Annotated in this window: 57 protein-coding genes, 2 tRNA genes and 1 pseudogene (2 of these 60 cut by a window edge); 42 read left to right on the forward strand and 18 right to left on the reverse strand. The window is 69.0% G+C overall.

The features are described from left to right. On the forward strand, nucleotides 1-10 hold the 3' end of the coding sequence (locus tag QIT00_RS04800; protein ID WP_282533813.1) for a hypothetical protein. 713 nt of this gene lie to the left of the window's left edge; 10 of the gene's 723 nt are visible here — the last part of the coding sequence; its start codon lies beyond the left edge, outside the window; the stop codon is at nucleotides 8-10. A gap of 136 nt (nucleotides 11-146) precedes the next feature. Further along, nucleotides 147-491 (forward strand): DUF2516 family protein, encoded by a 345-nt coding sequence (locus tag QIT00_RS04805; protein ID WP_282533814.1) that lies wholly within the window; start codon nucleotides 147-149, stop codon nucleotides 489-491. 193 nt (nucleotides 492-684) lie between these two features. On the opposite strand, the gene QIT00_RS04810 is transcribed toward QIT00_RS04805, so the two are convergent. From QIT00_RS04810 to QIT00_RS04820, 3 genes are all read right to left on the reverse strand, one after another. After that, entirely contained in the window at nucleotides 685-1,950 is a 1,266-nt protein-coding gene (locus QIT00_RS04810) for a PP2C family protein-serine/threonine phosphatase (RefSeq protein WP_282533815.1), read from the reverse strand. A gap of 419 nt (nucleotides 1,951-2,369) precedes the next feature. After that, nucleotides 2,370-3,392 (reverse strand): C40 family peptidase, encoded by a 1,023-nt coding sequence (locus QIT00_RS04815; RefSeq protein ID WP_282534031.1) that lies wholly within the window; start codon nucleotides 3,390-3,392, stop codon nucleotides 2,370-2,372. 297 nt (nucleotides 3,393-3,689) lie between these two features. Continuing rightward, nucleotides 3,690-4,493 (reverse strand): class I SAM-dependent methyltransferase, encoded by an 804-nt coding sequence (locus tag QIT00_RS04820; RefSeq protein WP_282533816.1) that lies wholly within the window; start codon nucleotides 4,491-4,493, stop codon nucleotides 3,690-3,692. Between the two features lie 224 nt (nucleotides 4,494-4,717). On the opposite strand from QIT00_RS04820, the gene mshA reads away from it, so the two are divergent. From mshA to QIT00_RS04835, 3 genes and pseudogenes are all read left to right on the forward strand, one after another. Next, a complete protein-coding gene (mshA, locus tag QIT00_RS04825) occupies nucleotides 4,718-6,067 on the forward strand; it encodes a D-inositol-3-phosphate glycosyltransferase (protein WP_282533817.1) in 1,350 nt (449 codons plus the stop codon). Next, on the forward strand, nucleotides 6,060-6,581 hold the full coding sequence (locus QIT00_RS04830) for a type III secretion system chaperone family protein (protein WP_282533818.1): 522 nt from the start codon (nucleotides 6,060-6,062) through the stop codon (nucleotides 6,579-6,581). Before mshA ends, QIT00_RS04830 begins: the two co-directional genes overlap by 8 nt. Before the next feature lie 101 nt (nucleotides 6,582-6,682). Further along, nucleotides 6,683-8,013, forward strand: a pseudogene (locus QIT00_RS04835) (glycosyl hydrolase family 28-related protein). Here QIT00_RS04835 and QIT00_RS04840 read toward each other — a convergent pair. Continuing rightward, nucleotides 8,003-9,283, reverse strand: a complete 1,281-nt coding sequence (locus QIT00_RS04840; RefSeq protein ID WP_282533819.1) for an MDR family MFS transporter — start codon at nucleotides 9,281-9,283, stop codon at nucleotides 8,003-8,005. The pseudogene QIT00_RS04835 and the gene QIT00_RS04840 sit on opposite strands and share 11 nt — an antisense overlap. 94 nt (nucleotides 9,284-9,377) lie before the next feature. Between QIT00_RS04840 and QIT00_RS04845 the strand changes: the two genes are divergently transcribed. After that, nucleotides 9,378-10,139 carry a phosphoglyceromutase gene (locus tag QIT00_RS04845; RefSeq protein WP_282533820.1) on the forward strand — a complete coding sequence of 254 codons (762 nt, stop codon included), beginning with the start codon at nucleotides 9,378-9,380 and terminating at the stop codon, nucleotides 10,137-10,139. Between the two features lie 78 nt (nucleotides 10,140-10,217). Here the strand turns inward: QIT00_RS04845 and QIT00_RS04850 are convergent, their stop codons facing one another. The 7 genes from QIT00_RS04850 to QIT00_RS04880 all read right to left on the reverse strand — a co-directional run bounded on the left by QIT00_RS04850 (nucleotide 10,218) and on the right by QIT00_RS04880 (nucleotide 16,163). Continuing rightward, entirely contained in the window at nucleotides 10,218-11,453 is a 1,236-nt protein-coding gene (locus QIT00_RS04850; RefSeq protein ID WP_282533821.1) for a tyrosine-type recombinase/integrase, read from the reverse strand. Nucleotides 11,454-12,187: 734 nt separating this feature from the next. Continuing rightward, entirely contained in the window at nucleotides 12,188-12,439 is a 252-nt protein-coding gene (locus QIT00_RS04855) for a helix-turn-helix domain-containing protein (protein ID WP_282533822.1), read from the reverse strand. Continuing rightward, nucleotides 12,436-14,214: a DNA primase family protein gene (locus tag QIT00_RS04860; RefSeq protein ID WP_282533823.1), complete on the reverse strand. Its 1,779-nt coding sequence runs from the start codon at nucleotides 14,212-14,214 to the stop codon at nucleotides 12,436-12,438. The genes QIT00_RS04855 and QIT00_RS04860 overlap by 4 nt, the downstream gene beginning before the upstream one ends. After that, nucleotides 14,211-14,744, reverse strand: coding sequence for a DUF2742 domain-containing protein (locus tag QIT00_RS04865; protein WP_282533824.1), 534 nt, complete (start codon nucleotides 14,742-14,744; stop codon nucleotides 14,211-14,213). The genes QIT00_RS04860 and QIT00_RS04865 overlap by 4 nt, the downstream gene beginning before the upstream one ends. Beyond that, nucleotides 14,741-15,319, reverse strand: a complete 579-nt coding sequence (locus tag QIT00_RS04870; protein WP_282533825.1) for an HNH endonuclease — start codon at nucleotides 15,317-15,319, stop codon at nucleotides 14,741-14,743. The genes QIT00_RS04865 and QIT00_RS04870 overlap by 4 nt, the downstream gene beginning before the upstream one ends. Next, nucleotides 15,316-15,762, reverse strand: a complete 447-nt coding sequence (locus QIT00_RS04875) for a helix-turn-helix transcriptional regulator (RefSeq protein WP_282533826.1) — start codon at nucleotides 15,760-15,762, stop codon at nucleotides 15,316-15,318. The genes QIT00_RS04870 and QIT00_RS04875 overlap by 4 nt, the downstream gene beginning before the upstream one ends. Next, nucleotides 15,759-16,163, reverse strand: coding sequence for a helix-turn-helix domain-containing protein (locus QIT00_RS04880; RefSeq protein WP_282533827.1), 405 nt, complete (start codon nucleotides 16,161-16,163; stop codon nucleotides 15,759-15,761). The genes QIT00_RS04875 and QIT00_RS04880 overlap by 4 nt, the downstream gene beginning before the upstream one ends. A gap of 219 nt (nucleotides 16,164-16,382) precedes the next feature. Here QIT00_RS04880 and QIT00_RS04885 point away from each other — a divergent pair, with 219 nt between their 5' ends. Beyond that, the gene (locus QIT00_RS04885) at nucleotides 16,383-16,718 is read left to right on the forward strand and encodes a winged helix-turn-helix domain-containing protein (protein WP_282533828.1); all 336 of its coding nucleotides are present in this window, start codon (nucleotides 16,383-16,385) and stop codon (nucleotides 16,716-16,718) included. A 240-nt stretch (nucleotides 16,719-16,958) separates the two neighbouring features. After that, complete coding sequence (locus tag QIT00_RS04890) at nucleotides 16,959-18,128, forward strand: XRE family transcriptional regulator (RefSeq protein ID WP_282533829.1); 1,170 nt, start codon at nucleotides 16,959-16,961, stop codon at nucleotides 18,126-18,128. A gap of 1,049 nt (nucleotides 18,129-19,177) precedes the next feature. On the opposite strand, the gene phoU is transcribed toward QIT00_RS04890, so the two are convergent. Continuing rightward, nucleotides 19,178-19,861: a phosphate signaling complex protein PhoU gene (gene phoU / locus QIT00_RS04895; RefSeq protein WP_282533830.1), complete on the reverse strand. Its 684-nt coding sequence runs from the start codon at nucleotides 19,859-19,861 to the stop codon at nucleotides 19,178-19,180. Between the two features lie 328 nt (nucleotides 19,862-20,189). Here phoU and QIT00_RS04900 point away from each other — a divergent pair, with 328 nt between their 5' ends. Further along, the gene (locus QIT00_RS04900) at nucleotides 20,190-21,551 is read left to right on the forward strand and encodes a sensor histidine kinase (RefSeq protein WP_282533831.1); all 1,362 of its coding nucleotides are present in this window, start codon (nucleotides 20,190-20,192) and stop codon (nucleotides 21,549-21,551) included. Then, nucleotides 21,548-22,228: a response regulator transcription factor gene (locus QIT00_RS04905; RefSeq protein WP_007382946.1), complete on the forward strand. Its 681-nt coding sequence runs from the start codon at nucleotides 21,548-21,550 to the stop codon at nucleotides 22,226-22,228. The genes QIT00_RS04900 and QIT00_RS04905 overlap by 4 nt, the downstream gene beginning before the upstream one ends. A 91-nt stretch (nucleotides 22,229-22,319) precedes the next feature. On the opposite strand, the gene QIT00_RS04910 is transcribed toward QIT00_RS04905, so the two are convergent. Continuing rightward, nucleotides 22,320-23,036: a copper chaperone PCu(A)C gene (locus QIT00_RS04910; RefSeq protein WP_282533832.1), complete on the reverse strand. Its 717-nt coding sequence runs from the start codon at nucleotides 23,034-23,036 to the stop codon at nucleotides 22,320-22,322. 609 nt (nucleotides 23,037-23,645) lie between these two features. Here QIT00_RS04910 and QIT00_RS04915 point away from each other — a divergent pair. From QIT00_RS04915 to QIT00_RS04945, 7 genes are all read left to right on the forward strand, one after another. Then, a complete protein-coding gene (locus QIT00_RS04915) occupies nucleotides 23,646-24,128 on the forward strand; it encodes a CarD family transcriptional regulator (protein ID WP_003953493.1) in 483 nt (160 codons plus the stop codon). Nucleotides 24,129-24,439: 311 nt separating this feature from the next. Beyond that, nucleotides 24,440-25,210 carry a 2-C-methyl-D-erythritol 4-phosphate cytidylyltransferase gene (ispD, locus tag QIT00_RS04920; RefSeq protein ID WP_282533833.1) on the forward strand — a complete coding sequence of 257 codons (771 nt, stop codon included), beginning with the start codon at nucleotides 24,440-24,442 and terminating at the stop codon, nucleotides 25,208-25,210. Next, nucleotides 25,200-25,703, forward strand: a complete 504-nt coding sequence (gene ispF / locus QIT00_RS04925; RefSeq protein ID WP_282533834.1) for a 2-C-methyl-D-erythritol 2,4-cyclodiphosphate synthase — start codon at nucleotides 25,200-25,202, stop codon at nucleotides 25,701-25,703. The genes ispD and ispF overlap by 11 nt, the downstream gene beginning before the upstream one ends. 73 nt (nucleotides 25,704-25,776) lie before the next feature. Beyond that, nucleotides 25,777-26,181, forward strand: a complete 405-nt coding sequence (locus QIT00_RS04930; RefSeq protein ID WP_282533835.1) for a PPOX class F420-dependent oxidoreductase — start codon at nucleotides 25,777-25,779, stop codon at nucleotides 26,179-26,181. A gap of 87 nt (nucleotides 26,182-26,268) precedes the next feature. Next, nucleotides 26,269-27,669, forward strand: a complete 1,401-nt coding sequence (cysS, locus tag QIT00_RS04935) for a cysteine--tRNA ligase (RefSeq protein ID WP_282533836.1) — start codon at nucleotides 26,269-26,271, stop codon at nucleotides 27,667-27,669. A gap of 95 nt (nucleotides 27,670-27,764) precedes the next feature. Next, nucleotides 27,765-28,715 carry a 23S rRNA (guanosine(2251)-2'-O)-methyltransferase RlmB gene (gene rlmB / locus QIT00_RS04940; protein ID WP_282533837.1) on the forward strand — a complete coding sequence of 317 codons (951 nt, stop codon included), beginning with the start codon at nucleotides 27,765-27,767 and terminating at the stop codon, nucleotides 28,713-28,715. Between the two features lie 93 nt (nucleotides 28,716-28,808). Further along, the gene (locus QIT00_RS04945; protein ID WP_282533838.1) at nucleotides 28,809-30,395 is read left to right on the forward strand and encodes a DoxX family protein; all 1,587 of its coding nucleotides are present in this window, start codon (nucleotides 28,809-28,811) and stop codon (nucleotides 30,393-30,395) included. A 264-nt stretch (nucleotides 30,396-30,659) separates the two neighbouring features. Here QIT00_RS04945 and QIT00_RS04950 read toward each other — a convergent pair whose 3' ends face one another. From QIT00_RS04950 to QIT00_RS04960, 3 genes are all read right to left on the reverse strand, one after another. Further along, nucleotides 30,660-31,421 (reverse strand): nucleotidyltransferase family protein, encoded by a 762-nt coding sequence (locus QIT00_RS04950; protein WP_282533839.1) that lies wholly within the window; start codon nucleotides 31,419-31,421, stop codon nucleotides 30,660-30,662. A 33-nt stretch (nucleotides 31,422-31,454) separates the two neighbouring features. After that, nucleotides 31,455-31,883, reverse strand: a complete 429-nt coding sequence (locus QIT00_RS04955; RefSeq protein ID WP_408909727.1) for a hypothetical protein — start codon at nucleotides 31,881-31,883, stop codon at nucleotides 31,455-31,457. Nucleotides 31,884-32,077: 194 nt separating this feature from the next. Next, the gene (locus QIT00_RS04960; RefSeq protein ID WP_282533841.1) at nucleotides 32,078-33,214 is read right to left on the reverse strand and encodes an ABC transporter ATP-binding protein; all 1,137 of its coding nucleotides are present in this window, start codon (nucleotides 33,212-33,214) and stop codon (nucleotides 32,078-32,080) included. A gap of 322 nt (nucleotides 33,215-33,536) precedes the next feature. On the opposite strand from QIT00_RS04960, the gene QIT00_RS04965 reads away from it, so the two are divergent. Beyond that, a tRNA-Thr gene (locus QIT00_RS04965) sits at nucleotides 33,537-33,610 on the forward strand. A 139-nt stretch (nucleotides 33,611-33,749) separates the two neighbouring features. Here the strand turns inward: QIT00_RS04965 and QIT00_RS04970 are convergent. Continuing rightward, on the reverse strand, nucleotides 33,750-35,351 hold the full coding sequence (locus QIT00_RS04970; RefSeq protein WP_282533842.1) for a tyrosine-type recombinase/integrase: 1,602 nt from the start codon (nucleotides 35,349-35,351) through the stop codon (nucleotides 33,750-33,752). A 337-nt stretch (nucleotides 35,352-35,688) separates the two neighbouring features. Here QIT00_RS04970 and QIT00_RS04975 point away from each other — a divergent pair, with 337 nt between their 5' ends. The 22 genes from QIT00_RS04975 to QIT00_RS05080 all read left to right on the forward strand — a co-directional run bounded on the left by QIT00_RS04975 (nucleotide 35,689) and on the right by QIT00_RS05080 (nucleotide 52,674). Then, on the forward strand, nucleotides 35,689-35,895 hold the full coding sequence (locus QIT00_RS04975) for a DNA-binding protein (RefSeq protein ID WP_282533843.1): 207 nt from the start codon (nucleotides 35,689-35,691) through the stop codon (nucleotides 35,893-35,895). Between the two features lie 545 nt (nucleotides 35,896-36,440). Then, entirely contained in the window at nucleotides 36,441-37,358 is a 918-nt protein-coding gene (locus QIT00_RS04980; protein ID WP_282533844.1) for a recombinase family protein, read from the forward strand. 547 nt (nucleotides 37,359-37,905) lie between these two features. Further along, nucleotides 37,906-39,003 (forward strand): ParB/RepB/Spo0J family partition protein, encoded by a 1,098-nt coding sequence (locus QIT00_RS04985; RefSeq protein WP_282533845.1) that lies wholly within the window; start codon nucleotides 37,906-37,908, stop codon nucleotides 39,001-39,003. A gap of 262 nt (nucleotides 39,004-39,265) precedes the next feature. Further along, nucleotides 39,266-39,601 (forward strand): hypothetical protein, encoded by a 336-nt coding sequence (locus tag QIT00_RS04990; protein ID WP_282533846.1) that lies wholly within the window; start codon nucleotides 39,266-39,268, stop codon nucleotides 39,599-39,601. A gap of 107 nt (nucleotides 39,602-39,708) precedes the next feature. Beyond that, nucleotides 39,709-40,119, forward strand: coding sequence for a DUF488 family protein (locus tag QIT00_RS04995; RefSeq protein WP_282533847.1), 411 nt, complete (start codon nucleotides 39,709-39,711; stop codon nucleotides 40,117-40,119). 339 nt (nucleotides 40,120-40,458) lie between these two features. Next, nucleotides 40,459-40,530: transfer RNA gene (locus QIT00_RS05000), tRNA-Gly, on the forward strand. A gap of 198 nt (nucleotides 40,531-40,728) precedes the next feature. Beyond that, nucleotides 40,729-42,114 (forward strand): putative antirestriction adenine methyltransferase, encoded by a 1,386-nt coding sequence (locus QIT00_RS05005; RefSeq protein ID WP_282533848.1) that lies wholly within the window; start codon nucleotides 40,729-40,731, stop codon nucleotides 42,112-42,114. After that, entirely contained in the window at nucleotides 42,111-43,019 is a 909-nt protein-coding gene (locus tag QIT00_RS05010) for a ParB/Srx family N-terminal domain-containing protein (RefSeq protein WP_282533849.1), read from the forward strand. Before QIT00_RS05005 ends, QIT00_RS05010 begins: the two co-directional genes overlap by 4 nt. After that, entirely contained in the window at nucleotides 43,016-43,264 is a 249-nt protein-coding gene (locus QIT00_RS05015) for a DUF6354 family protein (protein ID WP_282533850.1), read from the forward strand. The genes QIT00_RS05010 and QIT00_RS05015 overlap by 4 nt, the downstream gene beginning before the upstream one ends. Beyond that, a complete protein-coding gene (locus QIT00_RS05020) occupies nucleotides 43,261-43,728 on the forward strand; it encodes a VRR-NUC domain-containing protein (protein WP_282533851.1) in 468 nt (155 codons plus the stop codon). Before QIT00_RS05015 ends, QIT00_RS05020 begins: the two co-directional genes overlap by 4 nt. Next, nucleotides 43,725-43,937 carry a hypothetical protein gene (locus QIT00_RS05025; protein WP_282533852.1) on the forward strand — a complete coding sequence of 71 codons (213 nt, stop codon included), beginning with the start codon at nucleotides 43,725-43,727 and terminating at the stop codon, nucleotides 43,935-43,937. The genes QIT00_RS05020 and QIT00_RS05025 overlap by 4 nt, the downstream gene beginning before the upstream one ends. Continuing rightward, complete coding sequence (locus QIT00_RS05030) at nucleotides 43,934-44,137, forward strand: hypothetical protein (protein WP_282533853.1); 204 nt, start codon at nucleotides 43,934-43,936, stop codon at nucleotides 44,135-44,137. The genes QIT00_RS05025 and QIT00_RS05030 overlap by 4 nt, the downstream gene beginning before the upstream one ends. Before the next feature lie 88 nt (nucleotides 44,138-44,225). After that, nucleotides 44,226-44,771 (forward strand): hypothetical protein, encoded by a 546-nt coding sequence (locus QIT00_RS05035; protein WP_282533854.1) that lies wholly within the window; start codon nucleotides 44,226-44,228, stop codon nucleotides 44,769-44,771. Continuing rightward, nucleotides 44,768-46,234: a terminase large subunit domain-containing protein gene (locus QIT00_RS05040; protein ID WP_282533855.1), complete on the forward strand. Its 1,467-nt coding sequence runs from the start codon at nucleotides 44,768-44,770 to the stop codon at nucleotides 46,232-46,234. Before QIT00_RS05035 ends, QIT00_RS05040 begins: the two co-directional genes overlap by 4 nt. Before the next feature lie 179 nt (nucleotides 46,235-46,413). Then, nucleotides 46,414-46,818, forward strand: a complete 405-nt coding sequence (locus QIT00_RS05045) for a WXG100 family type VII secretion target (RefSeq protein ID WP_282533856.1) — start codon at nucleotides 46,414-46,416, stop codon at nucleotides 46,816-46,818. Between the two features lie 13 nt (nucleotides 46,819-46,831). After that, nucleotides 46,832-47,134, forward strand: a complete 303-nt coding sequence (locus QIT00_RS05050; RefSeq protein WP_282533857.1) for a WXG100 family type VII secretion target — start codon at nucleotides 46,832-46,834, stop codon at nucleotides 47,132-47,134. Next, entirely contained in the window at nucleotides 47,134-48,804 is a 1,671-nt protein-coding gene (locus tag QIT00_RS05055) for an RNase A-like domain-containing protein (RefSeq protein WP_282533858.1), read from the forward strand. Before QIT00_RS05050 ends, QIT00_RS05055 begins: the two co-directional genes overlap by 1 nt. 49 nt (nucleotides 48,805-48,853) lie before the next feature. Then, nucleotides 48,854-49,414 carry a hypothetical protein gene (locus QIT00_RS05060; protein ID WP_282533859.1) on the forward strand — a complete coding sequence of 187 codons (561 nt, stop codon included), beginning with the start codon at nucleotides 48,854-48,856 and terminating at the stop codon, nucleotides 49,412-49,414. A 13-nt stretch (nucleotides 49,415-49,427) separates the two neighbouring features. Next, nucleotides 49,428-49,727 (forward strand): RNase A-like domain-containing protein, encoded by a 300-nt coding sequence (locus QIT00_RS05065; protein WP_282533860.1) that lies wholly within the window; start codon nucleotides 49,428-49,430, stop codon nucleotides 49,725-49,727. 12 nt (nucleotides 49,728-49,739) lie between these two features. Continuing rightward, a complete protein-coding gene (locus tag QIT00_RS05070) occupies nucleotides 49,740-50,420 on the forward strand; it encodes a contact-dependent growth inhibition system immunity protein (protein ID WP_282533861.1) in 681 nt (226 codons plus the stop codon). Between the two features lie 72 nt (nucleotides 50,421-50,492). Next, nucleotides 50,493-52,103 carry a hypothetical protein gene (locus QIT00_RS05075; protein WP_282533862.1) on the forward strand — a complete coding sequence of 537 codons (1,611 nt, stop codon included), beginning with the start codon at nucleotides 50,493-50,495 and terminating at the stop codon, nucleotides 52,101-52,103. A 64-nt stretch (nucleotides 52,104-52,167) separates the two neighbouring features. Continuing rightward, nucleotides 52,168-52,674 carry a hypothetical protein gene (locus QIT00_RS05080; protein ID WP_282533863.1) on the forward strand — a complete coding sequence of 169 codons (507 nt, stop codon included), beginning with the start codon at nucleotides 52,168-52,170 and terminating at the stop codon, nucleotides 52,672-52,674. Nucleotides 52,675-52,688: 14 nt separating this feature from the next. Here the strand turns inward: QIT00_RS05080 and QIT00_RS05085 are convergent, their stop codons facing one another. Continuing rightward, nucleotides 52,689-53,798: a DUF6183 family protein gene (locus tag QIT00_RS05085; protein ID WP_282533864.1), complete on the reverse strand. Its 1,110-nt coding sequence runs from the start codon at nucleotides 53,796-53,798 to the stop codon at nucleotides 52,689-52,691. 381 nt (nucleotides 53,799-54,179) lie between these two features. On the opposite strand from QIT00_RS05085, the gene QIT00_RS05090 reads away from it, so the two are divergent. After that, nucleotides 54,180-54,659, forward strand: a complete 480-nt coding sequence (locus QIT00_RS05090; protein WP_282533865.1) for a hypothetical protein — start codon at nucleotides 54,180-54,182, stop codon at nucleotides 54,657-54,659. Nucleotides 54,660-54,784: 125 nt separating this feature from the next. Continuing rightward, nucleotides 54,785-55,011, forward strand: partial view of a head decoration protein gene (locus tag QIT00_RS05095; RefSeq protein WP_282533866.1) — the 5' portion only. 184 nt of this gene lie beyond the right edge of the window; 227 of the gene's 411 nt are visible here — the first part of the coding sequence; the start codon lies at nucleotides 54,785-54,787; the stop codon falls past the right edge of the window.

Here is a 55,011-nt window from a genome sequence, read left to right on the forward strand (position 1 = left end):
CGCGAAGTGACCCCGCGCATCAACCACGGCGGTACGGGAACGCCCCGGGCACTCAGCGAGCGCCTGGGGCGTTCTCCGGATACGGCACCCGCTCATCCGGGTACGGTTGCCGGTGTAGAGACGACTCGGATCAGGTGGTGGGCAACGTGCTGATGTCAGGTTTCGCGAGCTTCGTGGGACTGCTCTTCCTCGCCATGCTTGTGCTCGCGGCGGTCGCCCTGGTGATGGCCGCACTCGCCCGCCCGGATGCCTACGTCGCGGCCGACAAGAAGACCAAGAACTTCTGGCTGATCCTCCTCGGCATCGCGGTGCTGGTGAACCTGATCGGCATCCCCGGCCTCGGCCTGATGCTCCAGATCGCCGGCCTGATCGCGACGATCGTCTTCTTCGTGGACGTACGCCCCGCGCTCAAGCAGGTCACGGGCGGCGGCGGCCGCCGAGGCGGCAGCAGCAGCGACGGACCTTACGGGCCGTACAACGGCGGCCGGTGACCGGCAGGGCGGCCACGGCGACTCCGGAACACGGCGGCGGGGCCGCACCCGAATCCCTGGGTGCGGCCCCGCCGCCGTGTTCGCGTACGTCGACGTTCGCGTAGGTCGACGTACGCGTCCGTCCACGCTCTCGTCCGTGCACGCTCTCGTCCGTGCACGCTCTCGTCCGTCCACGCTCTCGTACGGTGACCCCTCAGCGCCCGCCCCGATCAAGGAGCAGCACCGCCACGTCGTCCGTCAGCTCACCGCCGTTGAGGTCCCTGACCTCGCTCACGGCCGCCTCCAGGAGGTCCTCGCCGTACAGCCCGGCGGAGACCTGGCGGCGGACCATCTCGACCATGCCGTCCTGGCCGAGCCGCTGGTTGCCCTGGCCGATCCGGCCCTCGATCAGGCCGTCGGTGTAGAGCATCAGGCTCCACTCGCCGCCCAGCTCCACCTGCTGACGCGGCCAGCGGGCGCGCGGCAGCAGACCGAGTGCCGGGCCGCCGTTCTCGTACGGCAGCAGCTCCGCCGGGCGGCCCGGGCGGGTGATCAGCGGCGAGGGGTGGCCGGCCAGGCAGAGCCCGGCGCGGCGGCCGTCCGGCGAGATGTCGACCGTGCAGAGCGTCGCGAAGATCTCGTCGTCCGGCCGCTCGTGCTCCAGGACCTGCTGCAGCGTGGAGAGCAGCTCGTCCCCGCACAGGCCCGCGAAGGTCAGCGCCCGCCAGGCGATCCGCAGCTCCACGCCGAGCGCCGCCTCGTCCGGGCCGTGCCCGCAGACGTCGCCGATCATGGCGTGCACCGTGCCGTCGGGCGTGCGCACCGTGTCGTAGAAGTCGCCGCCGAGCAGCGCGCGGGAGCGGCCCGGCCGGTAGCGCGCGGCGAACCGCAGCTGGGAGCCGTCGAGCAGCGGCGTGGGCAGCAGGCCCCGCTCCAGGCGGGCGTTCTCCTGCGCGCGCAGCCTCGACTCGGTGAGCTGCCGCTGGGCGACGTCGGCCCGCTTGCGCTCCACCGCGTACCGGATGGCGCGGCTCAGCAGCCGGGCGTCCAGCTCCTCGCGGAACAGGTAGTCCTGCGCGCCGACCCGGACGGCCTCTCCGGCCAGGTCGATGTCATCGCTCCCGGTGAGCGCCAGGACGGCGTGCCGGGGCGCGAGCCGCAGGACGTGCCGCAGCGTCGCCAGCTCGTCCTCGCCGTGGTCGGCGCCCGGTGCGGGCAGGGCGAGGTCGAGCAGGATGCAGTGCACGTCGTCGGTGAGCAGCCGCTCGGCCTCGGTGAGGTTGCGGGCGGTACGGATACGGATGGGCTTGCCTGCGGCGTCGAGCAGCTCCGGCACGGACAGTGCCTCGGCCGGGTCGTCCTCGATCACGAGCAGCGTCAGTCCGCTGCCGGTCTCGGTTCCGGCCTGCGCCGGGAACGCTTGCGCCTGACCACCTTCCGCGGCCGGGACTGCTCTCTGCCGCGGTATGGGTACGGGCATCGTGTGGTTTTCCTTCCCTCCCCCCGAGGGCGCGGCGGCACGTGGATCGACGTACCGCCGACGGGGACCTTAGCGGTAGCCACCGCCGGTATGGAATGGCGATCGGCGAACGGCGGGTGCCGCATGCCGTTCCATTTGCCGCATCCCGTACCGCAATTGGACCCGTCCGGGGCCCCGAGGGGATGACGAACATCACGCCGCCCGGGTTGCTCGCGTGCCCCAGGTCACGTGCGCCAGGTCACGGGTCTCACCCCCTGTGACCCGCGCAGCGCCCGTGCCGAACCCGAGCCGAACGCCGCACCCGACCGAGCCCGTGCCGCCCGCCCGAACCGCACCCGACCGGACCCGAACCGGACCCGAACCGCACCCGACCGGACCCGAACCGCACCCGAGAAGCGCTCCTCCGGGGGAGGGAAGGTCTATTTGTCCGGCCGCACCACCCCGAGGATCTTCATCGAGCCGGCCCCCGCGATCGTCACGTCCCGGCCGGGGCGCGGGGCGTGCACGATCGCTCCGTCCCCGATGTACATCCCGACGTGGCTGGCGTCCTCGTGGTAGATGATCAGGTCTCCGGGGCGCATGTCCTCGATGTCGATGCGCGGCAGCTGCTTCCACTGCTCCTGCGAGGTCCGCGGAATGGTCTTCCCGGCGGAGATCCAGGCCTCCGAGGTGAGCCCCGAGCAGTCGTACGATCCCGGGCCCTCGGCGCCCCACTCGTAGGGCTTGCCGATCTGGGCGGTGGCGTACTTGATGGCCTTCTTGCCGCTGCGGCTCGCCTTGCCGGTGATCTCTTCGAGGGCGCCGGAGTCGATCCACGCCGCCTGGCGGTCGAACTCCGCCTCCTGCTCCATCTTCAGCAGGCGCTCGCGCTCCTCCTTCTCAAGCTTGGACTCCAGCTCCTCGACCGCCTTGATCTTCGCCTTGATCTTCTTCTTGGCCTCGGCCTTCGCCTTGCGGTTGGCGTCCAGCTCGCGCCAGCGCTCGGAGGCGTCGTCGGCGTACCGCCGCAAGTCATCCTGTGTGCGGGCGAGTTCGCCGAGGAGGCCCTTGGTGGCCTGCTGGCCCTGGCGCATGCGGCCCGCGTTGTCCAGGAACTTCCGCGGGTCGTCACTCAGCATCAACTGCGCCTGGGGCGGGAGCCCGCCGCCTCGGTACTGCGCGCGGGCCGCGGCGCCCGCGCGCTGTTTCAGGCGGTCCACCTTCTTCTCGCCCGCGACGATGGCCTTCGCGATCCGCACGATCTCGTCGGACTGCCGATCGGCCTTCTCCTCCGCCGCGTTGTAGGCGTCGGTGGCCACCGCCGCATCGTGGTAGAGCCGGTCCATCTCCTTGCGGACCTGTTCAAGGGACTTCGAGTCCTTGGGCCCCGGGTCCTTCGGTGCCGGATCGGCGTGCGCGGTTCCCGGGGCGGCCAGGATCGCCGCCGCGCACACCAGAGCCATGGTCGCCGTGGTCGAGCTTCGCTTGCCGGTCACGCTCGTTCCCCCTGAACTGATTGCTCGTCAGTAACGTACGAACACGTCCGGGATGGTGCCACGCCCGCGCCCAATACGACAGAGGCACACGCGCATGCACAGGTTCGACAGGCGCCTCGGCCCAGCCGACTCCTGACGCCTCCCCACACCATCCCCGCGTCATGTCCGACGAACGAAGCCCGAACAGCGTTCCGAATCCGCGCAGCTTCACTCGTGTGGGGCTTTGGCCCTGGTGGGGCGGGAGTTACGAGTTCCGCTTCCCGTTCACCACCCGGCGCCCCGAGGCGCCAACGCCCCCCAGGCCACCGTCACTTCACCCTGCCGCCAGCGCCCCGCGCGATCCGTCACCGGCCAGTCCGCCGACAGCGCGCGCACCGTCCGGATCCACCGCTGCCGTGCCCCGTACGAGGCGTAGGGCGCCGCGCCCGCCCACGCCCGGTCGAAGTCGCGCAGGAAGGCGTGGACCGGCTCGCCCGGCACGTTCCGGTGGATCAGCGCCTTCGGCAGCCGCTCGGCGAGGTCGGACGGGCGGTCGAGGGAGCCGAGCCGGGTCGCGAACGTCACCGTGCGCGGGCCCTCGGGGCCGAGGGCGACCCAGACGTGCCGGCGGCCGATCTCGTCGCAGGTGCCCTCGACCAGGAGCCCCTCCGGTGCGAGCCGCGCGCGCAGCCGCTCCCATACGGCGGCCACCTGTTCCTCGTCGTACTGGCGCAGCACATTGGCCGCGCGGATCAGGTGCGGCGGCCGGTCCGTGGGCACCTCGAAGCCGCCGTGCCGGAAAACCAGCCCTTCGCGCGCGTACGGGCGGGCGGCGGCCACCCGCGCGGGATCGATTTCGATGCCGACGACCTCGACGGCGGGCGCGGCGGTGCGCAGCCGGTTCAGGAGTTCGACGGCGGTCCAGGGCGCGGCGCCGTACCCCAGGTCCACGGCGAGTGGCGCGTCCGCGCGGCGCAGGGCGATGCCGTGGGTGGCCGCGATCCAGCGGTCCATGCGGCGCAGCCGGTTGGGGTTGGTGGTCCCGCGGGTGACGGTCCCTACGGGGCGCGAAGGGGTGCGGGCGGCCATACCCACCAGTATCGGTGCCCGGCGGGACCGGCTCCGCGCCGGGCGCTCCAGTGGGGGTTGAGTGGCACCGCGTAATGCTTTGGCAAAGTGGAAATGGGGGCGGGTCTCCCGATGTTCCCCGTTCGTGGAGGGCGCGTACGCACGCCCATGCCGTCATGCCCGCAGCAGGCCCGCACCAGGGCCGCCACGAGGCCCGAGCCAGGGGCCGCTAGGAGGACCGCCAGGTGAGCCAGTACGTGAGCCGGCTCGGCGAACGCCTCGCCGGCAGCACGCCGCCGCGGCTCCGCTTCCCCGGCGGGCCCCGCAGGCCGCGCCGGGTGGCGATGCTCAGCGTGCACACCTCGCCGCTGCACCAGCCGGGCACGGGCGACGCCGGCGGCATGAATGTGTACATCGTGGAGCTCGCCAAGCGCCTCGCCGAGATCAACGTCGAGGTCGAGATCTTCACCCGGGCCACCACCGGCGGCCTGCCGCCCAAGGTCGAGCTGGCCCCGGGAGTCCTGGTCCGGCACGTGGACGCGGGGCCGTACGAGGGCCTCAAGAAGGAGGAGCTGCCCGCACAGCTCTGTGCCTTCACCCACGGTGTGATGCAGGCCTGGGCGGGCCACCGCCCCGGCTACTACGACCTGGTGCACTCGCACTACTGGCTGAGCGGCCACGTCGGCTGGCTCGCCGCCGAGCGCTGGGGCGTGCCGCTGGTGCACGCCATGCACACGATGGCCAAGGTCAAGAACGCCGCCCTCGCGGAGGGTGACACTCCGGAGCCCGCCGCGCGGGTGATCGGCGAGACCCAGATAGTGCGCGCCGCGGACCGCCTCATCGCGAACACCGACGAGGAGGCCGACGAGCTCGTACGGCACTACGCCGCCGAGCCCGGCAAGGTCGCCGTCGTCCACCCCGGCGTCAATCTGGACCGCTTCCGCCCCGGTGACGGACGGGCCGCCGCGCGGCAGCGGCTGGGCCTGCCGCAGGACGCGCTGATCCCGCTCTTCGCCGGACGCATCCAGCCCCTGAAGGCGCCCGACATCCTGCTCCGCGCGGTGGCCGTGCTGCTCGACCGCCGTCCCGAGCTGCGCGGGAACCTGGTCGTCCCGGTGGTCGGCGGCCCGAGCGGCAGCGGCCTGGACAAGCCCGAGGGACTGCAGAAGCTGGCCGCGCGCCTGGGCATCGCGGACGTCGTGCGGTTCCGGCCGCCGGTCGGGCAGGACCAGCTCGCCGACTGGTTCCGGGCCGCCTCCACGCTCGTCATGCCGTCCTACAACGAGTCCTTCGGGCTCGTCGCCATAGAGGCGCAGGCGGCCGGCACACCGGTGATCGCCGCGGCGGTCGGAGGACTCCCGGTCGCGGTGCGCGACGGCGTCAGCGGCTTCCTCGTAGAGGGCCACGATCCGGCGGCGTACGCCCAGGTCATGGAGCGGTTCGTGGACGACGCGCGGCTGACCGACCGGATGGGCCGGGCCGCCGCGCGGCACGCCCAGGCGTTCGGCTGGGGCACGGCGGCCTCGGCCACGGCGGACGTGTACACCGCGGCGATGCAGGAACGCCGTGGTCGCGTACGCTCGCACCATGGCTGAGACACCCGGGACGGAGCGCGGCGGCGCCGAGGCGCGCCAGGTCGTCGAGAGCGCCCTCGCGGACGCCGATCTGGAGTGGGAGTCGCCGGAACCGGGCTCCTATGTGGTGAAGCTTCCCGGCACGCGCAAGCTGTCCACGACGGTTTCGCTGATCGTCGGCCGGCACTCGCTGTCCCTGAACGCGTTCGTCATCCGGCACCCGGACGAGAACGCCGAGGGCGTCCACCGCTGGCTCCTGGAGCGCAACCTCAAGCTCTACGGCGTGAGTTACGCGGTCGACCGCCTCGGTGACGTCTACCTGACCGGCAAGCTGCCCCTCGCCGCCGTCACCCCGGCCGAGATCGACCGCCTCCTCGGCTCGGTCCTGGAGGCCGCGGACGGCGCGTTCAACACCCTTCTGGAGCTGGGTTTCGCGACGGCGATCCGCAAGGAGTACGAGTGGCGGGTCGCGCGCGGCGAGTCCACGCGCAACCTTGAGGCGTTCACACATCTGACCCAGCCGCGCGCCAAGTAGCCCGCAGGGCAACGGGGTTCGAGGCGTCCCGCGCGGCCGCAAGACAGCTTCTGCGTGATCGGCGCATGGATCCGCGCATGGGTCCGCGCACGGAGCGGCACATGGGTGGGCGCATGGATCACCTCACTCGGCGGGGCTTGCTGAGCGGCGCGGCCGCGGCCGCCGCGACGGCCGCGCTGGGCGGCCCGGCGACGACCGCGCAAGCCGCACCACGCGCGCGTGCCGCCACCCGGCCCGAACCCGCCCTCCTGTGGCGGGAGTTCACCGCCGACCCGTACCGGCACCCCCAGATCCCGTACGTCGGCCGCGCCGGCTACCGCTCGGGCAGCGAAAACCGTCCCCACGCGCGCGTGGTCGCCAACGTCCTCTCGTACGGGCGAAGCCGGACGGTTCCGCCGACGCCACGCCCGCGATCAACCGGGCGCTGGCCGACGCGGGCCGGGCGGGCGGCGGCACGGTCCTGGTGCCGGCGGGGACGTACCGCGTCGACGGCGTCGTCCGTATCGCGCACAGCGGCGTCGTCCTTCGCGGAGCGCGGCACCCGGACCGTCACCGCCGCCGACCCGAACCGGCTCAGGCCCGGCCGCCTGGTCGTTCTCCGCCTCGCCGACGACGCCGGGCACACCCTCCTGGAGCACATGGCGGGCGGCGGCACGGGGCCCGAGTCGTACAACTGGGACGACAAGACCAAGCTCCTCTCGTACGTCCCCTATGAGTGGCCGGTTCGGATCACGCACATCAAGGGCGGAACGTCACCCTGGAGCGGCCGCTTCCGCTCGACCCGCGCCTGGAGTGGCGGCCGCAGCTCATGGCGCCGGTCGAGCCGTTGGCGGACGCGGGCGTGGCGGGCTCACCCTGGAGGCCGTCGAGACGCCGCAGGCCCCGCACCTGCTCGACCAGGGCCACAACGGGGTCACCTTCCAGTGCGCGTACGACTGCTGGGCCGAGGACGTCGTCGTACGCCATGTCGACAACGGCTTCGGGCTCGTCGCCGCCTCCGCCTGCACCCTGCGGCACACGCGCGTGGAGGGGCGCGGCGCGCATCACCCGTACTTCTGCCGTGAGGGTTCGCACGACAACCTGATCGAGGCACCTTCGACACGCACCGCGGCATGCCCTTCGCCAACGTACGCACGGAGATCACCGTCGAGAGCAACGGCCGCCACGGCGGCGACGCGAGCGCGGGACCGCTCTACGGCGCCCGGTTCACGCCCTGGAACGTGACCGTCACCAACGAGCGCGCGGGCCTCGTCAGGATCGACGAGGTCGCCCTTGCAGCGCGACCGTTGCCACCTCTGTAGTGCGTGATTTCGACCAGATCGACGTCCCCGACTTCACCGGCGACCTGCACGCGCGCGTGGAGGCGTACGGGCGGCCGGGCAGTGTGGAACCGCGCAACCTGTACGAGGCGCAGCGGGCGCTCAGGCGCTGAGGCCGGCCGCCTCGGGGTCTTCGGCCGCCCGCGCGGAGCCGGATTCGACCGGGGCCTTCGGATCCTCCGTCGGCAGCCCCCGCATCAGCACCCAGTACCCCAGCGCCGCCACCGTGCCGACCAGGGCGCAGCCCGCCCACAGCCACCCGGCTCCGTACCGGTCGATGATCTGGCCGCCGAGCAGGGGCGCGGCAAGGGCGGCGACAGCCCACGAGAGGGTGTACATGCCCTGGTAGCGGCCGCGGCCGTGGGTGGGGGAGAGGCGGACGACGAGGCTCGTCTGCGTCGGGGCGTTGACGATCTCGGCGAGCGTCCACACGCACACCGCCAGGGCGTACACCCCGAGCGAACCCGCGAAGGCGGTCAGGCCGAAGCCGTACCCCGCGAGCAGCGACGAGATCACCAGGAGGCGGCGCGGGTCGCCGTGCTCGATGAAACGTGTCACCGGGATCTGCAGGGCCACGATCAGGACGCCGTTGACGGCGATCGCGACGCCGAAGTCCGAGCTGGAGAAGCCGTCCGCGCCCATCGCCACGGGCAGCGCGACGTACCCCTGCTGGAAGATCAGCGCGACCAGGAAGGACAGGCCGACGACGCCCATGAAGCGGCCGTTGCGCACCACCGTGCCGAGGCTGACATGCTCGTCGTCCGCGCCCGCGCTCCCCGGAGCCTTCACCGGCCGGGACTCGGGCAGCTTCAGGAAGACCAGGACCGCGCAGGCAAGGGTGAGGACGGCCTCGCCGAGGAAGCCGGCGAGGTAGCTGTACTCGGCGATGAAGCCCGCCGCCATCGAGCTGAGCGCGAACCCCATGTTGATCGCCCAGTAGTTGAGCGCGAAGGCCCGCACCCGGTCCTCGGGGCGCACGATGTCCGCCATCATCGCCTGCACCGCGGGCCGCGAGGCGTTGGACGCCATACCGACGAGGAACGCCACCGCGGCGATCGCGACCGGTTCCTTCATGAAGCCGAGCAGCGCCACCGAGAGCGCGGTGGAGACATGCGCGACGACCAGCGTGGGCCGCCGCCCGATCCGGTCCGTCAGCACGCCCGCCGCGATCGAGGAGACGACACCGCCGAGCCCGTGCAGCGCGGCGACGAGGCCCGCGTACGAGGCGGAGTAGCCGCGCTCCAGGGTCAGGTAGAGCGCCATGAACGTGGCGACGAAGGCGCCGAGCCGGTTCACCAGCGTGCTCGTCCACAGCCACCAGAACTCGCGAGGAAGGCCGGAAACGCTTTCTCTGACGGCCCGTTGGAGAGAAGCGACGGTCAAGGCGAGCCCCCGGAATGTAATAGGTCAATGCGGCGAGCGCAGATTACTCGGGGGCCGGGCGGCGCGCCACATGTTTTCCATTAGGCTCGGACACATGGCCGACGCACCGTACAAGCTGATCCTCCTCCGCCACGGCGAGAGCGAGTGGAACGCGAAGAACCTGTTCACCGGCTGGGTGGACGTCAATCTCAACGAGAAGGGCGAGAAGGAGGCGGTCCGCGGCGGTGAGCTGCTCAAGGACGCCGGCCTGCTCCCCGACGTCGTGCACACCTCGCTCCAGAAGCGCGCGATCCGCACCGCGCAGCTGGCGCTCGAGGCCGCCGACCGCCACTGGATCCCGGTCCACCGCTCCTGGCGCCTGAACGAGCGTCACTACGGCGCGCTGCAGGGCAAGGACAAGGCGCAGACCCTCGCGGAGTTCGGCGAGGAGCAGTTCATGCTGTGGCGCCGCTCGTACGACACCCCGCCGCCGGCGCTCGACCGCGACGCGGAGTACTCCCAGTTCGACGACCCGCGCTACGCCGCGCTCCCGCCCGAGCTGCGCCCGCAGACGGAGTGCCTGAAGGACGTCGTCGTCCGCATGCTCCCGTACTGGTTCGACGGCATCGTCCCGGACCTGCTCGACGGCCACACGGTCCTGGTCGCGGCCCACGGCAACTCGCTGCGCGCCCTGGTCAAGCACCTGGACGGCATCTCGGACGCGGACATCGCGGGCCTCAACATCCCGACGGGCATCCCGCTCGCGTACGAACTGGACGCCGACTTCAAGCCGGTGAAGCCGGGCGGCACGTACCTCGACCCGGAGGCGGCCGCGGCGGCGATCGAGGCGGTCAAGAATCAGGGCAAGAAGAAGTAACTTTCGTGATCATGCCTCCCACCTGCGCGAATGGCGCGGGTGGGAGGCGTTTTCGTGTTCTGGAACCTCCCTGGAACCTCAATCCTCGGGGGCGTGCGGTCGGAGCGCTCGCCCGAGAGCCTTCCGGGCCCGATCTCGACTGCTCGGCATGAGGTGCGCGTACACCTTCAGAGTCAGGCCTGGGTCGGAGTGCCCCAGGTACTCAGCTAGAGCCTTGATGCTCTCCCCAGCGTCCAGGAGCACTGAAGCGTAGAAGTGCCTGAGCGCGTGCATGCCGTGCTCGCGGGCTGCGGCGTGCTCGCGGCTCTTGGCCTTTGGGATGACGCCTGCCCTCGCAAGTGAGGGCTTCCAGTGGTCTTCGTTCAGCGACGTACGCCAGACGTGCCCGCCGTTGGGGCCCGAGAAGATGAGCCGCTTCGCCACGGGCTGCCCGTTGCCTCGCATCCACGGCAGCTTGATCTCCACTGGCGGGAATCGCTTGATGTGCTCCTTCAGGGCCTCTGCCACGGGATCGGGAAGCGGTACGTCGCGGAGCTTGCCTCCCTTCGGCGGGGCGAATACGGCCTTACTCAGGCTTAGCTTCAGCTGCTGCACCACGTGCACGGTGCCACTGTCGAAGTCGATGTCATCGACGGACAGGCCGAGGATCTCCCCTTGCCGCAGGCCGCACCCGGCGCCCACGTCGACCATGGGGCGGAAACGCTCGACCATGGCGGCCCGTACGTCGAAGACGCGCTGAGGCTCCCAGGGGACGACGCGGCGAGCGCCCATGGCCGGCGGGGTCACGGTGCGGGAGTTGCAGGGGTTCCGGCGCAGGCATCCGTCCTCGACGGCAGCGGAGAGCACGGCCCGGACGTTGGAGAAGACGACGCGAGCGTACGAGCCGGACATGCCCTTCTCTTCGAGCTGCGTCACGAACTCGCGGATGTGGCTCGGCTGGAATGACCCGAGCTGGCGCGAGCCGATCCGGGGGAACGCGTGGAGCTTGAGCTGGGACTCCATCGACGCGCGGGTGTTGGGGTCGCCGCTCTGGCTCGCGAGCCACTTCTCCGCGAACTCCTGGAACGTCGTACGGGACGCGTTCGGGTCGATGAAGTCGCCGCGGGCTACGTCGGCCTGCATGCCGCTCAGCCACTGCTCGGCGAGACGCTTCTGTCCGTCAGGGAAGGACTTGTTCCTCCGCTGGCCGTCAGGCCCGATGTAGCGGGCCTGGTAGCGCAGGCCCACGCCGTGGCGGTCGGTCTTGACGCGGACGGTCTTGCCGTCGGCGTCTGTGGTGGTCTTGAACCAGCGGTCGAAGATGTGGCCAGCCATGGGGCTGAGTCCCTTCTCGGTAGCGGAGGCGTGGAGGGCCCGGAGGCGGCTCTCCAGCCGGTTTCGGGATGTGCTGGGGGAGGCCCGCTACTTGCTACGGGCCTGGTCACGGGGTTTGGGGCTGCTAGTGGGGGTGCTACCGGTAGCAGGGGCGGGTGCTACCGGTAGCGGCCTGCTGCGTCCTCAGGGAGGCCACGACAGGGGGTCGCTGTGGTGCTCTGAGGGGCGTTTCAGGCGCCCCCTGGGGCTTGCCTCCCTGCCTCCCTGAGCGGCCTTTGCGCTGGTCAGGTGGAGGGAGTCGGGCCAGGGAGGGGGCGAGGGAGTTCTCCCTGCCTCCCTGGGGTCGAGCCGGGTGCCTCCCTGGCGAACGGAGGGGCTGGGAGGACCGGACGGGGAGGCGGCGACAGGGCCTTGGGTGCGGTCGTTGAGGCGGTTTCCTGAGGGGCTTCGGTGGTGCCTCCCCGCCTCCCCCGACGGCTGTTTGTGCTGTTCAGCGCGGGGAGTTGGGCCCGGGGAGGCGGTTGGGGAGTTCTCCCCGCCTCCCCGGCTCGGCAGGTGCTGCCTCCCCGCGTTCCTAGCGGCTGCCAGCGGAAGTGCCCGGTGGTCGTTCTGGGCCGGATTCGGGGTGCGCGGCGTGAGGCTTGCTAGACGCTAGGCCGCTGGTGGGAGGGGGTTTGGGTCGCTAGTGGGGTTGCTAGACCTAGCAAGGGTGGTTGCTAGGTCTAGCACCCGGTTCAGGCGGCCTGGTCGGTTCCCAGGGCGGTCTGTTCGGTGACCCAGGCACGTACGGCGGCGGGGTCGAAGCGCAGGTGCTTGCCCACGCGGAAGGCGGGCGGGCCGATGCGCTTGCGGCGCCAGGCGTAGACGGTCTCGACGCTCGGCAGGCTGAACATCGACACGAGGTCTTCCGGTGTGAGGTAGCGGTCGGGGAGCCCGGCGCGGAGAGTGGTGCGCGGGTCGTCGTTCGCGGGGCGTGGGGTGCTCATGACGCCTTGCCTCCAATGGCCGGGGTGCAGGTGGGATGGGTGGTCTGGCCTGCTTCGAGGGGTTCGAACGGCCCGCCGCACTCGGTGCACAGCGGGGCGCTCTCCAATGACGGCTGCAATAGCGTGAGTCGCGGCTCATCGCGGCTCAGGCCCGCCAACTCCTGTTGAGCGCCGGAGTTTTCGATAAATCGCGTCTCATGCGGCTCAGCGCGGATCAGCGCAGGTAGAGGCGTTACCGGAGTGCGGGATTCCTCTGTCTCATCGCGCCTCTTGTCCGGCTCATCGCGGCTCAGCGACTTCCCGTATCCGTTGGGGCCCTGTTCGTTGAGCCGCGATGAGCCGCGACTCAGCGCATTGTGGGCGCCATCCGCGAGGGCGAGTCCGACGTACACCGGGATCTGTCGGCCGTCGTCGCCGCGCGGCTTGGTGCGGCGCACCTGTGGCACGACGGACTGCAAGTTCCGTCCGAACACCTGCTTGGTGCCTGCCCTGATGCCGTTGTCGTCGGCCCAGCTGCGCCACACCGCCCACAGATCATCGACGACCACCTGGCAGGCGGGCCCGGTCTCGCAGCACTCGCGGATGAACGCGCTGGTTGGCGATGCGGTGTCCTGCATGGTGGTGACCGCGTCGCGGGAGGCGGGCGGCTCGGTGAGCCGTCCAGTTTTCTGGACGCGGTCCAGGCCTTCGAGGGACCAGTTGAGGATGCCGGGCATCTCGTCGGCCAGTTCGTCGGCGAGGCTGGTGTTCTCCTTGCCGAGCCACGAGACCGTGGTGTTCAGGACGACGAAGCGACGGGCGATAGCCCCGGAGGCGTCGCCGAAGTTCGGCAGCTCGTTGGACAGGATCACCAGTCGGGTGGGGAGCTTGCCGGTCCAGGGGTCCTTGAACTTGCGGTCGACGTCGATGGTGTCCTCACCGGAGATGGTGAGCAGACGCTCGACGACCTGGTGGCCGTCGCGTCCGGACAGGCGGGCGTCGGAGACCACGGCGAGGGACTTGCCCAGCAGCGGGGAGAGTCCGAAGTTGCTGCCGAGGCTGGCCAGGGTGGGACCGGCCATGTTCCCTTTCCCGACCAGGTCCGCCAGAACGCGGGCGAGGGTGCCCTTGCCGGAACGGGGCGGGCCCACGACGAGCAGGATCTTCTGCTGGTCGGTGCGGCCGGACAGGACGTAGCCGAACCATTCCTGAAGCGCGGCGATCGAGTGCGGGTCGTCGGGCCACACCTGGTGCAGGAACTTCTCCCAGGCAGGTGCGGTGGCTTTGGGGTCGTAGTCGAAGGGGACGGACACCAGGTTGAAGAAGCCAGGCGTCAGCGGCGTCAGGGCGCGGTCGGCGACGCGCAGCAGGCCGTTCGTGCACGCCACGATCGGGCCCGTGCCGTGCCCAGTTTCGTCACGGGTTCCGTCACGGCGCAGGGCGTTGCCCTGGTCCCTGGCGGTCCAGGCGGGGGCGTCGATAGTCGGCGGGAGGTGGGTCACGGCGGCGACCGAAGCCATCAGGTCGGCCACCTTGCGGATGTTCGGGGCCCACTTGCGCAGCTCGGCGCCCTTGGGGGTGGCGTGCTCGAACTGGGCGTGTTCCAGCTGTTCGTAGAGGCTGGCGCGCAGCTGCTGCGGGTCCAGCTCTCGCCAGTGCGAGCCCTCCCAGGCCATCCAGGCGCCGCGCCAGTGCCGCAGCGTCAGCAGGTCGTCCTGCTGCCAGGCGGGGGCCAGGTGCCTGGCTACGGCCATGGGGTCGGTGGGAGGCGGAATCGGGATCGTGGTGTCGTTCATGCCGTCTCCCGCTCGATGGGGTGGGTCAGGTAGCGGCCGGGCTGTCCGGGGACAGCGATGGGCGGCCAGCCCGGGGTAGCGGTCAGGCGGTGCGCGGCCAACGGGCCTGCCAGCGCGTCCAGTTCGGCTCGCGTCGGGCGGGCGGACAGGCGCATGCGGCGCACGTCGTTCAGGGCGTCGCGGGTGATCTCCTGCTGCCAGTCGTCGTCATCGAGACCGGCGAGCCAGGCCTCCCGCACCTCGTGGCGACGCCACAACTCGGCCGCGGCGAGCACGGCAGCGAAGCGGCGCGGGTCGGCCGACGGGAGCTCCCGCCACGCCGGACTGCCATAGGCGGGATAGTCATCGGGCAGCAAGTCGGCCTGAGCGGCGGCCCACAACGCGGTCGGGTCGTCGGCCGTGTTCACCGCGTTCAACGCGTTCACGCTCGTGTTCACGGCGCTCGTGGAGTCGGCGTTCACGGCGAGGTCGGTCGGGTGGGTGTTCAGGGGTCGGGTCGACCTGTTCACGCCTCGGTGGATGGTGTTCATGCGAACACCGCCTCTCCGGTCGGTCGCGAGCACGCCCGTACGGGTCGGGGAGCGCGCAGGCAGTCGGGGCGCACACCCGTCCGGCGTACGGGGCGGTGGCAGGTCGATTCATGCAGATGAGAGGGCGACCGATGCAGCATCCGATCGGGCCTCCCAGTCGCCTCGTAGGTCGACTGGTTCGAGGACGCGAGTCGGGCCAGCAGTCGCCAGTCGAGTCGACTCGGGTCGGCCGACTCGGACCCGGCGTGAACACCCGACTGTTCGTGAACGGAGTCGGCCGACTCGTCGTGAACGGTCGGAGCCGACTGTTCACGGCCGTACGTGAAGACGAGCACCAGGGCGAGGGAGAGCGGGAACCGGTCGGCCTTCGCGTGGTTGCAGTCGGTGCAGGCGAGCACGAGCGCGGACACCGTCCACGTACGCCACAGCGAACGCGGCGCGACGTGGTCGAGGGTGGCGTCCCGCAGCGAGTCGAACGGGCAGCGGCAGTAGGCGCAGTTCTGTCCGTCCCGGCGCGCCAGCTGTTCCTTCCGCAAGCGGCGCCGGGTCGAGTTCAGTACAGAGTTCCGACTCATGCGCTCGCCCCCGGCGCGTCGTGCAGACCCGTCAGGCCGCGCAGACAGGCGGTGAGTTCACCGACCATGAGAGCGAGTTCGGTGGGCTGGGCAGAGGTGAGGTTCAGCCCTTCAGCTCGCTCCAACGCGCGGCGGGCGAGGCTCACCATGGCGGACGCCTCGCCGTTGCTCGTGGTCTCGGCCGGGTCGGGCATGGCGGGACGCTGAGCGGGCCACAGGTCCCAGACGTCGCAACCGAGGACCCGGGCGACCGCGTGGGCGTGGCGGGCGTACGGGCGCCGTCCCGGCTCGTTCACCCACCGCTCCACGGTCTTGGGGTCAACGCGCAGCTGGAAGGCCAGCTCCTCGTAGGTCAGCCCAGCCTCGATCAGCGCTGCCCGCAGGTGAGGATTGCCGATGCGAGCGGGATTCGGCTTGACAGTGGTGAAGGTCGCGGCGGTCATGCCTGCACCCCCTGCGTGGCGCTCAGCGCGCCCATCAGGTTCTCTACCAGGGACTCCAGGGCGTTGACGCGCTCACGCAGGCTCTTGACCGTCTGGGACTGCTGGGGACGGTCGAATCCCAGCGTCTCCGGGGTGGTCCGGTAGACCGCGCAGAGCAGGGCGCGGTACGTCTCGTTCGGCCGGGTCGCGCCGTGCTCCCAGCGCGAGAGCTGCACCTTCAGCGACGACTCCGCCGCGATCTGCCAATCCCAGGACTGGGCCAGCAGGACGAGGGCGCGAACCGCCTTCTCCTGGGACCAGCCCCGAGCAACGCGGGCCTGCCCCAGCGGAGTGCTGGCGGCCCGCAACAGCTGCGGCTGCTGAGGGACGGGACCTGCGACGGTCACGGTCATCTCAGGCATGATGGATGTACCCCTTTCGGGTCGGGGAGCGGCTGACTGCTTGGCGGTAGGTGGCCGCTCCTTGCTGTTTCCTGGCCTTGACCAGGCAATTTCCACGGAAGTCGGTTTGTGGCGACGACCCCCGCTTGATGACTAGCTTGCACTAGTCTGCTGTGGTGCACAAGCCCCGTGCTGTGATGCGCACTAGTTCGCTGTGGTGTTAGTGGGTACCCTCAACGCATGACAGTCACAGGAGGGCCCAAGCCGAAGGCGGTAGTGGTCGCGGACACGCTTCGCGATGACATCAAGATGATGAAGCCGGGAGACAAGCTCCCGTCACAGCGTGAGCTGATGGACCGCTTCGGGTACGCGAGCCAGACGATCCAGAACGGCCTGGCCGCACTCCGATCCGAGGGGCTTGTCGTGTCAGCCGGGAACCTCGGCAACTTCGTCAGCGATGGTGCTGCCCCGACCAGCGACGTGCGCGACGACATCAAGGAAATCCGCTCCCAGATTCAGGCGTTGACTGAACGGCTCGAAGCGCTGGAAACGCGTTCCGTGGCCGGTGGTGCGTGATCTGTAACCAGCATGTGGCGCGCAGGCCATGAGCCGTAAGTGACACCGTGGGGGCAGTGGATTGGACTGGGGACATGTCCGGTGTCACCTCACTGTCCCCTTCCCTGTCCCCACGGTCCGCGCGCGAGACTCGGCACGTAGGCATTCGGAGGAGGGCGACGAATGAGTGACGACAGGCCGGCATGGGCTCGACGCATCGTGGCTGAGCGAGCGGCGCGCGATTGGTCGCAGAAGGACGCCGTGAGAGCCCTCCGCGCGCACGCGCCGGAACAACTGCCCTCTGACGAGAGCATGATCCGGCAGTGGAAGCGCTGGGAGTCTGGCCAGACACCGAACGACTTCTACAAGCCGCTCATCGCTGCTCTTTTTGGCACCGTCACGCAGGCGCTCTTCCCCGAGCCGGGCCGCCGGGACGGCAACCAGGAGATCCTGGCTGCGAGCGGCATGGAGACCTTCGAGATCGTGAGCCGTCTCAGCCGCTCTGACGTGGACGTGGCGACGCTCGACGCACTGCGCATCACGACGGACCGGCTCGCCTCCGAGTACCCGTTCATGCCGAGTGCGCAGCTCCTCATCGAAGGTCGACAGTGGCTGCGTCGTGTCGTGGAGCTGCATTCCAAGAACCTGACGCTCTCGCAGCACCGTGAGGTATTGGCGCTCTCGGGCTGGCTCGCTCTCCTGGTCGGCTGCGTCGAGTACGACTCAGGAGACCGGCACGCGGCCGAGGTGACCCGCCAGGCGGCCCTTTCGCTGGCGACCGAGGCGGACCACCCCGAAGTGGCGGGGTGGGCTCACGAAATGCGGGCCTGGTTCTCCCTCACCACCGGGGACTACCGAGGGGTTATCGCGGCGTCTCAGGCAGGGGCGGAAGTGGCCGCCGGTCACGGTGTCGCGGTGCAGCTCGCGGGCCAAGAGGCAAAGGCCTGGGCAAGGTTGGGTGACCGACGGCAGGTAGAGGTAGCCCTCGACAAGGGGCGGCGACTCCTCGAAGGCATGCCGCACCCTGAGAACCTCGACAACCACTTCGTGGTGGACCCGGCGAAGTTCGATTTCTACTCGATGGACTGCTACCGCCTGGTCGGTGAGGACAAGCTCGCCCGCACCCTCGCCGAGGAGGTCCTCCGTACGGGAACCGACTTCGACGGCACCGAACGTGCGCCGATGCGCAACGCGGAGGCCCGCGTCACGCTGGGCGTAACGGCCGCTCGTGAGGGCGACCTCGACCAGGCCCTCATCATGGGAGAGCGGGCCCTCCAGGGGGACCGCCAGTCCGTCCCGTCGCTCATCATGACCAGCCGCGAGCTGGCGGCAGAGATGCGCCGCAGGTACGCCGCCGAGCCCGCGGCTCAGGACTACCTGGCACAGCTGCGCGACCTGGGCAACGCGAAGCCTGGATTCCTTCCGCAGTAACTTTCAGTAGTGCAGCCGCAGGCGTAAGCGATCGTCAGACACGCAGCGAAGACCCCGGATTCAGGCTGAATCCGGGGTCTCTTCGTGTTGCCCGCTATCGACTAACTTTCTGGTCACAGCGCTCTGAGGTGCTATCAAGGGCGCTAACGTTAGCGGTCCCTGTCGCTATCACTCAGCCTGCTGCTATCGCCGGAGCGCGCCACAGGGAGTGATAGAGCGAGCGACCTTCGGCCGCACGAGCTTTGGCAGCTCGCTCCGCTCGCGCGCGGTCGCCGCCGTCGTACGCAATCGCCGCCGCGCTCATCACCAGCCTGCGTGAATGAGACCACCGAGCCCCGGCGCCGGGGTGCTCTTCTTGGTTCGCGGGCACCGCGAGGTCACCCGTGGCGCAGCAGAGCTCCGGCAGCCTCCAGACGGGCAGCTAGGGTGGCCAGTACGGCGGTACCCGCGAGCGAAGCGAGTCCAAAGGGTCGTGCGGCCGAAGGCCGATCCTTCTTGCTCTTTCCCTCACTGACTCGCGGGAGTTCCGGAACCTCTGGGGAACCTCCGAGGCCAACCACCAACGACCGACAACGACCACCAACACCCGCCCGACCGCAGGTCAGTTGAGGTCCGCACCCCGCTGATCAGCCCCGAAAAACGGGCGGTCGAAACTCAGGGCAAGAAGAAGTAACCAGCCCTGAGCCGACTTCAGCACCTTGCCTGCGGAGTTCCCGCCGGCAAGGTGCTCTTGCTGCGCGGAGGGGGACAGAGCGCCTGTGAAGCGGCGGTTTGCCCAGTACGGGGTCATCCTGCTGGGCATGGTGGCGTGGGCGGCCCTTCACGAACCGACGTCAGCCATGTCGTCGGCCATCGGCTGGGCGTCCGTCGCCGTCCTCACCTGCTGCTTCGCACTCCGTGTCAGGAGAGAGATCCGGGCCGTCAAAGATGACAGCAGGCGGGCCCGAGAGCGCCGAGAAGGCCGCCGACGGAAACGGCGAGGGCCCCGTCCGTAGAGCAACCGAAGCAACGGACCGGGCCCCCGCCGGGCGGCAAGGCGGAACCGGGCGCTACGCCCCCGCCACCTCCGGCCCCGTAGGCGGCTGGAGTTCGTCCGCGTGTTCGCCCGTCACCAGGTACACCACGCGCTTGGCCACCGACACCGCGTGGTCCGCGAAGCGCTCGTAGTAGCGGCCGAGGAGCGTGACGTCGACCGCCGTCTCGATGCCGTGCTTCCAGCGGTCGTCCATCAGGTGCTGGAACAGCGTGCGGTGCAGCTGGTCCATCTCGTCGTCGTCGTGCTCCAGCTGCAGGGCCAGGTCGATGTCCTTGGTGATGATGACCTCCGCGGCCTTCGCCATCAGGCGCTGCGCGAGCTGGCCCATCTCCAGGATCGTGGCGTGCAGGTCGTTCGGGACGACGGACTCCGGGAAGCGCAGGCGGGCCAGCTTCGCGACGTGCTGGGCCAGGTCGCCGGAGCGCTCCAGGTCGGCGCTCATCCGCAGCGAGGTGACCACGATCCGCAGATCCGTCGCGACCGGCTGCTGGCGGGCAAGCAGGGCTATCGCCCGCGCCTCCAGGTCGTGCTGCAGGTCGTCGACCTTCTGGTCCGCCGCGATGACGCTCTCGGCGAGCTTCAGGTCCGAGTCGAGCATGGCCGTCGTGGCGCGCCCGATCGCCGACCCGACAAGGCGGGCCATCTCGACCAGGCCTTCGCCGATCGAGTCAAGTTCCTCGTGGTACGCGTCCCGCATGGAGTTCCCTCTCTGAGTACGTGCCGCCGGGGGCCACCAGCCCCCCGGACATCAGCTTCCGGGGCTGTGCCCCCACGCTCCCACGGTGCGGCCGGAACGCGACCGGGACCGGCACCCCATGTGAATCGCCTCTGTCTCCAAGGTGAACTCTGAGCGACGCGACCGCTGCCCCGGATGCCCCATACGCCCCACCTCTCCACCTGCGCCGATGCGGCCGCGCCACCCAAATGAACCACCCCCGTACCTCCGGTGAACTCTCGGCGACGAGTGTTCGAGATGACAGCTCGACCGGTATGGCCGGGCATCAGTCCGTGCATAACCTGAAGACATGGACGTGAACGCGGCGGTCGCCGCAGCGGCAGCGATCGCCGGGGTGTGCACCGGTGTGATCGCCATGCTGGCGTTCCGCTGGAGCGAGCGCGACCAGAAACGCCCCACCCGCACCTCCCTGCACACCGACGCCGTCCTCCCGCCGGGCGTGGACACGGTCCTCTCCGTGCTCCGCTCCTCCGCGGTCGTACTCGACGAGGCCGACGCGGTCGTCAAGGCCAGCTCGGCCGCGTACGCCCTCGGGCTCGTACGCGGCGGGAAGCTGGCCGTCGAGCCGATGCTGCAGATGGCCCGGGACACCCGCCGCGACGGCGAGATACGACAGGTCGAGCTGGACCTGCCGCGCCGAGGCACCGGCCGCGGCGACGCCCTCGCGGTCTCCGCCCGCGTCGCCCCGCTCGGCTCCCGGCTCGTGCTGCTGCTCGTCGAGGACCTCACCGAGGCCCGCCGCATCGAGGCGGTACGACGCGACTTCGTCGCCAACGTGTCCCACGAGCTGAAGACCCCCGTCGGCGCCCTGAGCCTGCTCTCCGAGGCGGTCATGGATGCGGCCGACGACCCCGAGGCCGTGGAGCGGTTCGCGGGCCGCATGCAGATAGAGGCCACCCGCCTGACCAACCTGGTCCAGGAGCTCATCGACCTCTCGCGCGTGCAGAACGACGACCCGCTCGAGGACGCCGAGCCGGTCCGCGTCGACGAACTCGTCACCGAGGCCATCGACCGCTGCCGCCACCAGGCCGGTACGAAGCAGATCACGATGGCTACGAATATGGCTGCGCCCGAAGGGCTCGAGCAGGGTGGTGGCGGGCGACGGGCGGGAGGCACGGCCGACCTGCATATCTGGGGAAACCGCGGCCAGCTCGCCGCCGCGCTCGGCAACCTCGTCGAGAACGCCGTGAACTACAGCCCGGCCCGTACGCGCGTGGGGATAGCCGCGCGCCGGGTCAGCGCCCCCGGCGGCGACCTGATCGAGATCGCCGTGACCGACCAGGGCATCGGCATCTCCGACCGGGACAAGGAGCGCATCTTCGAGCGCTTCTACCGCGTCGACCCGGCCCGCTCCCGGGCCACCGGCGGCACCGGCCTCGGCCTTGCCATCGTCAAGCACGTGGCCGCCTCGCACGGCGGGGAAGTCACCGTGTGGAGCTCCGAAGGACAGGGCTCCACCTTCACCCTTCGGCTGCCGGAGGCGGGCGCCGCCCGCGACCGCGGGCCGAGCCCCACCGGAATCACGGACCTCGACGGCGAGGAATCCGGCGAACCGGACCACGACCCAGAGAACGACACCCACACCGCTCAGCACGACCGTGAGGCTCGCGAGACCCGCGCGCCGATCCCTGCCCCGGAGGTCCTTCCGTGACCCGAGTGCTCGTCGTCGAGGACGAGGAATCCTTCAGCGATGCCCTGTCGTACATGCTCCGCAAGGAGGGCTTCGAGGTCGCCATCGCGGCCACCGGCCCGGACGGGCTCGACGAGTTCGAGCGCAACGGCGCCGACCTGGTCCTGCTCGACCTGATGCTGCCCGGCCTGCCCGGCACCGAGGTCTGCCGCCAGCTGCGCGGCCGCTCCAACGTCCCCGTGATCATGGTGACGGCCAAGGACAGCGAGATCGACAAGGTCGTCGGCCTCGAAATAGGAGCCGACGACTACGTCACCAAGCCCTTCTCGTCCCGCGAGCTGGTCGCCCGCATCCGCGCCGTCCTGCGCCGCCGCGGCGAGCCCGAGGAGGTCACTCCGGCCGCCCTGGAGGCGGGCCCGGTCCGCATGGACGTTGACCGGCACGTCGTCACGGTCTCCGGCTCCAAGGTCGACCTGCCGCTCAAGGAGTTCGACCTCCTGGAGATGCTGCTGCGCAACGCCGGCCGCGTCCTGACCCGTATGCAGCTCATCGACCGGGTCTGGGGCGCCGACTACGTGGGCGACACCAAGACCCTCGACGTCCACGTGAAGCGCCTGCGCGCCAAGATCGAGCCGGACCCGGGCGCCCCGCGCTACCTGGTGACGGTCCGCGGCCTCGGGTACAAGTTCGAGCCGTAGACCGGCCCGGCCACCGACGTACACGTACGCGAAGGGCCCCACCGCCTGACTCGGCGGTGGGGCCCTTCGCGTGCGTAGCGGGCGGCCCGCGTCAGTGGCCGGCGCCCTCGTGGGCGGCCGCGTCGGACGCGCCGTTCGACGGAGTGCCGTTGGCCGGGTCGCCGTTCGCGCCGTCGCCAGCGCCCTCGGTGGCGCCTCCGGTGGCGCCCTCGGTTGCGCCCTCGGTGGGCTTGCCGGTGGCGCCGCCGGTCGGCGTCGCGGTCTTGCTCGGCGTGGCCTCGGGGGCCGCGGGGACCTCGCTCGGGCCCCACTTCTTGAAGTAGCTGGTCGCGGGCACGACGAACGTCTTCATCTTGACGTCGCCGGTCTCGCTGAAGGAGAAGGTGACCGGCTGGGCGTTGCCGTCCTGAACGGCCTCAGGGCTGCTCGGCAGGGAGGCGGAGGCGTTGCCCGCGCCGCCGATGATCAGGGAGCCGCCGGCCGGGATGGTCAGCGGGCCGCTGCCCTTGGCGGGCTTGAGCTCGGCGGCCTTGTCGGCGCCCTCGACCTTGATGGACTCCAGGGTCTGCGCCGTGTCCCCGTTGTTGAACACCGTCGCGGAGATCGCCGCGGGACCCGTCGACTTCGGGTCGGGCTGGGTGATCACGATCGCGTTCTGGATCTTGATGTCGCCGACCTTGATCGCGGCGTTGTCCGGCTTGATCTCAAGGGTCTGGGCGTTGTTGCCCGCACCGCACGCGGCGAGGGTGGCGATGGCGAACCCGAGGGCGGTGGCGGCGATGGTGCCGCGTCGAAGGCTGCGGCTCACGGCGGCGGCAACTCCTTGAACGTGGGCGGTACGGGACGGCTGTTGTGGCCGTCCGTAGTGATCTGACAGCGCGCTTAGATTACCGAGCCCCCGTCGGAGCGCCGCACCCGACCCGCCCCTACGTCGCCCGCCGTCCGCAGTGGAGCAGGGGTATCGACCCGTGCCGTGATGTGGCCGAATGCGTGTGGTTCGGGATTCACATATCCATCGCGTCGACCGCTCGGTGGATTTCAGGTAAGGAATGCGGGGCGGTCCCAGGAATTGATCTTCACGCCTCGCCTGATCAATTCTGGATTCTCGCCACAAGCGTTCACACTTGTCTCGAACGGCTCTCAGGACACCGAACGGAGTAGCGGAAACCACTCTCTTCGAAGTGTGCAAACCGGGACGTTCGACCTCTCGAGAGGGGTCGCGGGCATCTGTGGCGGCCGTGTTTCAGGTTCCCCGGACAGCCGCTCCGACCTGCGAATACCCGCCTCCGGAAAGCCCGCGCAGCACGATCCTGGCACCGTTGTCAAGCCCCGAGATGCGCCCTGACCTGCGAAAACGCCATTCAGAAGAGGCAGTTCTCGTGTTAGGATGGATAGCCACGGAAGGGGTACCTGTCACATGACGTTCAAGGTTGGCGACACCGTGGTCTATCCCCATCACGGGGCCGCGCTGATCGAGGCCATCGAAACTCGCCAGATCAAAGGCGTGGACAAGACCTACTTGGTGCTGAAGGTCGCCCAGGGCGATCTGACGGTTCGTGTGCCAGCGGACAATGCGGAGTTCGTCGGCGTACGCGACGTTGTCGGTCAGGACGGGCTCGACCGGGTCTTCGAGGTGCTGCGCGCGCCGTACGCCGAGGAGCCCACGAACTGGTCCAGGCGCTACAAGGCAAATCTCGAGAAGCTCGCCTCCGGCGATGTCATCAAGGTCGCTGAAGTGGTGCGTGACCTGTGGCGTCGCGAGCGGGAGCGCGGACTGTCCGCCGGTGAGAAGCGCATGCTCGCCAAGGCGCGGCAGATCCTGGTGAGCGAGCTGGCCCTCGCTGAGAACACCAACGAAGACAAGGCCGAGGCTCTGCTCGACGAAGTCCTCGCGTCCTGACGCAGTACCGGTAACACCATGCCGCGGTGCCCGCTGACCAGCCCTGGCTGACCTCCAGACAGGCTGTGTCGCCGGGCACCGCGGCATGTTCGGACCAGCGTGTTCGGACAACCTGCCCGTACTCGCTGCCCGTACTTGCCACTGGCTGCCCGTATTTGCTATTGGCGTGAACTGGCGCCCAGCCTCGACCGATGGTCACGGAAAGGGTCACGGTCAAGAGCTGCGCGCCTGGCCCTCGGCCTGTCGGCCGGGGGCGTTCGCTGAGGCCATACCCACGTCGCCCGAGGACACAAACCCTGAACGCGGACCAGATGTCAGACGAAACCCAGTCATCCTCGAACTCCCCGAAGCCCGCCCGTACGGCCGCGGTGATCCCCGCGGCCGGCCGGGGCGTGCGGCTCGGGCCCGGCGCCCCCAAGGCGCTCCGCACCCTGGGCGGCACGCCCATGCTGATCCACGCCGTCCGGGCGATGGCCGCGTCCCGTGCCGTATCGCTCGTCGTCGTGGTCGCACCGGCCGACGGCGCCGCCGAGGTCAAGTCGCTGCTCGCCGACCACTCGCTGCCCGACCGCACCGACTTCCTCGTCGTGCCCGGCGGTGAGACCCGGCAGGAGTCCGTCCGGGCAGGCATCGACGCGCTGCCGCCGGACATCACCACCGTGCTGGTGCACGACGCGGCCCGCCCGCTCGTGCCGGTCGACACCGTCGACACCGTCGTGGAGACCGTCACCGCCGGCGCCCCCGCCGTCGTTCCGGCGCTGCCGCTCGCCGACACGGTCAAGGAGGTCGAGCCGGCCGCCGAGCGCGGCGCCCCCGAACCCGTCGTCGCCACTCCCGTACGGGCCCGGCTCCGCGCGGTGCAGACGCCGCAGGGCTTCGACCGGGACGTGCTCGTACGCGCCCACGACAGCGTCGAGCTGAACGGCGAGGGCGCCACCGACGACGCCGGGATGGTCGAGCAGCTCGGCCTGCCCGTGGTCGTCGTCCCCGGTCACGAAGAGGCGTTCAAGGTGACCAGGCCGCTCGACCTGGTCCTGGCCGAGGCGGTCCTGGCGCGCAGGAGGGCGAACGATGGCTTCTGATCCGTTGACGAACGTCCCGCTGGTCGGCATCGGCACCGACGTGCACGCCTTCGAGCAGGGGCGCGAGCTGTGGTGCGCCGGGCTGCTCTGGGACGAGGCGGCGAGCGACGGGTACGGCCTCGCGGGCCACTCCGACGGTGACGTCGCCGCGCACGCCGCCTGCGACGCGCTGTTCTCCGCCGCCGGCGTAGGCGACCTCGGAGCGCACTTCGGCACGTCCCGCCCCGAGTGGGCCGGCGCCTCCGGCGTCACGCTGCTCACCGAGGCCGCGCGGATCGTGCGGGCCGCCGGTTACGAGATCGGCAACGTGTCCGTGCAGGTCATCGGCGTACGTCCGAAGGTCGGCAAGCGGCGGGACGAGGCGCGCAAGGTGCTGTCCGAGGCCGTCGGGGCGCCGGTCTCCGTGTCCGGGACGACCACGGACGGCCTCGGTCTGACCGGGCGCGGCGAGGGGCTCGCGGCGATCGCCACGGCGCTGGTCCTCCGGGTCTGAGGCCCGGCCGCTGGGTACGGTGACTGCGCGGGACGGGCTCCCCGCCCCGCGCAGACCCGCACTGGGAGGCCAGATGTCCGCGCAGCTCTCCGAAGCCCTGAAGTCCCTCCTCGACACCCCCGTCTTCGTCACCGTCGGCACCGTCCAGCCCGACGGCAGCCCGCAGCTGTCCCCGGTCTGGGTGAAGCGGGACGGGAACGACGTGCTCTTCTCGACCACCCTGGAACGCCGCAAGGAGAAGAACATGCGGCGCGATCCCCGGGTGAGCGTCGTCGTGCAGCCCTTCGACGCCCCGTACACGTACGCGGAGATCCGCGGCAGCGCCACGATGACCACCGAGGGCGCGCAGGAGCTGATCGACGAGCTGTCCCTGAAGTACACGGGCAAGACGTACGCCGAGTTCAATCCGCACGCCGCCGAGGACCGTCCGCGGGTGGTCGTGCGGATCACCCCGCGCAAGGTCGTCGGCCGGATCTGAGCGGCGGCGCCCGTACCGCGTCACAAACTGGTCCCGTGGCCCGGAAAGGGGCGCGGGGCACTCCTTCCGGCCCACTACCCTTGATGCGTGACTATTCGCCTGTACGACACCAGCGCCCGGCAGATTCGCGATTTCACCCCGCTCACGCCGGGCTGTGTCTCGATCTACCTCTGTGGCGCGACCGTGCAGGCCGCCCCGCACATCGGGCACATCAGGTCGGGGCTCAACTTCGACATCATGCGCCGGTGGTTCGCGTACCGCGGCTATGACGTGACGTTCGTGCGGAACGTGACGGACATCGACGACAAGATCATCAAGAAGGCCGCCGAGCAGGGCAGGCCGTGGTGGTCGATCGGGTACGAGAACGAGCGCGCGTTCAACGACGGATACGCCGCACTCGGCTGCCTCCCGCCGACCTACGAGCCGCGCGCCACCGGGCACATCACCGAGATGGTCGAGATGATGCGCGGCCTGATCGAGCGCGGCCACGCCTACGAGGCCGACGGCAACGTCTACTTCGACGTCCGCTCGTACGAGAACTATCTGGAGCTCTCCAACCAGGACCTCGACGATCTGCGGCAGCCCTCCGGCGACGGTGAGACCGGCAAGCGGGACCCGCGGGACTTCGCCATGTGGAAGGCGGCGAAGCCGGGGGAGCCGAGCTGGGAGACGCCGTGGGGCCGGGGCCGTCCGGGCTGGCACCTGGAGTGCTCGGCGATGGCCCACAAGTACCTGGGCACCGCCTTCGACATCCATGGCGGCGGGCTCGACCTGATCTTCCCGCACCACGAGAACGAGATCGCGCAGGCCAAGGCGTACGGAGACGAGTTCGCGCGCTACTGGGTGCACAACGCCTGGGTGACCATGGCCGGGGACAAGATGTCGAAGTCCCTGGGCAATTCGGTGCTCGTCAGCGAGATGGCCAAGAAGTGGCGGCCCATCGTCCTGCGCTACTACCTCGGCACCCCGCACTACCGCTCGATGATCGAGTACAGCGAGGAGGCGCTGCGCGAGGCCGAGTCGGCGTTCGCGCGGATCGAGGGCTTCGTGCAGCGCGTCACCGAGAAGGCCGGGAAGACGGTCCCGCTCGCGCCCGAGGTGCCGCTCGCGTTCGCCGAGGCCATGGACGACGACCTCGGGGTGCCGCAGGCCCTCGCGATCGTGCACACGGCCGTCCGGCAGGGCAACTCGGCGCTCGCGGCGGACGACAAGGAGGCCGCCGTCGAGCGCCTCGCCGAGGTCCGCGCCATGCTCGGCGTCCTCGGCCTCGACCCGCTCGACGAGCACTGGGCCGGGGAGAGCGACCGGGGCGACGATCTGCACGGCGTCGTCGACTCCCTCGTACGGCTCGTGCTCGACCAGCGCGAGTCGGCGCGGGCCCGCAAGGACTGGGCGACCGCCGACGCCATCCGGGACCAGCTCGGCCAGTCCGGGCTCGTCATCGAGGACAGCCCCGACGGACCGCGCTGGAGCCTCGGCCCCCGCTGAGCCCGCCCGATCCGCTCGGAAACTGGCCGCCCGGTCCTCCGGGCGGCACACTCACTTATACGTACGTACGCAAAGCTTCAGGAAACAGGTAGGTCATGGCCGGGAACAGCCAGCGCAGGAACCGCCGCACCAGCAACAAGAAGGGTGCGACGGTCGGCAGCGGTGGCCAGCGGCGTCGCGGCCTGGAGGGCAAGGGCCCGACCCCGCCCGCTGAGATGCGCAAGAAGCACAAGAAGAACCGCATCGCCAACGCCAAGGCCAAGCAGGCCGCCCGCCGTCCCGTCGCGCGCCGCGGCGGCAAGGGCACGTCCGAGCTGGTCGTCGGCCGCAACCCGGTCGTGGAGGCGCTGCGCGAGGGCGTGCCCGCGTCCACGCTGTACGTCCTGCAGTACATCGACAACGACGAGCGGGTGCGCGAGGCGCTGCAGCTCGTCGCCGAGCGCGGCGGCATCAACCTGATGGAGGCGCCGCGCGCCGAGCTCGACCGCATGACGAACGGCCTCAACCACCAGGGCCTCGTCCTCCAGGTCCCGCCGTACGAGTACGCGCACCCGGAGGACCTGGCGCACGCCGCGTTCGACGAGGGCGAGGACCCGATGATCGTCGCCCTCGACGGCGTGACCGACCCGCGCAACCTCGGTGCTGTGGTCCGTTCCGTGTCGGCCTTCGGCGGTCACGGTGTCGTGGTGCCGGAGCGGCGCGCGGCCGGCATGACCGCCGGGGCGTGGAAGACCTCCGCGGGCACCGCGGCGCGTACGCCGGTGGCGCGGGCGACGAACCTGACGCGCGCCCTGGAGGCGTACAAGAAGGACGGGCTCGTCGTCGTCGGCCTCGCCGCCGACGGTGAGCACGAGGTCGGTGAACTGGAGGCGCTCGACGGCCCGGTGGTGATCGTGGTCGGCAGCGAGGGCAAGGGCCTGTCCCGACTCGTCGGCGAGACCTGCGACTTCAGGGTGCGGATCCCGATGCCGGGCGGCGCCGAGTCGCTGAACGCCGGTGTCGCCACGGGCGTCGTGCTCTACGAGGCGGCGCGGCGCAGGAGTTGAGCCCCGCGCGGGCGGCGGGTGTACGCGCCTTGACGCGGCCCGGACAGATCGGGGCGGTCAAGGCAGTGTCCTAAGCACACATCACTCGGTTAGATGAGTGTGGACACCAGAACACCCCGCACATCCGCAGGGGGAGGCCCGTCGGGATTCGACGACGGACCCGCGCTGAGCATGGTGAAGGTGCCGTGCGACCCGGCCCAGGTCATCGTCAATCACGCGAGCTTCCGCGTGCAGCTCCCCACGGCTCAGCAGACCCAGTCCCCGCGTATCACACGGCAGTTGGCGGTCGCCGGGCTCGCCGCGGGCGTACCCGCCGGAGCGGGAGCCGCGGTCGGCGCCGCTGCCGGGCGCCGTCGCGCCCCCGTCGTCTGGAGCGGGAAGTCCGTGCCCGGCGACCCGGGCGCCAGCGGTCTCCTCCAGGCCGTGCGCACCACCGGCGTGCAGCACGACGGCTCCCTCGACGGCACTGCCGATCCCGCAGGGGCCGCCACGCAGGTCATCCCGCGCGTCACCGAGGCCGCCCCGCCGCCGCACGTCATCGGCCCGCGCGAGCCCGAGGGCAGCGACACCCGGATCCTGCCCCGCGTGCAGTCCTCGGGCAGCGCGTACGACGAAGAGGCGTACGCGTACGAGGAGTTGGTGCCCGAGGACGCTTCGTACGAGGAGAGCGAGGAGCGGACGCCGCGCCGCCACGGCAACGACTCCGTGCGCCACGCGTACTACCCGGGGCGGCGGTTGAACCTCGGCGTGGTGCTGCTTCCGCTGCGCGTCTTCCTCGGCTTCATCTCCATCTACGCGGGCATGGGCAAGCTCTGCGACCCCGTCTACTTCGATGGCGGCGAGCGCGGCTCCATGGTCAAGTGGCTGAATTCGCTGCACCCTTGGGCGCTCGCCGAGCCGATGCGGGACTGGGCGCTCGCACACCCCGTCGGCGCGGGTCTCGTCATCGCCTTCCTCCAGGTCATCGTCGGTGTGCTGACCGTGCTCGGCCTTTGGCAGCGGGCGGCGGCCGTCGTTGGCGGGCTGCTCTCGGCCGCGCTGCTCGTCACGGTGAGCTGGAAGTCGGTGCCGGTCTACGACGCGCCGGACATCATCTACCTCGCCGCGTGGAGCCCGCTGATCATCGCGGGCGCGCCGGTGTACTCCGTGGACGGCTGGCTCGCCAGCGAGGCCTGGCGGCGGCTCGGGCCGCGCGCCGAGCTGTGGGAGCTGCGCCGCCGGGTGCTGCGCCGCGGCTTCCTGGTCGGCACCGTGGTCGTCGGGATCACCCTGCTCATCGGCTCGCTCCTCGGTGGTGCGGTGCGGGACGCGGACCGTGTGACCGCGCCCGGGCCCGGCGAGGCCCCGCGCAACGAGCAGCCGGGCTCGCCGCTGCCGTCCGAGCCGAAGGAGCGCCGTACGGAGCGTCAGACCCCGTCCGCGACGACCGGCGCCCCGACGCAGGGCAACACCACGACACCGTCGGCGCCCGCGTCCACGCCCGGTACGGGGGCGAGCGAGTCGGGCTCGGCCGACAGCCGGCCGAGCCAGACCGCCGGTGCGGGCACGGGCCAGCAGCAGCCCCCGCCGCAGGAGTCGGCGCCGCCGTCCACCAGCAGCGGCCCCACGTCCAGCGGCGGCACGGGCAGCGGCGGCACGGGCAGCGAGGAGCCGGGTCTTGTGGGGGGCCTGCTCGGCTAGGCCCTGTCCGGCGGATCTTCGCGGAACAGCCCGCGGCGTCATGGGGGACCCCCTGCTCTGGGGGTCCCCCCCGGCCGAAGGCTGGGGGAGCGTGCCAGGCATCGTGGGCCCGCGAAGATCCGCCGGACAGGCCCTGGGCTCCCAGGCCGCGGAGACGGTACGGGCCGGGCCCGGCGCATCAGGGATGTGCGCCGGACCCGGCCCGTACTTTGTGCGCGCATACCGTCCGGTGCGGCTTGTGCGCACAAGCCGCACCGGACGGCCTCAACGGCTCTGTGCGGCCAGCTCCTTGGCGGCTTCGGTGAGGTCCTTGGCGGTGTCGATGGCCCGCCAGTACGCGCCCTGCGGCAACGGATAGCCGGCCAGGCGGCGCTGGCGGGCGAGGCGCGGGAACGTGGTGCGCTCGTGGTCGCCGCGGTCGGGCAGGAGCGCGGCGAAGCCGGGCGAGAAGACGTAGACGCCCGCGTTGATCTCGTACGAGACGCGCGGGGACTCGATGAAGTCCGTGATGTGGCCGAAGGCGTCGGTCTCGACGGCGCCCCAGGGGAGCCGCGGCCGGGCCAGGGCGAGCGTCGCGGTGGCGTCCCGCTCGGTGTGGAAGGCGGCCATCTCGCGCAGCGGGAAGCGGGTCCAGATGTCGCCGTTCGTCGCGTACCAGCCGCGGTCCGGGTGCGGCAGGTGCGCGGCCGCGTACTTGAGGCCGCCGCCGCGGCCGAGGGGCTCATCCTCGACCACCGTCGTGACCCGCAGGGGGAGTTCGGCCTTCTCCAGCCACTCCTGGAGTACGCCGGCGAGGTGGCCGCAGGAGATCACGGCGTCGGTGACGCCCTCGGCGGCGAGCCAGGAAAGCTGATGGCCGATGATCGGGACCCCGGTTCCGGGGATCTCGACCATCGGCTTCGGTCGGTCGTCGGTGTACGGGCGGAGCCTGGAGCCCTGGCCTCCGGCGAGGATGACGGCCTGTACGGGGGTGGCGGCCTGTACGGGTGTGGCGGCTTGTACGGACGTGGGGTGCGGGTCGGTCATGCCCGCACCCTAGGCGCAGCCCTCTCGGGAGGGTCAGACCGAATGTGCGACACCGGTCGCGAACGCCGTGTCGCAGACCGGGCGGGCGTAGGACTGGGCGCGGCTCGGGCCGTACTGGCGGACCGCCGCACGGCCGAGGGCGCGGGCGATCCAGGCGCAGTGCTTGGCGAGCGACGGGCGTGCGTCGACCTCCTGTTGGAGTGTGGTGAGGGCGACTCCCGGGTTCTTCTCCTGCAGTTCGAGCAGGAGCCGGTCGCGCAGGGCTTCCTGCGGGGCGCGGGTCTTGGCGGGGGTCGAGACGTCCTCGGACGACGCGGTGAGCACCGACTGCGAGCCACCCGACCAGTTGACCCGGGTGACCGCGAGCGTCCCGGACAGGACGAGGACGACGGGGAGGACAAGAGCGAGGGTTCGGCCGATTCGGCGGGCGCTTTGGTTCACGTGCGTGAGCGTAGCGGTCAGTGATGATTTGGAGACATTTGGTCACCGGAATGGGCGACGGTTCGAGGGAAGATTTCGAATCAGGTGTTGACGTACGGAGTTCGAAAAGGGCGTTCTGCCGGGGTATTTGTCGACTCGGTCGCTGTTGTTCCCGTGCGCGTACGACAGCGGCCCCGCACCGAAGTGCGGGGCCACCGGGCCATGTTGGGCCAGGATCAGTCGCTGAGGCGCTCGCCGGAGGACGTGGCGAAGACGTGGGTCTCGCCCGGGCGCGGCACGACGTGCAGCTGGGAGCCCTTCTCCGGGACGGCGCGGCCGCTGACGCGGACCACGAGGTCCTTGGGCTCGCCGCCGACGTCGGCGGTGCCGTAGACGTAGCCGTCGGCGCCGAGTTCCTCGACGACGTTCACGGTGATCGCCAGACCGGCGGGGGCCTCCGCGCTGTCCTTGCTGAGCGACTTGGCGGCCTCGCCGTTCTGCTCGACCACGTCGAAGTGCTCGGGGCGGACGCCGACGGTGACCGTGCGGTCGCCCTTGTCGGCGGCGGCGGTGAGGGCCTCGCGGTTCACCGGGACCACGGAGTTGCCGAACTTCACGCCGCCGTCGGTGATCGGGACCTCGACGAGGTTCATCGCGGGCGAGCCGATGAAGCCGGCGACGAAGAGGTTGGCCGGACGGTCGTACATGTTGCGCGGCGAGTCCACCTGCTGGAGGAGCCCGTCCTTCAGGACGGCCACGCGGTCGCCCATCGTCATGGCCTCGACCTGGTCGTGGGTGACGTACACCGTGGTGATGCCGAGGCGGCGCTGGAGCGAGGCGATCTGCGTACGGGTCGAGACGCGGAGCTTTGCGTCGAGGTTCGACAGCGGCTCGTCCATGAGGAAGACCTGCGGCTCGCGGACGATGGCGCGGCCCATCGCGACGCGCTGGCGCTGACCGCCGGAGAGCGCCTTGGGCTTGCGGCCCAGGTACTCGGTGAGGTCGAGGATCTTCGCGGCGTCCTCGACCTTCTGCCGGATCTCCGACTTCGGGACGCCCGCGATCTTGAGCGCGAAGCCCATGTTGTCGGCGACCGTCATGTGCGGGTAGAGCGCGTAGTTCTGGAACACCATGGCGATGTCCCGGTCCTTCGGCGGCAGGTGCGTGACGTCGCGGTCGCCGATGCGGATCGCACCGCCGTTGACGTCCTCAAGCCCCGCGAGCATGCGCAGGGAGGTCGACTTTCCGCAGCCGGAGGGACCGACGAGGACGAGGAACTCGCCGTCCTCGATCTCGATCTCCAGTCCGTCCACCGCGGGCTTGTCGGAGCCCGGGTAGATGCGGGTCGCCTTGTCGAACGTGACAGAAGCCATGGCTGTGAAGCCCCCTTCACCGGCAGGAACGTGCCGGACGATCCGAGTAAAGGAAGTGGCTGCGCCGCATCGTTGCGGTGCAGTGGTGTAGACCGGTCGGGCCGGACTGGCAGTGACAGTACCCGCCGGATTCGCCGGTGTCAGCAGTCGTACGGCAACTCGCGCAGCTCGCACGCCCTGCTACGGACGGTCGGCAGACACGGGAGCCCCGGGCAGGGAGCCCCGGCGCCGAGGGCCCCTGGGCCGCCTTGTCCGTGGCCCGCGAGGACGCCCCCTGTGTAAAGTGTGGAAACCGCCGCGCCGCCTGCTCGACCGCGGCCGCGCCTCCTTAGCTCAGATGGCCAGAGCAACGCACTTGTAATGCGTAGGTCGTCGGTTCGAATCCGACAGGGGGCTCTGCATGGAAGCCAGGTCAGATGCCGTCTGACCTGGCTTTTTCTCTTCAGTAGACGATCAAGGGCCCTCCGTGAACGAGTGCGGAGGGCCCTTTGCGTGAGCGTGCGTGCGCGTGTTTGGCCGAGGTTTGGCCGGAGGGTCAGGCGGCTGTTTCGGTTGGGCCGGAGGCGGTCCCGTCGGCCGCCTCGGACTCGCTCTCCTCGCCGTCTGCCCCGGCCCCTTCGAGAGGAGCTTCCTCCGGGGGCAGTTGCTTTTTCCGGGACCTGGGCACGACGGCCAGCGTGGCGGCTGCCGCCTCGCGCTCGACCTCCTCGGCGACGCTGGTGTAGATGTCGGCGGTGACTTTGATCGAGGAGTGTCCGAGGCGCTGCTGCACGACTTTGATGTGGACGCCGGCCAGGAGTGCGAGTGAGGCTGAGCCGTGGCGCAGGTCGTGCAGCCGGACGGGCGGCAGGCCGACCTTCTTGTAGAGCCGCTCGAAGCGGTCGGAGAAGAACTGCGGGTGGTACGCGGATCCGTCCTCCTTGGTGAAGATGCGGCCCGAGTCCACGTAGGGGCCGTACTTCTCGGGGTCGGTCCGGTGTTTCTCCTCCCAGTCCTCGCGCTCGGTCCGCTGCGCCTTGCGCCACCAGCGCAGGAGTTCGGTGGTGTCCTCGTCGAGGGAGATGTCGCGGATGCGGTCGTTCTTCGGGGTGTCCTCGTACGCCTCCCAGGAGACGGCGACGATCTGTTCGGTGACGTGGATGACGGCTTCGTCGAGGTCTGTCTCGCTCCAGGGCAGGGCGCAGGACTCGCCTCGGCGCAGCCCGATGAAGGCGACGAGGTGCCACAGCGGGTAGAGCCGGTCGGGGACCACGGAGTCGAGGAACTCGCCGGTCTGGGCGGCGGTCCACACCATGACCGGGCTTGGCTTCTCGCCCGTCGCGCGCCACGTCTCCACGCGGGACTTGGTCCACAGCAGGGGCTTGGGCGGGCGGTAGGAGGGGAGTTCGACGTAGCGGGCCCAGTTGTCGCTGATCAGCTTCTGGCGCTGGGCGGACTGGAGGGCGGAGCTGAGCGCGGCGTTGATGCGGCGCTGGGTGCCGGGGCCGGTGGGCTTGCGGGGCTTGGCGAGCGCCGACTTGAGGGCGTTCTGGGCTTCGTGCCAGGCACTCTTGAGTTGTGGGTCTCGTGGGGCGAGGGCGTCCTTCCACGCCTTGTGGGCGGCTCGTTCGGCGGTGATGGCGTCCGCGGCTTCCTGCTGGTTCTTGCGGCGCCGGTCATTCTCCGCGCGGATCGCGGCGTACATGTCCTCGATGTGCCGGGTGCGCAGGTCGCGCAGTTTGTGGTGGCCGAGGTGCGGGACGAAGATCCGGTGGACGTAGTCGTCGTAACTGTGGTTCGTGGAGCGCTTGGTGCTCTGCTTGGCCCCCAGCCAGCGCGTCAGGTACTGCTCGACGGTCTCGTCGGAGAGGACGTCGACGCCTGCGTGGGCGAGGTCCCAGACTTCTTGGGCCGCGTCTTCCGCCTTCTTCTTGGTGGCGAACCCGCCCTTGCGTGGTCGGCGGCGGGCTCCCTTGGGGCCGAGCGGCAACTCGACGCAGTAGAACCAGGTGCCGTGGTCCCGCTTCTTGAGAAGGGGGCAAGTGCGGCCGACGACAGTGGTCTTGGGGTCCCCCTTCTTGTCGAGGACCGGCTGCCCGTCGTCGTCGAGGACCGGCTTGCGGCAACCGCAGAGTCGGTGGACGTAGCCCTTGAACACGCATCCCTCCCGTGGTGCGTAGGCGCTGCGAAGCGCCGCGATCCTACGTGTAGGCAGAACTATTGCTTATCGCGGTGAAGTGCGGCCCTCGATCGCGTCAAGGGCCAAGAAGCAGCGGATAGCTGACGCCCGAACGTGCGTGGGCTTGGCCGTCACACGTGGAGGCAGTGGATCGGATGCATGGGGTTTCTGGCATCCGGATCTTGTGGCCTGCCTGAGGAGAATCTAGAGTCTTCCGGGGTTACCTGGGAGGCGCGGGGGCGGAACGGGAGCGCACGAACGTGCTCGATCGACAGCTTTCAGCCACCTGTCATGTCGCTGCTGCGGCGGTGCGCGCATGGCTATGACACGTGAAGAGCTGCTCGCACTGCCTGTCGCCGTCGACGTCCTGACCGCCGGCCGGGCATTCGACCTCGGACGGAACACCACGTACGACCTGGTCAAGGCCGACGAGTTTCCCGTGCCTGTGCACATCTACGCCGGGGTGAAGCGGGTGATCACGGCGGACCTGTGGCGGGCGCTCGGCGTCACTCCCTCCACGTAGCGTCGTGGGAGTTGTGGCGGTTCGCATGGCCCCCTGCGGCATGCGCGAGCTATCGGCGGCGCACCTATAAGGCATCGCATCGTCTCCACGGAAGCGGCCCTGGGTGTGGGATGCGGCACAAGCCGCAGGCCTGCGTGCGACTCGCCTGCCATGTTCGGGCGCTGCTGTACGAATTCCGTACAGCAGGAGCCGCCGGACGGGTCGGGCCTGTCGAACGCGCCTCTACCTGCGCAAGTGCGCACCAGGCGTCCTGAGGGAACCTCAGGCATCCCTATATGCCTAGGCAAGAATCGAACACGGCGACTCGCTGGTAGGGCCTCTTAACCCGTTAGTCCCAATAGACGGGGGAGTGGCAGCGTCGCTACAGTCCACGGAGTTACCCAGTGCGCTACCAGTGCAGTTGAAGCACCGCTAGTGGTTCACCGGCAGGGCATGGAGCGAGCCGCTTCGCCCAAGGGGTGACAAGTGGAACATCTAGGGAAGACAGTGGAGGGGCTTGTCATACCCTTTGTCCTGCTGGGGGAGATGTTCGGGCTGGAGAGGGTATGAGGGCTTACGGCCACGAGAACGATGGAGTCACCAAGGTCCCACACGAGGCGGAGTACCTCGTAGCTGCAGCTCGCAAGCTCCTCGAGGAGGAGGGGGCGACGCTGGGGGGCGTCGCGGAGTGGATGACGGAGAGCGCCGGTCCGACGGTGTCCGGCCGCCCGTGGTCTCCCACTACGCTGCGTCGGCGACTGAGGAATCCCGCAATCGCGGGACTGCGGCGAAACACCGAAGGGGAGCTGGTCGAAGGGCCGGCGGAGCCCCTCATCCCTCGCGAGCTCTTCGAGGCGATCGACCGTCACTTCAGGCAGAACGAACGCGGTCAGGTGCCTCAGCACGTCTACTTGCTCTCTGGCGGCACGGCCCAGTGCGACCTGTGTGAATCGCCGTTGGTGTCTCGCTCGACTTCCAAGGGCGCCCGCGGCTACATGTGTGAGGCCGAAGGGTGCGGCAAGATCTGGATCTCCGCCCCACCGTTGGACGAGTACGTTGCCGAGCGCATGCTGGCCAAGCTCTCCCGGCCCAACACGTTGCAGAAGCTCGCCGCCGCCCGAGACAGGATTGTCTCGGCAGCTGAAGGGGCGAGCCGTCAACTCGGCGAACTCGACCTGCGCCGGAAGGAGTTGGCCGAACAGCTCGGAGCGGCCAGCCTTCGGATGCTGGACTACCAGACTGCGGTGAAGAGTCTGGAAGGGAAGCGCAAGGCGGCGTTGGCGGTCCAGCGTCGCAGCAAGTACCTGGGTGAGTTGCCCGAGTTGACGCAGGAAGGCCTCACTGAGTGGTGGCACCACACCGCTGGTGACGAACAGCGGCGAGCCCTCCTGCAGTTGGTCGTCGAGCGAGTCCGTGTGGAGCCTGCGACTAAGCGGGGGTCCAACAAGTTTGATGAACAGCGCTTCAACATCGTGTACCGGTAAGCGGCTTGCCGGTCGGCACGCATGAGCTGAACCGGCAGACCCGCACCTGATCGCCACTGGTCTGGACCCATGATTGCGCGCCCCTCGTGGACCGGCATACGCTGACGCCTCATCACGGGTAGCGCGCACGCACATGCCGTCGGCATGTCTGTGCGCGTCCGCCACTGCCGGGCGGTGACTCGCAGCGCGACACCAAGTCCGCGCCTGGGTATAGGGGTTGAAACGTGACAACGGGCGGCTCGTCGGCAGGGGCGGAAGCGGGATGCGACGAGACGAGCGGGGCGGGCGCGGACGACGAGGGCTCCGAACTGTACGACTTCATCATCGCGGTCCTTGGCGGAGGAGATGTGGAGCCTGATCCTGATGGTGATCCTCTTTTGCCCGAAAGATCTGTGTAGGCAATGTAGAGATCTAGAAAGTGGGATGAAGGGCACCTCAACGCTTTCATGATGAAAAAAGCTTGACGGTGAAAGTTGCTGAATAATAAAGTGATGTCATCACCTCAAAGAACCCCACCTTTGAGGACAGAGTGCGAGGAGACATCACAATGCCCACCAAGGCCGCGAGCAACACCGAGGTTCTGGACCTCCCGCTCGACCAGATCGAGCCCAACCCGGACCAGCCCCGCAAGTACTTCGACGAGGCCAAGTTGAAGGAGCTGGCCGCCCAGTTCACGGAGGTCGGACAGCTCCAGCCCATCCTGGTCCGCCGGCCCAAGGGCAGGCGCAAGTTCCAGATCATCATGGGCGAGCGCCGCTGGCGGGCAATGCATCGCGTGGACGGCGCCACGACCATCAAGGGCCAGGTCGTCAAGAGCGTCGACGACGAGAAGGCGTTCGTGATGAGCATCTCCGAGAACGTCGGCCGCGCCGACATGACGCTCATGGAAGAGGCCCAGGCGTACGCGGACCTGGTCGGGTTCGGGCACTCCGCGGAGCGCATCGCGGAGATGTTCGGCAAGACGCCGGACTACGTGAAGTGGCGCATGGACCTGCTCAACCTCACGACCGACATCGCCGCACTGGTGTCCGACGGGAAGATCAAGCCCGACTTCGCGTGGCACCTCTCCCGGCTCACTCCGGCCAACCAGAAGGCGGCCGTCACCCGGTACATGAAGGGTGACTTCAGGTCGGAGACGGACGCCTCGACTTTCGCGCAGGCGATGCGCATGAAGGAGAAGCAGGAGGGCTTCTTCTCGGACAAGGAGCTGTCCGAGAAGGAGAAGGAGGAGAAGACCAAGGAGCGCAAGCAGGCCAAGGGCAAGGTCGACCACGTGGAGCGCGCCGGCGCCCTTCTGCAGGAACTGGCGGGCAAGACGCCGACCGAGCTCGCGGAGCTCTTCGAGGGCGAGGTCGGCAAGCACTTGGACGCGATCGAGCGCGTACGCAAGGCGGCGGCCGAGTCGGTGAAGAAGCTGCGCAAGGCGAAGGCGATGTCGGAGGCCAGGCAGCTGGACGTGCGCCCCGAGCTCAGGGTCGAGGGCGACCAGGAGAACGGCGACGAGCGGGACGCTCCAGAGGGGGGCGATGCCTTGGCCGCAGAGGAGCCCACCGAGGCTGAGCTGGCCGAGGCGGCCGAGGAGCTCGCCGAGCTCACTGCGGCGGCCGAGCAGGAGCTGGGCGAGAGTGTCACCGAGGCTGCCTGAGGGGGCGGTTGCGCGGTGTACGGCCGGGGCTCCGAGCGAGCTCCGGCCGCACGCGTGTAAGGGGGCTACCGCTTCCAGGGGTAGGGCGAGAGTGGGGTTGAAGTGGGGTGATCCAGAATTCCGCGGGATGCGGTTCGCGTGCGGTCGGTGGCGGAAGTCCTGGAACCTCGATGAATGTAAACACTTGTCGAGCTAAGTTGATGTGGAATAGAATTATATTAGCAAGAAGTTGGCTCCATTCGACAGCGCTGAAGGGAATGCCATGTACGCATTCACGTTCCACAGGGTCACGTACGAGCCCACTGTGAAGGGCCCGAAGGACGGCAGCTCTGAGATCGCTCTGGCCTTCGCGAACGAGAGCAGGGAAACGGCTCGTCGGCTCGGGGAAGCCGGCCGGGAGCTGGCCCAGGTGACGGAGGCCCTCGCGCAAGCCATCGAGGCAGGGGCGACCTGCGAACACATCCAGGAGCTTCAGGAGCACCACCTGGACGCGACCCGCGAGTTTGAAGGCCTCCACCGCGAGTGGACTGCCCAGTCAAGCGCAGCCCTGAGCGTATTTCGTGACCATTGGGGCCACGGCGAGAACCGGCAACGTTAAGTAGCGGGCCGAAACGGCCTGGTGGGACCCAATCGGTCACCCCGGGGCGTCAGGTCGTATCGACGCCCGGCTGTGGAGCGAGCGGTGCGGGCGGTGAAGGGTTGAGGATGTTCGAGCTATTCACGCACAGGTACCGCGATTTCAAGGCGGAGATGGGGGTGCCTGTACGCATCACCCTGTCCCCTCCTCGATGGGCATTGCCCTACACCTTGGACCACAAGGTGCCCGAACTCGCTCCGAGCCGGGCGTATTTCGGTGCAGGGCGTGCGGAGTTCGAGTTGGCCTACCGGGCACAGCTCGATCGTTGCGGGGTCGAAGCGTTGGCGTCGCGGTTTCAGCGGATCGCCGTCGCGGCTGAGGATCTGCGGTTGGTGATGCTGTGCTTCGAGGACTTGGCCGAGCCGGGGGAGTGGTGCCATCGGCGCATGTTCGCTGCCTGGTGGCAGGAGCGGACTGGCGGCCAGGTCAGGGAACTCGGCCCGCTGGGGCCCGCGTACGAGCAGGGGGTGTTGATGTGAACGGTGCTCCTGGATGGCGCAATTGGGCTGAGATGGCAAGGGAGGACTTCGAGAAGGCGCCCGAGCCGAAGCCCGCCCCTCCCGGCCAGGGTGAGTTGTTCGAAGCGTCGGCGGTCCACTCGAGGGCTCGGAAGGTGCGGACGGTTGAGGATTGCCCGTACGGGACGATCGAGTTGATGAGCCTCGCCGAGGCTGACGAGTAGCAATCCCCCTCAGCTGTCAGGGGGGCGCTCGATTGACGGGCGCGGCAATCCGCGCCCGCCATATGTGTAGACAGTGCTTCGTCTGATAGGGTTCGATTGTTGGTGAGGGCCCGCCCTTCGGGGCGGGTATCGCCGCGCGTCGGTAGTGCACCTGGCAGCACGCCCCGCCCCCGGTGGGGAGGAGCCCGTTCGAGTCGGGCCCGGCGCTCGAGGATGCGTCCGCACGGGTTCGTGGTGCGGAGCCGACCAGCCCCCGGAACCAACCCTCCAGGCGTCCCCCGCGCCTCCTGGTTCCCAGGCGGTCCAGCACGGCAGGACCAGCCCCCTGCCCCTCCGGGCCCGCATCCCACCCTCGTTCTAGCTATCTAACTAACTAAGTAAGTCGGCACCCTCAGTCGGAGGCTCGATGTTCCACGGATCGATCCCCGCCGACCTCCGCGCGATCATCCATGAGCACACGGCCAGTTGGGTCGGCCAGGCCGAGGACATCTACGTCGGCTGCTCGGGCAACTTCACGATCGAGCGCGTCTTGCACGACTTCGGTTTCCGACTGCATGGCTGCGACGTGCAGCTCTACTCGTCGGCGATCGGCTGGTACCTCGCCGGGCAGGAACTGCCAATCACCCTGCGGGCCGATTCAGCACCCCAACTCGACTGGCTGGCCCCGTACATGGACGGCCGTGCCGGGACCTTGGCGGTCGTGCTCCTCGGCTCACGGTTCTTCCAGTGGCTGGGCCGGGACGAGCACCCGTACTACGGGCGCATGCTGGCGGCCTACAGGCATCAGTTCCCCGAGCTGCACGCCAAGACGGTCGCGAAGATCGAGGCACTGCCTCTGGGGCTGGCCTCGTATGCGGCCATGGACGTCAATCAGTGGCTTGCGGAGCAGGTTCCCGGCGATGCCCCTGTGGTGGCCTTCCCGCCGTTCTTCGCCGGGGACTACGAGTCGCAGTTCGCCGCGCTCGACCAGCACTTGCAATGGCCGGCGCCGGAGTACCCGACGCTGGACGATGCGGCGAAGCAGACGCTGGTGGAGCGCATCACGGACCGGCCGCACTGGGTGCTCGGCCTGCACTTCGACGTCGAGGAGCTGGGCGATCACCTGCGCGGTCAGGTGCAGACTGCGAACCGCGGTCTGCCGATCAACGTGTACTCCTCCGTTCCGCGGTCGCGGATCGTACGGCCGTCCCAGCGCCTGGAGTTGGTCAAGGCCCCACGGCTCGTACCGGGGCAGCGCCTCGGCGACCGGCTCGCGATCGCGCCGCTGAGCATGGGGCAGTTTGCGACCCTGCGGTCGCAGTACATGAACCACAACATCCGGCCCGGCACTCCGACGATGGCGCTCGCGGTCCTGGTCGACGGGGTCGTGGTGGGGGCATTCGCGTTCTCTACGCCGAAGTACGACCCGCACAACGTGTACCTGCTGTCCGACTTCCCGGTAGCGCCCACCTCGTACGGCCGTCTCGCGAAGCTTGTGCTGTACGCGGCCCTGTCGAAGGAGGCGCAGTTTCTGGCGCAGCGCACCATGAACACCCGTCTGACCCGGCTGAACACGACGGCCTTCACCCAGCGGCCGGTGTCTATGAAGTACCGCGGCCTGCTGCGCCTCAACTCCCGTAAGGAGTCGGCTGATCCGGCGTATCGCTACCAGCTCGACTACGGCGCCGAGCTCGGCCGTTGGTCTCTCGCCGAGGGGGTCGCGCGATGGCGTGACCGGCACGGACAGGCAGAGGGACTCAAGGGACCCGAACCGGAGAGGGGCGAGGAGACCGCAGGTGGAGGCCCGAGGTGAGTGAGCCGCTCAAGCCCCGCATGGTCGAGGGGGACCCGCGTGACCTGACGCTGCTGGACGTGAACGCACGGTTCATGCGGCACGAGCAGTTCCAGCGGCTCGTCACGAACCTCCGCGAGGACGGGACTCTGACCTCGACACCGTTGGTGTGGAACGACGCTGATTCCGGTCGGCGCATCGTCCTGTCGGGCAACCACCGCACCAAGGCTGCGATCGAGGCTGGCCTTGAGCGGATCTGGTGGATGGAGATCGCTGAGCCGCTCCCTCGGCAGCGGCAGATCGCGCTTCAGCTGTCGCACAACGCGATCACGGGCGAGGACGATCCGGCCACCCTCAAGGCGCTGTACGACGAGCTGGAGGACGTCTCCATGCGCCTCTACTCGGGCCTGGACGACAAGACCCTGGAACTCCTCGACGAGGTCAGTGTGCCGAGCCTGGCCGAGGCCAACCTCGACTTCGCCACGGTGCAGATCGTGTTCCTACCCGACGAGAAGGAGGCGGCGGAGCACGCCCTGGAGGCCGCTCGAAAGACCGCCTCCGCGGACGCCCGCTGGCTGGCGCGCATCGATCAGTACGAAGCCGTTCTCGACACGCTGGACTCGGTGAAAGGCGCACACAACATCGGCAATGTCGCCGCTGCCTTCGCGATCCTGCTCGCGGTGGTCGAGCGGCACCTCGGTGAACTCTCGGAGGGCTGGTACGACCCGGACGAGCTCCTTGCCGCGCGCAAGGGCAGCGCCCCCATCGAGACGGTCCTTGCCACGCGCACCATGCCGGCCGATGCCGCGGCCGTCGTCCAGCAGGCCATCGACCGGATGGAACGGGACGGCGACATCGAGACGGGGCGGCGCTGGCGCGCCCTGGAGCTGTGGGCGGCCGACTACCTCGCCGGGGCGGCCGGATGACGCATACCGATGTGGTCCGTCCTGGTCAGGTCTGGATCGACAACTACAAGCCGATGGCCGGCCGCTCCCTGCGGGTGCTGGCGGTATCCGCGCGGCACGCACAGTGCGTCGTCCTCACCTCTCCGGCAGCGGGTGGCGCGGTCGGCCACACCGTCAGGATCCTTCTGGAACGCATGCGGCCCACGAGCACCGGTTACGCCCTGCTCTACCGCCATGACGGCACACGTGTGGAAGGCGGCGCATGAACCCGGCTGCGCGTGCGGACCAGCAGCTTTACGCCAAGCTGCTCAAGGAGCGCTACGGCCCTCTGGACCAGCTCGAGGCCGAGCGCTACCCCCGCGATGCGGTCTCCGTCGAGCGGGCACAGGGCGGCGTGAGCGAAGAGCAGTGGCGCAGGCAGGTCCGCGAGATAGCGACCCGATACGGCTGGCAGCTCCAGTACCACACGGCCGACTCGCGCCGTTCCGATGCCGGTTGGCCGGACGAGGTCTTCGGGCATATCAAGCAACGGCGCACGCTCTTCGTCGAGTTCAAGACGGACGACGGCCGCCTCCGCCCCGCACAGCGCGTGTGGCTGGCCCACCTGTCCGACTCTGGGTTCGAGGTCGCCCTGTGGCGGCCAAGCGACCTGCACACGGTGCTGCGCGTTCTGGGCCCCGCCCGGCAGCGCGCCATCCTGCCGCCGAGCTTCCGGAGGCCCGCGCCGTGACCTGCCCGTATGCCGCTGAGGCCAACCGCCTGCATGCCGAGATCGACCAGCTGACGACCGTCCACCGGACGGCCGCACGCCTGGCGCGCTCCCTCACCGAGCACCTGGCGGACGAGCCGTTCCGCCTCGCCGACCAGCTTGCAGGGCTCCTTGAAGGCCGCCTTGAACCCGAGGCCCTGGACGAAGGGGCAGGGGAGGCGGCGGTGTGAATCTCGCGAAGGACAACACGGCTTGGCAGCGCACCTTGTCGGTCACCCCGCTCACGGACGCCGAGCGCCGCAAGGCGGCCCTGTACGTCGCCGGTCGCGCGGTGGGCCGCGACCGTGACCAGCTCCGGGAGGACGTCCGAGACCTCCTGGAGCACCTCGGGCTTCTTGACCCCCGGCTGCACGGCATAGGGAACGAGTGAGGACCGGATGAGGTGAACAGCCCCTGCGCAGCCGCCGATAGCCTCGATCTTGGAGGGCGACGCGGCCGGAGACAGGAGTAGCGCAGGGATGGCAGAGCGCCCCGAGGCATGGGAGCGGCAGCCGGGTGAGTCGGCCGCCGCGTGGGAGGCGTTTGCCTGCTACCGCGACCTCGGCCTGTCGCGCAGCATCAGCAAGGTCGCCGACACACTGCGCAAGACCCGCAGCCTGATCGAGCGCTGGTCCGTTGCCCATCAGTGGGTACTGCGCGCCGAAGCGTGGGATCGCGAGCAGGACCGGCTCTGGCGCAGCGAACGCCAGCAAGCTGCCCGTGAGGTCGCCCGCCGCCATGCTCGTCTCGCGTCGGCCGCGCAGGCCAAACTCGTCGCTCAGCTCCAGCAGTTGGACCCGGCCCGGCTCAGCCCTGCCGATGTGATCCGCTGGCTGGAGGTCACCGTACGCATCGAGCGTCAGGCGTACGGCATCGACCTCGCCGAGGCTGCCGCCGCCGGCCCCGCTGCCGTCGACGTGGCGGACGTGACCGGTCTGAGCGATGAGGAGCGTCGGGCGCGCATGGAGCAGCTGCGCCGTGAACTCGAGGCCCGGATCACCGCCGTGGACGGTGGGGAACAGTGAGCATCCCGCCCGAGTCCGTCCAGGGCCTGGCCCCGGCCCGGATGTCGGACGCCCAGCTCCACGCCGAGATCACGTCCTTGATCGAGGCCGACTCGGCATCGGCACGGCGCTGGGCCTGCGACCGCCCCGACTGTGACGGTCTGCCGCACGAGGGCTGGCTCCACCACCATGCCCGCGCCGTGCAGCGCCTGCCCGAGGGCGCCTGGACCGCCTGGCTGACCCTGGCCGGCCGCGGCTGGGGGAAGACTCGGACCGCCGCCGAGGCCGTACGGGAATGGGCGGCGAAGCCGGGAACGATGATCGCGGTGGTCGCGAAGAACGCCACGCTGGTCAAGGAGATCTGCTTCGAGTCCCCCAAGTCCGGCCTCCTCGCGGTCATCCCGCCCGAGGACATCCGCCACTACAGCCCCGGCAACGGCCTCACCACCCTCCGGCTGAAGAACGGCTCGGCGATCTACGGCTTCGGCGCCGAGACTCCCGACAACCTGCGGGGCTTCGCCTTCGACAAGGGCTGGCTCGACGAGTACGCGGCGTGGAACCGGCGCACCGCCCAGTCCGTGTACGACATGCTCTGGTTCTGCCTGCGCGAGGCCCCCTCCCCGCAGGTGATCGTCTCCACCACCCCCAAGCCCCTCCCGCACGTCAAGCGCCTCGTCGAGCGCGGCCAGGCCGCGACCGGTCGCCGCAGCGTCGTACTGACCACCGGCCGCACCGAGGACAACCGCGCCAACCTCTCCGTAGCCGCGCTCGCCGAACTCGACTCCGAGTACGGCGGCACGCGCCTGGGCCGACAGGAACTCGACGGCGTACTCCTCGAAGACGTCGAAGGCGCCTTGTGGAAGCAGTGGATGTTCGAGGTCGAGGGTTTCCGCGTCGCCCGCCCCGCGGTCCCGCCACTGGACCGCCTGGTGGTCGCCGTCGACCCGGCCGTCACGACCACCGACAGCGCGGACTTCACGGCCTTCACGGTGGCCGGCCGGTCGTATCCCCTGGAGCAGATGTACGGCGACCGCCGCCCCCGCGGCTACGTCCTCCATGCCGAACAGGACCGCTACACCCCCACCGCCGCGATGCGCCGGGCCGCCGCGCTCTACCACGAGCACCAGGCCGACTGCGTCGTCATCGAGGCCAACAACGGCGGCGAGTACCTCCCCGCGCTCCTCGCGGAAGTCGACCCGACGGTGCCCAGCCGCGTCGTGCGCGCCACCCGCGACAAGCGGGCTCGTGCCGCGCCCGTGGCCATGCTGTACGAGCAGTCCCGCATCACGCACGCCGGTCCGCCACGCACATTCGCGGCCTTGGAGGAGCAAATGACGACGTACGTGGGCGCGAGCGAGCACGAGGAGAAGTCACCGGACCTACTCGACTCGGCAGTGTGGGCGCTGACGGATCTGTTCCTGGACGCATCCGTCGCCGGCGCCCCTGCACGGCCGTCCGACGGTCGGCTTAGAGGTCGCCGCTGACCGCCCTCCCCAGGCCAACGTTCTGGCTACTCGAAAGGTCGCGCTGGGTAACTGGCAGAAGCGCCCGTTGCCGCTCCGAAGTCTTGGCGCATATGTGGGTGCAGAGCTCACTGAGCGTGTTGCTAACGTGACCTGCGTTGTGCACGTGGCAACGTTCGAAGACTCGGGGGAGAGCAACAGTGGTTGGGCATTCCGACCTCAAGGTCAGTCATGACGACCTGACGCGCCTCGCCGACGAGCTCCATGACATGCAGGGCTACCTGGAGCGCCAGGTCCGCCGCATGGACGGCGTCGTCGACGGGATTGAAGCGGGCTGGAGCAGTCCTACGGCCAAGGCGTATCGCAAGCTCCACAACGAGGCAGCCGAGGACGCTGTCCGTATCCGGGACATCCTGAGGCTGATTGAACAGGCTGTCCGGATGAGCCGGGACAACTTCACAGAGCAGGAGGTGGAGACGCTCCAGAGCTTCCGGCAGATCGAAGCCCGAGTGGATGTGGCCCGCGAGGCGGCCGCACTCTCTACACCTAACTCCGCAGAAGCCGCGCCTGCCCCGCCTCGCAGCGGCCTCGCAGATTTCGACTAGTACGGGGGACTCGATGTCTGACGACGGGCACATAACCGTTGATTTCGCCAAGCTGCGCGACGTTTCCATCGAGCTGGAGGACATCCTCAGGCAGCTGAACGGCAGGCTCCAGACGCTCTACGACAAGGTGGAGCCGATCGTCCTTGCCTGGGAGGGGCAAACCCGCGAGATATTCGTCGACAAGCTCGACGAGTGGGACCACTCTGCACAGGACCTGCAAGCCGCCCAGACTCGTCTGCACGCGATTGTGACCCACGGGCAGGCCAACTATTCCTCCGCGCAGCAGGCCGTCCTGCGCGGCTGGGGAGCGCAGTGATGACCACGCCACCACCCACGCAAAACGGCAAGATCGACGTCACACCGACCGCCCTGTACGCGCTGTCAGGCAATGTCGCTGCCCAGCAGGACTTCATGCACAAGGGCATGAACGGCTTCCTCACAACGCTGGAGAGTTACCCGGATTCCGGCGGCCACGGCACTGCCGCAGAGGAGTTCGCCAAGGCCTACCAGCAGGTGGGCAACCAGTTCGTCAAGGTGTGGGCCAAGGCAGTGGTCAGCATCGGCGGCGCAGCCGTCGGCTTCACGACGACAGCCAACAACTACGCAGCAGCGGACGCTGCCACCGACCCCTCTGGAACGGCCAACCCCACACACCAGTCCCCGCCCCCGGTGATCGACACCCCGCCGGGATACCGGACTGTGACCGACCTGAAGTGGGGGGACTTCGACTATGGGCAGAGCATCTGGCAAGGAGCCCTGGAAGGGCTGGAAGGTGCAGTCCTCTCCATCCTCCGTCCCCTGCTCGAGGACGCCTGTCGCTGGGGCAAAGCCGCCGAGGTCCTGCCGCTGCCGGACTACCTTGGCCTCGACTCGATCTCACAAGCCTGGCTTACCCCTGGCGCCACGTTGGGATGGGTGGAGGACAACCTGACAACGGCCATGAATGGGGTCACTGACCAGTCCAACAGCGAGTGGTATGTCGCCATGCGTCAGTTCTGCAGTGCGATCTGGGGCACGAGCGCATGGGGCCGTCAGCGAGAGGGCTACGTGTGGAGCCACGACCAGGCCAAGCCCGGCAAGGGAATGAGCCACCCCATACTCGCCGTGCTGACGGATACCTGCGACGCGGTCAGCGATGCGCTGCGCGCCTGGGCCGAGGCTGCCGAGACCGCGCGCGACGAGCTACGGCGGATCTTCTATGAGGCCGTCATGAAGGCCCTGCCAAGTATCGACCTCAGGGACGGCCTCGGCATCAAGGATCTTAAGAGCCTGGGCAAGGGCCTGTTGAACGTGGGGACGGGACTTGCCACCGGGGTTGTTCTCGAGATTGACGAGGCCGCGATGGTCGCCACCGTCACTGCGTACAACAATCGAGTCCATAGGCAGATCCCAGAACTCAAGAAAACGCTCGAAGCCCTCGAAGAGGCGTATCTCGGCGCACCGGCGTTTCAGGCAGAATCCGCGCGCGCAGAGGCTTTCGGAGCCCGCGCACTCACCGAATTCAAAGGTGACCCTCTCTACACCGTTCCTGGCGATGACGAGTCAAAGCACAAATATCCGGTCGACTTGGCGAACCAGGAAGGCATGCTGGGTGCTCATGTCATCGATAAGCACGTTGGAAAGACAGATGCGCAGCTCGAACAGCGACTTCGCGACCAGCAAACGGTGAGGGGTTCCGACATCAACCCGAAGGCTGCCTCCTCGTTTGAAGACTTGAACGATGCACAGCGCTACACTCAGGCGACATTGGACGATCCAGGCAATCAGCGAAAGATTGAGAAATGGCTTGCGAGAAACCCCGACCCCAACTCATCTCGCGTCATCGGACTTGAATTCAATCAGCCTGTTGGTCGAACATGGGATCGGGGAGATTCGTCCGCCCACGACGCCAAGAACGTCGAAGTGGTCTTGCGTCCCGCCCCTGGCGGTCACCCTCCATACGTCGTTCTGACCTCGATGCCCACGGACAAGACACCACCGCCGTAGCATCCCATGAGAGCGATAGGAGCGGCAGCAAGAGTGGATTGGAGATCGCATGACTAAGCCAGAACGGGCACGCTGGGAGGACGCCATCTTGGCCCTCTTCGGCGGTCTTGCTTTCGCGGCGGTCGGCGCCAGAGAACACGAAGATTGGCGACGAGACGCCGTAGACGTCATGAGGGTCAGGTCGGCAGATCCGCGAGGCTGGAAATCGATCAACTCTGCGCCCGACGGCGACGTGTGGACCGTCTGCGGCCCGGAGATGCCCTTCCTTCCTCCGTCCCTTGAGGACTTCGACTCCGTATTCCCGGTGTCCAGCCGATCAGCGGCTCAGATCCTTGTGACCCTCCAGGGGGAATCCTTCTACGAAGGAAACATTCCGCATTTCGACGACCGAAAGGAAGAGCTCCTGGAGCACGCTGCCGTCATCCTGGAGCGCTTTGGACAGGGTGCCGCCTGCTATACGAATGCTGGAGCGGCTCGGGAGAACCCCGATGCCGACATGTTCGCCCGGGAAGGCGAGTATGAGTGCTTCACGGACTACACCATGGACTGTGGCGTGATCGCGGTTTCTGACTCCGAGGTCGGCGTCTTCTGGGCTTTCATGATCGACTGAGGAAGGGCGAACTGTGCTCACCCGATCTGCGACCTATCCCGACCGGGAGACGGCCCAGTGGGCCACCCAACAGGTCGTAACCCGCAATGAACAACTCATCCACCGTTGGCTGGCCCAGGCCAGCCGACAGCGCCTCACCATCGAGGCATCGTGGCCGTCGCGTACGGAACCGGTCGGTCGTGTCCTGCTCCAGGCAATGATGCTCGCCGGCCGTGAGCCGGTCGACACCTACGCCGCCCGAGTTGTGCTCAAGCGTGAGCCAGCGAGCCCGCACGGCTTCGTCGTCCACTCCACGTTCCCGATCTACCTGTAGAGGTCCGCCGCCGTGTCCATGAAGCCGCTCGAGTTCGACCGCCGCTACGGCGAGCTGGACCAGGTGATCAGCGCATTCCTCGGCCAAGTCGCAGACGACGAGCCGGACAAGCCGAGCGACGCCCTACAGGCATACCTTCGCCACACCTGGCACACCCGCCCCTGGGCCTTGGGCACCGCAGAGCAGCAGCTGCGCGCGTACGCCGAGAACCCGCCCGGCCGGCTCAGGCAGCGTCTCGGAGAGTTCTACCCCGTACCGGACGTAGGGCTGCCGGATTCCGAGATCCAGGACTGGCTAAGGCAGCTCGCCGACCACATCAAGGCGAGCATCGAAGAAGGGCACGTACCCCCGCCCTCCGTACCCGAGACCCACTGGGAATGGCGGACCCGATTCCCTGAGCTCGCCCAGTTCCTCGGCGGCTGGTTCTCCCAGGACATGCCCGACGAGTTCGCAGACCATGACGCTGCAATCGACGACTACGCCAACTCCACAGATCGCCAGCTCGTCGCGCGCCTGATCGGGGAGCTGCAAGAGCTTCTCGCCCTGGGCGTCGAAGAGTCCGACTACGCACTCGCCCTTGCGGAGTTGGGTATGGAAGTGGATGTACCAACGCCCTACTCCCCCAGTGCATGGCTCGGGCTGGTGGCGGAACGCTTGAGCGCGCCGACCCAGCCGGACAGCGATAAGGGGTAGACGAGCGGGTACGGCTAGCGCGTTTAGACTCCGCCCTCCTCGTGACCTGAAGCGGAGCTGAGCGTGCGCCGTATGCGGAGCCTGATCATCGATACGTGGGGTGCGCTGTCGTACAAGCCAGCGTTTCAGCAGGCGACTGAAGGACGCGCCTGGCACCTTCCTGGCGCCGCGTCGGCGGCGTGGATTCCGGAGGCGGACCGACGCCGCCTGGCCGCGTACTCGGTCCTGGCCGCGTACGACACCAATCAGGCCGCTGCGCTGCTGGGCGACGAGGGCGAGGATCGCCGCGAGTACGGGGACGCATCTCTCATCGTCGAACAGACACTGAGCCACTTGCTCGGCGAGACGCAGAAGATCGTGGTCGGGGACGGACAGGACGACGAAGCCGCCGCCGGGGAACGCGATGCGCTGCTGCGCGAATGGTCCGAGGCAGAGCATCTCTGGATGCGGATGCAGCATGCCGAGCGCACCGCTGTCGTCCTGGGTGACACCGTGTACCTGCTGGCATGGTCACGCACCAAGAATCGCCCCGTGCTGCAGACCATCGACCCCGGCTTCTACTTCCCGGTTCTCACGGACGCCGCGCTCGGTGCCGACGAGTACCCGGAGCGGGTACATCTGGCCTGGGAGGTCCCAGCGGATCCTGCCACCGGACGCCGGGCAACGCTTCGGCGAGTCACGTACGAACTCGGCCCCGTCGATGGTGAACCGAACACCCAACGCCAGTACCCCTGGTCGCCCCAGCCGAGCAGCCGCACGTGCTATCTCACCGACGCCGAATGGGACTTGGAGCACGTTCAGCGAGCCGACGGCATCGATGTGCTCTCGCTCAAGCACGCTCGATTCCGAACGAACGCCGACGGCGACGTACTCAATCGGCTCGACCTACGGCTGGACTTCCTCCCGATCGTCCATGTGCCGAACACCATCACCGGGCCGGAGCACTTCGGTCAGTCCAGCCTTCTGTCGGCGGCGCAGCTTCTCGACGACCTCGGTGCCGCCGACACCGACAGTCAACGCGCCGCTGCGACGACTGGATCGCCGATCATCGGTTTGTCAGGGGCCCGGCTTCCTGTTGATCGCAAGACGGGTCAGCCGCTGCCCGTTCAGGTGGCACCGGGCATGGTGTGGCCGCTGGGTGAGAGTGGCCAGTTGAGCACGGTGGACACCTCTGCTCAGCTCGGCGAGATGCGTTCGTACGTAGAGGTGTTGCGTGACCGATTGTCGGTGATGAGTCGGCTGCCCGGCAGTGTTCTGGGCACGGTCGCGCCGTCCGAAGTGCCTTCTGGATACGCGATGCAGCTGAGCTTCGGGCCGTTGGACGCGATGGTGCGCTCGATGCGGTTGGCGCGGGCCGGGAAGTACGCGCTGTTGCTGAAGATGGTGATGCGCCTGTACCAGGCTGGCGGGGTACTGCCCGCTGGGGAGAATCCGCGCGCTGAGGTGGCGTTCGGCTCGTACCTGCCCACCGATCAGGCGGGGACATTGGACTTGGTGGTCCGCGGCGTTCAGGCCGGCGTGCTGTCGTTGGAGACTGGGGTGCGGATGATGTCTGAGGGCGGTTTCCCCATCCCGGAGACTGCGCTGGAACTGGCCCGCATCCGAGCGGAGAAAGAATCAGCCCTCGCCCGGCAGGTGGAGCCTGCGGAGACGGAACCTGCGGACGGTGCGGCCGACGCGTGACGGGAACGGTCGGAGGCATGGTGAGGTGGTCGGGGGACTCTTGGCGCAGTGAAGGGGAATGGACATGACGTGGGGCCCAACCTGGCGGGGAAGCCGTCGCATACCCACTGCGGCCGCTGTCTGTGCGATGTTGTCGGCGCCGTTGGCCGCCTGCTCGCCCGCAGATTTGGCGGCGAGCTGCGTGCCGCCAAAGTCGAAGGCGGTCATCGCCTCCGAACTCGTCGGCACCTTCAAGGGGGCGAAGGACGCGGACGACGCCGGCATCGTGTTGAAGGAGAAGCACGGCCAAGGTGGAGGCACGCTCTCGGTGCGCAACTGGCCCACCGGGGACTACTACCGGGACTCCCTGGGTGCCACCTTCGACGGCACCGGAACGTGGGAGATCCAGCCCGCTTCGAAGACCGTCAAGAACCCCTTGTTGCACCTGCATTTCGAAGAACCGAAGGAGTTCGCCTCCGGGGGCACGGTGGACATGCTGAGCGTCGCGTCCGACAGCAAGCGAACTGTGATCTACGAGGACACCGACCCAGACGTCTGCCCTAAGTTCCGCTTGGAGCTCCGGAGGAACTGAGCTCGAGGGAGTGCTTAATCGGTGTCCGTCGCCGCAAGCACAGCGATCCGACGGCGATCGGGAGACAGGGCGGCAATGCCGTAGTCGTAGATCTCGTTGTGGAACCACTCCGCATCGGCCTCGAAGTGGAACCACGTGCATTTCCGGGCGCGGCGCTCCACCTCATCCATGCTCGCGTCCATCGGACTGCCGCTCAGGCCGGCGATCGACTTCCACGCCCACAGCCGACCGTAGGCACCCTGGGCTCCCGAGCTGTACATGCCGCCCATTGACGCGGTTTCGAAGAGCAAGCCCCAGATCTCTTCCACCGGTCGGGTAGCCACCTCGAAACGATCTGAGGGGCCGAGCCCCTCGACGCAGGACATCGGCAGGGTCGGCAGCAGAGCAGGAACGCGATCGATCGTGATCGCCTCGTCCAGCGTGAAGACCCACGCCCCGCAGTCACCCCAGCCGCCTGCCTCCACAGCCGCGACAATGGTCTCGTGCACGCCCAGCGTTGCGATGTCCCGGAGCGCGGACGGTTCGGTCGTACGTGGCGTCGGCGGGTCCACACGGCCTTCGGTAGGCAGCCCGGTTGACACCCCTCCAGCAGAGCTGCGGAGCTTGCGACTCGGAAAGCGGACGTGAGTCTCAAGGCCACTACGGTGCGCCGGTAGCCAATTCAGGGGACGCCCGCCGGGCCGTGCAAGCGACCAGAACCGCAGCGGCCAGGACGCTTCGACATCGACGCCGCGCAGAACCAGCTCGTGGAGGAGACAAGAACGCAGGTCATCCAGCCGGTCCCGCTTGCGGCGGTTGAAAACGGTGGCCGCCAGGTCTGCGACACGCTGGTGCTCCGCCAAGAGCGAGGCGACGAACTGAGACTGGACTCCACTCCCCACGGGGCGCTTTTCATCGAGGAGTTGAAGTAGTTGCACCAAGCTGCTCTGCCCTGGGGTGAGAGCGAGGACCCGCACCACGTGGGCCAACTGGTACTCGTAATCCCGTACCTGCTCGACTGCGGCCGCATGCCGGTCGGCCAGCCGTGTCGCCAGCTTGCGCAGGTAATCGACATCACCTTGGGCGGCTCGCTGTTCAGCCTGCCCCCATGTGAGGCTGCCGAGATCGTCCTTGGCATCTTCCACGGTCTGCCACCCTACGTCCGCTTCAGCGACCGGAAGCGACCGGCGGGCCGTCGGCAGTTGCGCTCGTACGGATGCTTCCCGGTAAGGGCATCGGGGTTTAGACTCCGCCCGCGCGGGGGGCGGCTGGGCAAGGAGAGTGTGTCCTTGAACGCGCGCCCGGCACGGCCGCCGCTCCCCCTCGCGCCCCTCGGTTTCCGACGCGACGGACGCCCGATCCTGCCGATCCTCGGCGCCGCGGACGACGAGCTCGGCGGAGACCAGACCAGTGAGGGCACAGCTCCTGGCCTGCCTTCGAGCCCACAGGCCGATCAAGTCACGTTGACACAGGATGAGTTGTCTCGTCGCTTCACGAGGGAGAAGGATCAGGGCCGGCGTGCCGGCGTGCGTGAGCTCTTGGCGCAGCTGGGGTTCGACAACGCACGTGCACTGCACGAGTTCGTGCAGTCGCAGCGGGACGCCGAACAGTCGAGGCTGTCGGACTTGGATCGCCGCGAGCAGGAACTCGCCGCTCGTGAGGAAGAGCTTGCCGCGCGAGAATCGTCAGCGGTCGCCCGGGAGCGGGACGCCGCGCGGCGAGCGGTACTCGTCGGTCTCGGCGCTGCCGGCGTGGAGCTGGAGGACGCGGCCGTCCTCCTGTCCCGTACGACGGACGAGGAAGTGGACGACGCAGCGCTCCGCAAAGCGGCGGACAAGCTCAAGAGCAGGCGGCCGGAGCTCTTCGGCCAGCGTCCGCCCGCCCCGCCGCCCTCTGGAAGTCCCGATGGCGGTGCACCGCCTCGCCAGGGCAAGAACCCGCCCCGTCCGGGAACGGCCGGCCTGGAGATGGCACGCCGTCGCGGCCATCTGACCACCATCCCGTAGCCGCCTCACACCGTTCAGCCACAGCAGGGACCGTGCCCCAGCCCCCGAGATCACGGACCACGGCGCCACAACGTGGCGCGCTGGCAAAGCCCCCGTACCGGATCTCCCGTAAGGACACCTGCCCCATGGATCTTCAGCCGACCACGACCACCGAGCATGTCACCGCTGACCGCCCCTGGCTCGTGTCCCGGCACGGCCTCGATACTCCGCTGAGCATCACCCTGGACGTCGCGCTCTTCTCCCCTGGTGAGCACTACACGCCGGGCCATGAGACCCAGCCGCGGTCCTGCTTCACTTCTGGCATTCCCCTGGGTCGGGTCACCTCGACCGGCCTGTACGGACCGTGGGAAGC

It is taken from the genome of Streptomyces luteolus, assembly GCF_029968015.1.
GTDB classification, from domain to species: Bacteria; Actinomycetota; Actinomycetes; order Streptomycetales; family Streptomycetaceae; genus Streptomyces; species Streptomyces luteolus.

Excerpts from the sequence above, each read along its gene's own strand:
- QIT00_RS04810 (WP_282533815.1), bottom strand. The coding sequence starts at position 1,950 with ATGCCCGTACCCATACCGCGGCAGAGAGCAGTCCCGGCCGCGGAAGGT.
- QIT00_RS04815 (WP_282534031.1), bottom strand. The coding sequence starts at position 3,392 with ATGGCTCTGGTGTGCGCGGCGGCGATCCTGGCCGCCCCGGGAACCGCG.
- QIT00_RS04820 (WP_282533816.1), bottom strand. The coding sequence starts at position 4,493 with ATGGCCGCCCGCACCCCTTCGCGCCCCGTAGGGACCGTCACCCGCGGG.
- QIT00_RS04830 (WP_282533818.1), top strand. The coding sequence starts at position 6,060 with ATGGCTGAGACACCCGGGACGGAGCGCGGCGGCGCCGAGGCGCGCCAG.
- QIT00_RS04845 (WP_282533820.1), top strand. The coding sequence starts at position 9,378 with ATGGCCGACGCACCGTACAAGCTGATCCTCCTCCGCCACGGCGAGAGC.
- QIT00_RS04850 (WP_282533821.1), bottom strand. The coding sequence starts at position 11,453 with ATGGCTGGCCACATCTTCGACCGCTGGTTCAAGACCACCACAGACGCC.
- QIT00_RS04855 (WP_282533822.1), bottom strand. The coding sequence starts at position 12,439 with ATGAGCACCCCACGCCCCGCGAACGACGACCCGCGCACCACTCTCCGC.
- QIT00_RS04860 (WP_282533823.1), bottom strand. The coding sequence starts at position 14,214 with ATGAACGACACCACGATCCCGATTCCGCCTCCCACCGACCCCATGGCC.
- QIT00_RS04865 (WP_282533824.1), bottom strand. The coding sequence starts at position 14,744 with ATGAACACCATCCACCGAGGCGTGAACAGGTCGACCCGACCCCTGAAC.
- QIT00_RS04870 (WP_282533825.1), bottom strand. The coding sequence starts at position 15,319 with ATGAGTCGGAACTCTGTACTGAACTCGACCCGGCGCCGCTTGCGGAAG.
- QIT00_RS04875 (WP_282533826.1), bottom strand. The coding sequence starts at position 15,762 with ATGACCGCCGCGACCTTCACCACTGTCAAGCCGAATCCCGCTCGCATC.
- QIT00_RS04880 (WP_282533827.1), bottom strand. The coding sequence starts at position 16,163 with ATGCCTGAGATGACCGTGACCGTCGCAGGTCCCGTCCCTCAGCAGCCG.
- QIT00_RS04885 (WP_282533828.1), top strand. The coding sequence starts at position 16,383 with ATGACAGTCACAGGAGGGCCCAAGCCGAAGGCGGTAGTGGTCGCGGAC.
- phoU (WP_282533830.1), bottom strand. The coding sequence starts at position 19,861 with ATGCGGGACGCGTACCACGAGGAACTTGACTCGATCGGCGAAGGCCTG.
- QIT00_RS04900 (WP_282533831.1), top strand. The coding sequence starts at position 20,190 with ATGGACGTGAACGCGGCGGTCGCCGCAGCGGCAGCGATCGCCGGGGTG.
- QIT00_RS04915 (WP_003953493.1), top strand. The coding sequence starts at position 23,646 with ATGACGTTCAAGGTTGGCGACACCGTGGTCTATCCCCATCACGGGGCC.
- ispD (WP_282533833.1), top strand. The coding sequence starts at position 24,440 with ATGTCAGACGAAACCCAGTCATCCTCGAACTCCCCGAAGCCCGCCCGT.
- ispF (WP_282533834.1), top strand. The coding sequence starts at position 25,200 with ATGGCTTCTGATCCGTTGACGAACGTCCCGCTGGTCGGCATCGGCACC.
- QIT00_RS04930 (WP_282533835.1), top strand. The coding sequence starts at position 25,777 with ATGTCCGCGCAGCTCTCCGAAGCCCTGAAGTCCCTCCTCGACACCCCC.
- rlmB (WP_282533837.1), top strand. The coding sequence starts at position 27,765 with ATGGCCGGGAACAGCCAGCGCAGGAACCGCCGCACCAGCAACAAGAAG.
- QIT00_RS04945 (WP_282533838.1), top strand. The coding sequence starts at position 28,809 with ATGAGTGTGGACACCAGAACACCCCGCACATCCGCAGGGGGAGGCCCG.
- QIT00_RS04950 (WP_282533839.1), bottom strand. The coding sequence starts at position 31,421 with ATGACCGACCCGCACCCCACGTCCGTACAAGCCGCCACACCCGTACAG.
- QIT00_RS04960 (WP_282533841.1), bottom strand. The coding sequence starts at position 33,214 with ATGGCTTCTGTCACGTTCGACAAGGCGACCCGCATCTACCCGGGCTCC.
- QIT00_RS04975 (WP_282533843.1), top strand. The coding sequence starts at position 35,689 with ATGGCTATGACACGTGAAGAGCTGCTCGCACTGCCTGTCGCCGTCGAC.
- QIT00_RS04980 (WP_282533844.1), top strand. The coding sequence starts at position 36,441 with ATGAGGGCTTACGGCCACGAGAACGATGGAGTCACCAAGGTCCCACAC.
- QIT00_RS04985 (WP_282533845.1), top strand. The coding sequence starts at position 37,906 with ATGCCCACCAAGGCCGCGAGCAACACCGAGGTTCTGGACCTCCCGCTC.
- QIT00_RS04990 (WP_282533846.1), top strand. The coding sequence starts at position 39,266 with ATGTACGCATTCACGTTCCACAGGGTCACGTACGAGCCCACTGTGAAG.
- QIT00_RS04995 (WP_282533847.1), top strand. The coding sequence starts at position 39,709 with ATGTTCGAGCTATTCACGCACAGGTACCGCGATTTCAAGGCGGAGATG.
- QIT00_RS05005 (WP_282533848.1), top strand. The coding sequence starts at position 40,729 with ATGTTCCACGGATCGATCCCCGCCGACCTCCGCGCGATCATCCATGAG.
- QIT00_RS05015 (WP_282533850.1), top strand. The coding sequence starts at position 43,016 with ATGACGCATACCGATGTGGTCCGTCCTGGTCAGGTCTGGATCGACAAC.
- QIT00_RS05020 (WP_282533851.1), top strand. The coding sequence starts at position 43,261 with ATGAACCCGGCTGCGCGTGCGGACCAGCAGCTTTACGCCAAGCTGCTC.
- QIT00_RS05035 (WP_282533854.1), top strand. The coding sequence starts at position 44,226 with ATGGCAGAGCGCCCCGAGGCATGGGAGCGGCAGCCGGGTGAGTCGGCC.
- QIT00_RS05050 (WP_282533857.1), top strand. The coding sequence starts at position 46,832 with ATGTCTGACGACGGGCACATAACCGTTGATTTCGCCAAGCTGCGCGAC.
- QIT00_RS05055 (WP_282533858.1), top strand. The coding sequence starts at position 47,134 with ATGACCACGCCACCACCCACGCAAAACGGCAAGATCGACGTCACACCG.
- QIT00_RS05060 (WP_282533859.1), top strand. The coding sequence starts at position 48,854 with ATGACTAAGCCAGAACGGGCACGCTGGGAGGACGCCATCTTGGCCCTC.
- QIT00_RS05075 (WP_282533862.1), top strand. The coding sequence starts at position 50,493 with ATGCGGAGCCTGATCATCGATACGTGGGGTGCGCTGTCGTACAAGCCA.
- QIT00_RS05080 (WP_282533863.1), top strand. The coding sequence starts at position 52,168 with ATGACGTGGGGCCCAACCTGGCGGGGAAGCCGTCGCATACCCACTGCG.